The sequence below is a fragment of the Streptoalloteichus tenebrarius genome (assembly GCF_024171885.1).
Classification (GTDB): domain Bacteria; phylum Actinomycetota; class Actinomycetes; order Mycobacteriales; family Pseudonocardiaceae; genus Streptoalloteichus; species Streptoalloteichus tenebrarius.
Genome location: NZ_JAMTCP010000040.1, coordinates 1 through 57671 on the forward strand (window position 1 = coordinate 1; position 57671 = coordinate 57671).

46 protein-coding genes, 2 tRNA genes and 1 pseudogene (1 of these 49 running past the window's edge) are annotated in these 57671 nt (G+C 71.6%); 19 read left to right on the forward strand and 30 right to left on the reverse strand.

Annotation, left to right across the window (positions count from 1 at the left end):
- Positions 1-314: pseudogene (locus tag LX15_RS25335) on the reverse strand (transposase); the annotation flags it as partial.
- Between the two features lie 1377 nt (positions 315-1691).
- Here LX15_RS25335 and LX15_RS25345 point away from each other — a divergent pair.
- Together LX15_RS25345 and kamB are read left to right on the forward strand one after the other, a co-directional pair.
- Positions 1692-2825, forward strand: coding sequence for a DUF371 domain-containing protein (locus LX15_RS25345; RefSeq protein WP_253672166.1), 1134 nt, complete (start codon positions 1692-1694; stop codon positions 2823-2825).
- Between the two features lie 76 nt (positions 2826-2901).
- Positions 2902-3549, forward strand: coding sequence for a 16S rRNA (adenine(1408)-N(1))-methyltransferase KamB (kamB, locus tag LX15_RS25350; protein ID WP_253672167.1), 648 nt, complete (start codon positions 2902-2904; stop codon positions 3547-3549).
- Here the strand turns inward: kamB and LX15_RS25355 are convergent.
- From LX15_RS25355 to LX15_RS25375, 4 genes are read right to left on the reverse strand one after another with little or no spacing between them, the layout of a single operon-like run.
- A complete protein-coding gene (locus LX15_RS25355) occupies positions 3539-5896 on the reverse strand; it encodes a glycosyl hydrolase family 65 domain-containing protein (RefSeq protein ID WP_253672168.1) in 2358 nt (785 codons plus the stop codon). The genes kamB and LX15_RS25355 overlap by 11 nt on opposite strands.
- Positions 5893-6831, reverse strand: coding sequence for an NAD-dependent epimerase/dehydratase family protein (locus LX15_RS25360; protein WP_253672169.1), 939 nt, complete (start codon positions 6829-6831; stop codon positions 5893-5895). Before LX15_RS25360 ends, LX15_RS25355 begins: the two co-directional genes overlap by 4 nt.
- A gap of 47 nt (positions 6832-6878) precedes the next feature.
- The gene (locus tag LX15_RS33265; protein ID WP_308213518.1) at positions 6879-8135 is read right to left on the reverse strand and encodes a pentapeptide repeat-containing protein; all 1257 of its coding nucleotides are present in this window, start codon (positions 8133-8135) and stop codon (positions 6879-6881) included.
- Positions 8132-9151: a hypothetical protein gene (locus tag LX15_RS25375; protein WP_253672170.1), complete on the reverse strand. Its 1020-nt coding sequence runs from the start codon at positions 9149-9151 to the stop codon at positions 8132-8134. Before LX15_RS25375 ends, LX15_RS33265 begins: the two co-directional genes overlap by 4 nt.
- 632 nt (positions 9152-9783) lie before the next feature.
- Between LX15_RS25375 and LX15_RS25380 the strand changes: the two genes are divergently transcribed.
- Positions 9784-10863 (forward strand): PseG/SpsG family protein, encoded by a 1080-nt coding sequence (locus tag LX15_RS25380; RefSeq protein ID WP_253672171.1) that lies wholly within the window; start codon positions 9784-9786, stop codon positions 10861-10863.
- A gap of 30 nt (positions 10864-10893) precedes the next feature.
- Entirely contained in the window at positions 10894-11682 is a 789-nt protein-coding gene (locus LX15_RS25385; protein ID WP_253672172.1) for a methyltransferase domain-containing protein, read from the forward strand.
- A gap of 112 nt (positions 11683-11794) precedes the next feature.
- On the opposite strand, the gene LX15_RS25390 is transcribed toward LX15_RS25385, so the two are convergent.
- The 6 genes from LX15_RS25390 to LX15_RS25415 form a co-directional block, all read right to left on the reverse strand.
- Positions 11795-12514, reverse strand: coding sequence for an HAD family hydrolase (locus tag LX15_RS25390; protein ID WP_253672173.1), 720 nt, complete (start codon positions 12512-12514; stop codon positions 11795-11797).
- Between the two features lie 3 nt (positions 12515-12517).
- A complete protein-coding gene (locus LX15_RS25395; RefSeq protein WP_253672174.1) occupies positions 12518-12982 on the reverse strand; it encodes an adenylyltransferase/cytidyltransferase family protein in 465 nt (154 codons plus the stop codon).
- Positions 12983-13083: 101 nt separating this feature from the next.
- On the reverse strand, positions 13084-14403 hold the full coding sequence (locus LX15_RS25400) for a glycosyltransferase family 4 protein (RefSeq protein ID WP_253672175.1): 1320 nt from the start codon (positions 14401-14403) through the stop codon (positions 13084-13086).
- A gap of 10 nt (positions 14404-14413) precedes the next feature.
- The gene (locus tag LX15_RS25405) at positions 14414-15568 is read right to left on the reverse strand and encodes a 2-deoxy-scyllo-inosose synthase (RefSeq protein WP_253672176.1); all 1155 of its coding nucleotides are present in this window, start codon (positions 15566-15568) and stop codon (positions 14414-14416) included.
- Positions 15569-15603: 35 nt separating this feature from the next.
- Complete coding sequence (locus LX15_RS25410) at positions 15604-16878, reverse strand: DegT/DnrJ/EryC1/StrS family aminotransferase (protein ID WP_253672177.1); 1275 nt, start codon at positions 16876-16878, stop codon at positions 15604-15606.
- Between the two features lie 107 nt (positions 16879-16985).
- Complete coding sequence (locus LX15_RS25415; RefSeq protein WP_253672178.1) at positions 16986-18002, reverse strand: zinc-dependent alcohol dehydrogenase; 1017 nt, start codon at positions 18000-18002, stop codon at positions 16986-16988.
- A 126-nt stretch (positions 18003-18128) separates the two neighbouring features.
- Between LX15_RS25415 and LX15_RS32700 the strand changes: the two genes are divergently transcribed.
- The gene (locus tag LX15_RS32700; protein ID WP_301305237.1) at positions 18129-18260 is read left to right on the forward strand and encodes a hypothetical protein; all 132 of its coding nucleotides are present in this window, start codon (positions 18129-18131) and stop codon (positions 18258-18260) included.
- Here LX15_RS32700 and LX15_RS25420 read toward each other — a convergent pair.
- The 3 genes from LX15_RS25420 to LX15_RS25430 form a co-directional block, all read right to left on the reverse strand.
- Positions 18247-18996 (reverse strand): creatininase family protein, encoded by a 750-nt coding sequence (locus LX15_RS25420; RefSeq protein ID WP_253672179.1) that lies wholly within the window; start codon positions 18994-18996, stop codon positions 18247-18249. The genes LX15_RS32700 and LX15_RS25420 overlap by 14 nt on opposite strands.
- The gene (gene pseB, locus LX15_RS25425; protein ID WP_301305244.1) at positions 18993-19970 is read right to left on the reverse strand and encodes a UDP-N-acetylglucosamine 4,6-dehydratase (inverting); all 978 of its coding nucleotides are present in this window, start codon (positions 19968-19970) and stop codon (positions 18993-18995) included. The genes LX15_RS25420 and pseB overlap by 4 nt, the downstream gene beginning before the upstream one ends.
- 217 nt (positions 19971-20187) lie before the next feature.
- A complete protein-coding gene (locus LX15_RS25430; RefSeq protein ID WP_253672181.1) occupies positions 20188-20970 on the reverse strand; it encodes an SDR family NAD(P)-dependent oxidoreductase in 783 nt (260 codons plus the stop codon).
- A 1231-nt stretch (positions 20971-22201) separates the two neighbouring features.
- Between LX15_RS25430 and LX15_RS25435 the strand changes: the two genes are divergently transcribed.
- The 8 genes from LX15_RS25435 to LX15_RS25470 all read left to right on the forward strand — a co-directional run bounded on the left by LX15_RS25435 (position 22202) and on the right by LX15_RS25470 (position 31921).
- On the forward strand, positions 22202-23713 hold the full coding sequence (locus tag LX15_RS25435) for an FAD-dependent oxidoreductase (protein ID WP_253672182.1): 1512 nt from the start codon (positions 22202-22204) through the stop codon (positions 23711-23713).
- 69 nt (positions 23714-23782) lie between these two features.
- Positions 23783-25147 (forward strand): AprD4 family radical SAM diol-dehydratase, encoded by a 1365-nt coding sequence (locus LX15_RS25440; RefSeq protein ID WP_253672183.1) that lies wholly within the window; start codon positions 23783-23785, stop codon positions 25145-25147.
- A gap of 23 nt (positions 25148-25170) precedes the next feature.
- On the forward strand, positions 25171-26559 hold the full coding sequence (phoA, locus tag LX15_RS25445) for an alkaline phosphatase (RefSeq protein WP_253672184.1): 1389 nt from the start codon (positions 25171-25173) through the stop codon (positions 26557-26559).
- 124 nt (positions 26560-26683) lie between these two features.
- Positions 26684-27805: a DegT/DnrJ/EryC1/StrS family aminotransferase gene (locus tag LX15_RS25450; protein ID WP_253672185.1), complete on the forward strand. Its 1122-nt coding sequence runs from the start codon at positions 26684-26686 to the stop codon at positions 27803-27805.
- Between the two features lie 52 nt (positions 27806-27857).
- Positions 27858-28904 (forward strand): NAD-dependent epimerase/dehydratase family protein, encoded by a 1047-nt coding sequence (locus tag LX15_RS25455; RefSeq protein ID WP_253672186.1) that lies wholly within the window; start codon positions 27858-27860, stop codon positions 28902-28904.
- Between the two features lie 220 nt (positions 28905-29124).
- Complete coding sequence (locus tag LX15_RS33940) at positions 29125-29436, forward strand: hypothetical protein (RefSeq protein ID WP_504978606.1); 312 nt, start codon at positions 29125-29127, stop codon at positions 29434-29436.
- 415 nt (positions 29437-29851) lie between these two features.
- Entirely contained in the window at positions 29852-30007 is a 156-nt protein-coding gene (locus LX15_RS25465) for a hypothetical protein (RefSeq protein WP_253672188.1), read from the forward strand.
- A 1005-nt stretch (positions 30008-31012) separates the two neighbouring features.
- Positions 31013-31921 (forward strand): hypothetical protein, encoded by a 909-nt coding sequence (locus LX15_RS25470; protein WP_253672189.1) that lies wholly within the window; start codon positions 31013-31015, stop codon positions 31919-31921.
- Between the two features lie 139 nt (positions 31922-32060).
- Here the strand turns inward: LX15_RS25470 and LX15_RS25475 are convergent, their stop codons facing one another.
- Genes LX15_RS25475 through LX15_RS25490 form a run of 4 tightly spaced genes read right to left on the reverse strand, consistent with a single transcriptional unit; the run spans position 32061 to position 40900 of the window.
- Positions 32061-34838, reverse strand: a complete 2778-nt coding sequence (locus tag LX15_RS25475) for a pPIWI_RE module domain-containing protein (protein ID WP_253672190.1) — start codon at positions 34836-34838, stop codon at positions 32061-32063.
- A 17-nt stretch (positions 34839-34855) separates the two neighbouring features.
- A complete protein-coding gene (locus LX15_RS25480) occupies positions 34856-38308 on the reverse strand; it encodes a pPIWI_RE_Z domain-containing protein (RefSeq protein WP_253672191.1) in 3453 nt (1150 codons plus the stop codon).
- Entirely contained in the window at positions 38301-39476 is a 1176-nt protein-coding gene (locus LX15_RS25485) for a restriction endonuclease-related protein (protein WP_253672192.1), read from the reverse strand. Before LX15_RS25485 ends, LX15_RS25480 begins: the two co-directional genes overlap by 8 nt.
- Complete coding sequence (locus LX15_RS25490; RefSeq protein WP_253672193.1) at positions 39473-40900, reverse strand: PD-(D/E)XK nuclease family protein; 1428 nt, start codon at positions 40898-40900, stop codon at positions 39473-39475. Before LX15_RS25490 ends, LX15_RS25485 begins: the two co-directional genes overlap by 4 nt.
- Positions 40901-42279: 1379 nt before the next feature.
- Between LX15_RS25490 and LX15_RS25495 the strand changes: the two genes are divergently transcribed.
- The 3 genes from LX15_RS25495 (at position 42280) to LX15_RS25505 (ending at position 45048) form a co-directional block, all read left to right on the forward strand.
- Positions 42280-42735, forward strand: a complete 456-nt coding sequence (locus LX15_RS25495) for a MarR family transcriptional regulator (RefSeq protein ID WP_191892519.1) — start codon at positions 42280-42282, stop codon at positions 42733-42735.
- 429 nt (positions 42736-43164) lie between these two features.
- Positions 43165-44481: a NucA/NucB deoxyribonuclease domain-containing protein gene (locus LX15_RS25500; protein ID WP_253672194.1), complete on the forward strand. Its 1317-nt coding sequence runs from the start codon at positions 43165-43167 to the stop codon at positions 44479-44481.
- Between the two features lie 96 nt (positions 44482-44577).
- Positions 44578-45048 carry a hypothetical protein gene (locus LX15_RS25505; protein ID WP_253672195.1) on the forward strand — a complete coding sequence of 157 codons (471 nt, stop codon included), beginning with the start codon at positions 44578-44580 and terminating at the stop codon, positions 45046-45048.
- A 144-nt stretch (positions 45049-45192) separates the two neighbouring features.
- Here the strand turns inward: LX15_RS25505 and LX15_RS25510 are convergent, their stop codons facing one another.
- From LX15_RS25510 to LX15_RS25520, 3 genes are all read right to left on the reverse strand, one after another.
- Entirely contained in the window at positions 45193-45336 is a 144-nt protein-coding gene (locus tag LX15_RS25510) for a hypothetical protein (RefSeq protein ID WP_253672196.1), read from the reverse strand.
- A gap of 710 nt (positions 45337-46046) precedes the next feature.
- Positions 46047-46119, reverse strand: a tRNA-Ala gene (locus LX15_RS25515).
- Positions 46120-46411: 292 nt separating this feature from the next.
- Positions 46412-46484: transfer RNA gene (locus LX15_RS25520), tRNA-Ala, on the reverse strand.
- Between the two features lie 147 nt (positions 46485-46631).
- On the opposite strand from LX15_RS25520, the gene LX15_RS25525 reads away from it, so the two are divergent.
- Entirely contained in the window at positions 46632-47981 is a 1350-nt protein-coding gene (locus tag LX15_RS25525; protein WP_253672197.1) for a phenylacetate--CoA ligase family protein, read from the forward strand.
- Between the two features lie 135 nt (positions 47982-48116).
- Here the strand turns inward: LX15_RS25525 and LX15_RS25530 are convergent, their stop codons facing one another.
- Both LX15_RS25530 and LX15_RS25535 read right to left on the reverse strand, forming a co-directional pair.
- Entirely contained in the window at positions 48117-48929 is an 813-nt protein-coding gene (locus LX15_RS25530; protein WP_253672198.1) for a DsbA family protein, read from the reverse strand.
- Positions 48930-48934: 5 nt separating this feature from the next.
- Complete coding sequence (locus LX15_RS25535; RefSeq protein ID WP_253672212.1) at positions 48935-49465, reverse strand: MauE/DoxX family redox-associated membrane protein; 531 nt, start codon at positions 49463-49465, stop codon at positions 48935-48937.
- A 223-nt stretch (positions 49466-49688) separates the two neighbouring features.
- On the opposite strand from LX15_RS25535, the gene LX15_RS25540 reads away from it, so the two are divergent.
- Both LX15_RS25540 and LX15_RS25545 read left to right on the forward strand, forming a co-directional pair.
- A complete protein-coding gene (locus tag LX15_RS25540; RefSeq protein ID WP_253672199.1) occupies positions 49689-50408 on the forward strand; it encodes a VIT1/CCC1 transporter family protein in 720 nt (239 codons plus the stop codon).
- A gap of 227 nt (positions 50409-50635) precedes the next feature.
- Positions 50636-51865: a S1 family peptidase gene (locus tag LX15_RS25545; RefSeq protein WP_253672200.1), complete on the forward strand. Its 1230-nt coding sequence runs from the start codon at positions 50636-50638 to the stop codon at positions 51863-51865.
- Here the strand turns inward: LX15_RS25545 and LX15_RS25550 are convergent.
- The 7 genes from LX15_RS25550 to LX15_RS25580 form a co-directional block, all read right to left on the reverse strand.
- On the reverse strand, positions 51852-52898 hold the full coding sequence (locus LX15_RS25550) for a LysR family transcriptional regulator (protein WP_253672201.1): 1047 nt from the start codon (positions 52896-52898) through the stop codon (positions 51852-51854). The two genes, LX15_RS25545 and LX15_RS25550, sit on opposite strands and share 14 nt — an antisense overlap.
- A 90-nt stretch (positions 52899-52988) precedes the next feature.
- The gene (locus LX15_RS25555; protein WP_253672202.1) at positions 52989-53957 is read right to left on the reverse strand and encodes a LysR family transcriptional regulator; all 969 of its coding nucleotides are present in this window, start codon (positions 53955-53957) and stop codon (positions 52989-52991) included.
- Positions 53958-54095: 138 nt separating this feature from the next.
- Positions 54096-55469 carry a hypothetical protein gene (locus tag LX15_RS25560; protein WP_253672203.1) on the reverse strand — a complete coding sequence of 458 codons (1374 nt, stop codon included), beginning with the start codon at positions 55467-55469 and terminating at the stop codon, positions 54096-54098.
- 17 nt (positions 55470-55486) lie between these two features.
- On the reverse strand, positions 55487-56110 hold the full coding sequence (locus tag LX15_RS25565; protein ID WP_253672204.1) for a DUF3558 domain-containing protein: 624 nt from the start codon (positions 56108-56110) through the stop codon (positions 55487-55489).
- Between the two features lie 9 nt (positions 56111-56119).
- Positions 56120-56527, reverse strand: coding sequence for a hypothetical protein (locus LX15_RS25570; protein ID WP_253672205.1), 408 nt, complete (start codon positions 56525-56527; stop codon positions 56120-56122).
- A 69-nt stretch (positions 56528-56596) separates the two neighbouring features.
- On the reverse strand, positions 56597-57373 hold the full coding sequence (locus tag LX15_RS25575; protein ID WP_253672206.1) for an ESX secretion-associated protein EspG: 777 nt from the start codon (positions 57371-57373) through the stop codon (positions 56597-56599).
- A 31-nt stretch (positions 57374-57404) separates the two neighbouring features.
- A protein-coding gene (locus LX15_RS25580; RefSeq protein WP_253672207.1) for an MFS transporter crosses the window boundary here: on the reverse strand, positions 57405-57671 show its 3' end. Its footprint extends 1071 nt past the window's final position; only the last 267 of its 1338 coding nucleotides appear in the window; its start codon lies beyond the right edge, outside the window; its stop codon occupies positions 57405-57407.

Genomic DNA, 57671 nt, shown 5'->3' on the forward strand with positions numbered 1-57671 from the left:
CCACACACACGACCGTCCAGTCGACCGCGCCGACGGCGTCGGAACGCTGCGGGACATGAGCCAGCAGACGGTCCCAGGTGCCGTCGGCGGACCAGCGGCGAAAGCGCTCATAGACCGTCTTCCACGGCCCGTACCGCTCGGGCAGGTCCCGCCAGGCCGCCCCCGGTGGACAGCGTCCACAAGATCCCGTTGACCACCTGACGGCGGTCCCGCACCGGACGGCCCATCCGCGGCGGAGCCAGCAACGGCTCGATCAACACCCACGACTCATCAGTCAGCTCATGACGACGCACCACGAACCAACCAACGACCACAACACTTTGCGGACACGACCTAGCGCCGCCGGCCTGGGGCCTGTCCTCGAAGCCGGATGAGCAGCGTGGCCAGATCGGCCATCTCTCGGTACGAGATGACGGTCTTGTCGCCGCGGGTGGCGATCACGCGGAACCGCTGAAGCCGGTCGACGCGGCGTTCGACCACGATGCGGCTCGCGGGCAGGCGGCGGGGTCGAACGCCCGGGGACGACCGCCTGCCCGGCCGCGACGTCGCCTGTCCGGCCGCGACGCAGTCGGCTGGCCCGCCGAACCCGGCGTTCGCGGATGACGGCCGGGACACCCCGTCTACGCAGGCAGGTCCGGATCACGGGACTGGACAAACCCCCCCTGCCCGCGCTCACCCGCCTCAGCCGGATGACAGGCCCTCCCCAGACCAGGGCAACAGAACGAGACGCCCTGCCATGACCAGGGTGAACACAGCGCGGTCGTTGACGTTGCCGCCAACCACCACCACCGAGTAGCGACCGGCCATCCCCCATCACAGGCCAGGTGGATCCTCGTGGCCGGTCCACCACGGGGACGACCGATACGTGATCACCTGATTCGGGGCCGACGGTGTGCTGGTGGACGCGCACGGGTGCTGACGCCGACCCAGACCTCCCGGCCGCATTCGCTGACCACCTCGGCGCTCACCCGCGCCCGGGTCACCACAGTCAGGGTGCCGGCACGACCACCGCCAGAACCGGTGGCCGACACCTCTTCCACGGCCTACGCCCTACCGGCAGGCCACACCCGTCTTCGCCTCGACCAACCATCCCGCTGATCACACGACACCTCACCCAGCCGTGGGCGCTCCTCCGCGCCGGAGACAGGCAACAACGGCTCGACCGCCTGCCACTGCTCGTCGGTCAACTCGTCCCTCGCGAACTCGGCCGCGACCGCCAGGCCCGCGTTCCCGGTGGAGGCCACCGCTGCCCGCACACCGCCATCGACGACCAAACCCGCTGGCCCACACCGAAACACCGCCCGATGAGCGTCCACCGAGTACTTACCGACAACGCCTGGACCTACCGCGGCACAGGGAACGCTTCCACCGCACCCTGCTTGACGAAGGGGCCCACCACCAGCCCCACACCTCAGAAACCGGCCGCCAACACGCCCTCACACAGCCGTCCTCGACTGGTACGACTTTCACCGACCCCACACCAGCGTCGGCGGCCAGACACCAGCCAGCCAGGTCACCAAGCGTCCCCGGACAGCGCACCTGGCGCCGCCGGGCCGGCGCCGAGCGCCTAGTACCGTCCGTCGCGCCGCCGTCGTCGCCTCCGCCGTCCCCAGGGGACCTCTGGATCGCGCCGTGTCGCGGCTGGCGTGCGCCCATCGGCACGCCGAGGGCACGCTGGTGCGTGGGGAGGGGTGACGGACGGGATGCTGCTGCTGACCTGCCGGGGATCGGCCGAGATCCGCGCGACCCACGACCGGACGCTGGAGTTCACCACCGACAGCGCGATCACCGGCAGGGCCACCTGCGTGGTGGGTGTGGACGCCGCGCTCGTCAGCGGCGGACGGGTCGCCGGCCCGGTCCGGGTCACCATCACCTGCGGCGACCAGCGGGCGGTCGTGCGGGCGCTCGCCAGTTCGGCGTGGCGGCCCGGCGGCAGGGCGGTGATCCGCCGCAGCGGGGTGCGCCTGGCCAACACCCTGGCCACCGACGCCGACACGACAGCGGCCGACCTGCCCAGGGAGCTGGTGTCCCTGCTGGCGCGGCCGGACGCGGAGATCGAGGTCAGGGTCGACCGGGACGAGGGCCGGTGGGACGGCAGGGGTGGCGTCGTGCTCTGCCACGCCGGCGCGGACCCCGAGCGGCTCGCCGCCGAGATCGCCGCGGCCGACGTGGTGGTGGCCGAGGACCAGGAGGCCAGGGCACTGGTCGGCGACGCCGCCCGCGTGGTGGGCGGGCCGCTCGGGGAGGCGGACGTGCCCGAGGGCGGCCGGGTGCTGGTGCTGGCCTCGGAGGACCTGCCGGGGGCGTCGGTCACCGCGTTGCTGGGCGCTCCGGAGCGGTTCGCCGTCGAGTGCGTGGGGCTGCCCGCGCCGCTGGCGGTCGCGGCCGCGTCCCCGGCGCGCGGGCGGCTGCTCGTGGGCGACCGGAGCCGGCGGCGGGAGCAGGTGCGGTCCGCTCCGGAGTCCCGGCTGGTGCTCCGGGTCCCCGCCTCCTCGCTGGAGGCGGTGTTCGCCGACGCCGAGCGGCTGCGCGGCACCAGGACCGCCGCGCTGGCCGGGGTCGCGGCCTCGGCCTGCGAGCAGCCGAGGTGGGGAGAGTTGGACGCGCTGCTGGCGGAGGCCCCGCGTGGCGGGGATGTGGTCTGCTGCCTGGACCCGGCCCCCGGCGGGGCCGGGGAGGACGAGCCGGGCGAGGACCCGTTCGTCGCCGCGTTGCTGGCCGAGGGGGTGCCGGCCCGCACGGTGGCGATGGCCCTGGCCCAGCGGCCGGACTGGGGCAGGAAGGCCGCGTACGACTTCGTGCTCCGGCACCGGTCGCGGGGCTGAGCCGCGCGCCGGAGTGGATCTTGACGCGCTCCCGCGACCACGGGTCGCCGCCGTCGTCACGGCTACGCTGACCGGCATGCGCCGCGTGGTGGGCAAGCGGGTCCAGGAGTTCTCCGACGCCGAGTTCGAGCAGCTACGGAGTCAGTACGACGACGTGGTGCTCGACGTCGGCACCGGCGACGGGAAGCATCCGTACAAGGTCGCCCGCCAGAACCCCTCCCGGCTGGTGGTGGCGCTCGACGCCGACAAGAGCCGGATGGAGAAGATCTCGGCGAAGGCGGCGGCCAAGCCCGCGAAGGGCGGCCTGCCCAACCTGCTGTACCTGTGGGCCACCGCCGAGCGGCTCCCCCCGTTGTCGGGGGTGGGCGAGCTGCACGTCCTCATGCCGTGGGGCAGCCTGCTGCGCGGGGTCCTCGGCTCCTCGCCGGAGATGCTGCGCGGGATGGCGGCGGTGTGCCGGCCGGGCGCGTCCTTCCTGGTCGCGCTGAACCTGCACGCCTGGCGGCCCCCGGTGCCGGAGGTGGGCGAGCACCCCGAGCCCACCCCGGACTCCGCCGACGAGTGGCTGGCGCCCCGCTACGCCGAGGCCGGGTGGAAGCTCGCCGACTGCCGCTACCTGGAGCCGGAGGAGGTGGCGGGTCTGGAGACCTCCTGGACCCGCCGTCTGCACTCCTCCCGCGACCGGTTCGACGTGCTCGCGCTCACCGGCACGATCAGTCCGTGACGCCGGACCCCGGGCGTCGGGCGGGCGTGAACGTCCGCCGCGCGCCGGGGGCCAGCTCGACGCGCGTGTCGTCGACCCGGACCGGCAGCGGCAGCGCGTTGTCCGCGTCGGCCAGCAACTCCACGGTCCCCGGGGTGAGCACCACGGTCAAACCCCGGCCACGCCACCGCAGCGGAACCCGCAGCCGGGTCACGCCCTCCGGCAGCAGGGGGGCGAACCGCAGCTCCTCGCCGGCCGGGTCCGCGCCGAGGAAGCCGCGGACCAGCACCAGCCAGGCGCCGGCCGCCGCTCCGAGGTGGACGCCGTTGCGGAAGTTCTCCCTGGGCGCGAAGTCGAGGTTGTAGCGGGCGGACCCGGCGAGCAGCCGCGTGGCCAGCGGGACGTCGCCGGCCCACGCCGCCGCGATGGCGTGCGTCATGGGGCTCAGCGAGCTGCCGTGCGCCGTGCGGGGCTCGTAGTACCGCAGGTTCCGTTCGATGTCGGAACGCGAGAATCGTTCGGACAACAACACCATCGTCTGGACGACGTCGGCCTGTTTGACCAGTCCGCCCGACCGGCGCTCGTCGTTCTCCTTCACCGGGAGGGGGAGATTCTGACCCGGGTGGCGCTCGCACGTCTCGTCGGGCAGTGAGAAGTACCCGTCGAAGACCGGGACCACACCGTCCCTGGTCGGCGGGAGATACACCTCCCCCGCCCAGTCGACCCATTTCTGGAGAAGCGTCCGACTGATTTCCCGCCGCTCCAGCTCCGCCAGGACCGACGGATTCCGGGCGGACAGGTCGAGAAGGGTTTCCGCCGCCCAGGACAGGCCCCAGCCCGCGAGGAGGTTGGTGCCGAAATGGTGATCGACGTCGTAATGGAACTCGTCGAACCCCATCACGCCACGCACGGTCCGCCCGCCCACCTCGGGGTCGAACCGGAGCAGCCCGGCGAGGTACCGCCCCGCCTCGGCGAGCAGCGGCACGCACTCCTCGTGGAGGACCTCCCGGTCCCCGGTGATCTCGACGTAGGAGCGGAGCGCGTGCAGCACGTCGGCGCTGGTGTGCACGACCTGCTCGCCGGCCCGCTCCCGCCACTCGTCGTCCCGCAGGACGTCCCTGACCAGGGCGGGCGAGCCCGAGTCGCCGAACAGGTCGGCCTCCTCGGGGAACCGGGCGCCGACGTGCCCGGTGCGCGCGGCGTGGGCGCACGCGGCGTCCACGGTGGAGATCCGGAACCGGAGCATCGCCCTGGCGGCGTCGGGGTCGGTCCACGCGGCGTGCGGCAGGGCGAAGAACTCGGTGTTGTAGAAGAAGTGCCCCGAGTGGTATTCGCTGGTCAGCCCCCTGGCCGGCACGTTGTGGACCGCGCGGGCGCGGTCGATCGACCCGAACAGGTGGAACTGCGAGTAGCGCAGCCCCTCGACGAGCGTGGGGTCGCCGTCGACCTCGGCGTGCCGTTTCCAGCGGCGGGCCCAGATCTTTTCGTGCTCGGCGACGACCCGGTCCAGGTCGGGCACGGCGTCCACGTCCGGGTCGACGGCCGGGGCGTCGTCGAACGGCGCGTCGACCACCGCGAGCGTGTCGACGCGCAGGTCGCGTCCTGCCCCTCCGGCGAAACGCAGGCCCTCGGCCAGGCGCGTGCGGCCGACGACGACGTCCCTGGCCGCCGGGTCGGCGAGGACCGCCAGCCGCTCGACGAGTTCCTCCTGGTGGCCGAAGCTGCGGACCCGCAGGTCGAGTCGGCCCGGCCGGTGGGCGACCTCCAGCGGCTCCGCGTGGTGCAGCCGGACCCGGGGCAGCGTCCCGCCGAGGTCGCCGTTGCCCGTCGACCAGTCCACCCCGGTCAGCACGGTGACCGGCGCGTCGTGGTCCAGCGGGGTCACCACGAGGCGCTGGAGCAGCGTCGCGGTGAACTGGGCCGGCAGCAGCACGGTCGACGCGACGCGGGTGTGCCGGCCCCGGCCGTCCCGCACGGTCACGACCAGTTCCTGGCGCGCGCGGCGCAGGTCGAGGCGCTGCCGGAACTCGGTGATCCGGTCGGGTGTCACCGTCAGGGGCAGCCCGTCGACGAGGACGCTCCGGAAGGCCGGGGTGGGCGCGTTGACGAGGTGCCGGCGCACGGTCAGCGCCCTGGCGTACCAGCGCGCGTGGAAGAAGCCGGGCCAGCCGCCGCCCGCCTCGAAGTCCACTGTGGCCCGAACGCCGACGCGCCCGTTGGACAGGGCGAAGAGGCTCTCGTAGTAGCTGTCCTCGGTGGGGCGGTAGCTGGTCCGCTCGATGGTCCAGCCGGGGTCCGCGCCCGGGGCTGCGTTTGGGGCTGCGCCCGGGGCGGCGTCCCGGCCCCCGCCCTCCGCCGTGATCGTCATCGCTGCGCACCACCGATCCGCCACTGGTCCTCGATCATCCGTTCCAGGCTGGACCGCTCCGGGGTCCAGCCGAGGTCCCGGCGCGCGGCGGTGGTGTCCGCCGCGAGCCAGGGCTGGTCGGCGGGGTTCGGCGGGCCGTGCTCCACGGGCACCCGCCGCCCGGTGACCTGTTCCACCGCCGCGACGACCTCGCGGACGCTCGCCGGGACCGCGCCCAGGTTGAACACCCGCGCCGGCCGCCGCGCCGGCGTCGCGACGGCGCGGGCGACCGCGTCGGCGACGTCGGCCACGTGCACGAAGTCCCGCACGGTCGTGCCGTCCCCGTTGACGGGCAGCGCCGGGCTCCGGCCGGAGGCGACGGCCAGCGCCCGCGCGACGAGCGTGCTGTCGTCGGGGCCGACACCGGGTCGGACGCTGCCGGCGGCGTTGAACAGGCGCAGCGAGACCGCCGACACCGCGCCGGTCGCGGCGTACCAGCCGACCGCCTGCTCGGCCGCGAGCTTGGTGGCGCCGTACACGCTGGTCGGCGCGGTCGGGTGGGACTCGGGGACCGGAGCGTGGCCGGTCGGCCCGTAGACCGCGCCGCTGGACAGGAACACCACGCGGGGCGGGTCGTCGCCGTCCCGCCGGCGGGCGACGAGCGCGTCGAGCACGTTCAGGGTGGCCACGACGTTGGCCCGGTAGTACGGGCCGACGGCCGCGCCGCTGCCCCTGACCCGGGTCAGCCCGGCGAGGTGGCAGACCGCCTCGGCGCCGTCGACCGCCGCCCGCGCCGCCGACGCGTCGGTCAGGTCGAGGTGGCGAGCCGGCACTCCCGGCGGCCACCCGACCTGGCGGCGGTGCCCGACGGCGGTCAGCTCGTGCCCGTCGTGGAGCAGCCGCGCGAGGACGGCCTGGCCGACGTAACCGGCGGCCCCCGTCACGATGATCCGCATGTCCTTCCCCGGTGGTTGGGCGCCGGAGCGCCGGCCAGGAGGGCCGACTACGACGCCGAGGCCGACAGCGCCGAGGGCAGTCCCACGGCCTGGTCCAGCAGGGCGCGGCGCAGGTCCGCCCCGGTCAGGTCGGCCCCGGTGAGGTCGGCCTGCTGGAACGAGGCGAACTCCAGGTCGGCCCCGGTGAGGTCGGCTCCCCGCAGCGACGCGCGCTTGAGGTGGCCCCTGGCCAGGCACGAGCGGGCCAGCGCGGCGCCGTCGAGCGCGCCGTCGGACGCGTTGAGCCGATATCCGTCCACATCGGACAGATCAGCGCCGGTCAGGTCGCAGTGCTCCAGCGACGGCGCGTACGCGAGGTTGGCGCCCGCGAGGTCCTCGTGCCGCAGGGCGGTCGTCACCGCGCTGAGCGTCTCGTAGCTGTCCGCGCGCAGGGCGCACCACCACCGCGCGACGTCGACCTGACGGAAGGTGGACCGGGGGCCGTCCGGTTCGGCCGACGACAGCAGCCGGTACAGCACCGCCGTCGTGCGCGGCGCCGGAGCGGGCTCGTCCGGCCCCGGCGCGGCCGTCTGATCGGGGGCCGCTGGCCAGTGCCGGCGCAGCAGACCGACCACAGTGGACCGCAGCGCGTCCGCCCCCGCCGCGACGGCCTCGGCCAGGCGCGCGGGAGGGCTCAGCGGGTCGAAGTCCGGCCGCCGGGCCAGGAGGTCGCCCGCCGCCACGACGGCGCGGGGGTCCCCACCGCCGAGCGCGGACGCGAACCCGTCGACGAGGTCCGCCACCGGTTCGGCGGGCGCCGCGTCGTCCGGCTGAGGGGGCAGGGTCAGCAGGAGCGTGCCGGGCAACGCGTGCCGCACCACGAAGCACGCGCCGCTGACGTAGAGCGCCAGCCGGGTCCTCGGCAGCCGCTCCCGCAGCCGCTCCACCAGGTTGCGCAGGACCAGCCCGTCGATCGGGCGTCCGCCGGCCGCGGCCAGGTCCGGGGCGTCCAGCAACAGCACGTCCGGTGGCGTGGCGCGGTCCGCGACCTGGCGCAGCGGGCCGCCGGAGGCGATCTCCGCGCCGGCCAGCCGCAGGACCTCCACGGACAGGCCGGCGGCGGTGAGCCGGGCCAGCGCGCCGGCGTCCGGCCGGGGCCGGCCGGCGCGGGCGGTCACGACCAGCAACCCGCCGACGGGCAGCCGCCCGGTGAGGAGCTCCACCGCCGTGGCCGGGCCGCGCGCCGCCACCTCGGCGAGGGTCTCGTCCGGGGGCTGGCCGTCCAGCTCTCCGGCCCAGCCCCAGACCCCGGCGTCGGCGCTCACCGCTTCCCCGCCCACACCCGCTCGCCGCTGGCCAGGTTCCTGCCGATGAGGTCGAGCCACAGCACGTACTCGGCCGTCATGTCCAGGTCGCCCCAGAACAGGTCGGCCACGTCGCCGGTCTCCTCCTCCGACCAGTAGCCGTACGGCGACTGCCGCTCGCACAGCAGGGTCCCGATGCCCTCGGCGATCTCCCGGTAGCGCGGCCTGCCGGTGAGGCGGTAGAGCAGCGCGGCGGCCACGCCGGCCTTGCCGCAGGAGGAGTCGACGAAGGCGTCCTCGTCGCAGTCCTCGTCCATGTAGGTCATCAGGTCCGTGGCGAGGTCGAGGTAGGCGCGGTCCTCGGTCGCCTCGTACAGCGCCGTGAGGAAGAAGGCCGGCAGGCCGATGAAGTACCAGTCGCCCTCGGCCTTGCGCACCTGCACGGCGACCGCGTCGTCGCTCGTCAGCACCGCGCCCGAGGCGTCGGCGACGGCGTGGAACACGTTCTTGCGGTCGGGCTGCCCCACCCACAGGGAGCCGAGGAAGTCGGCGGCGGAACGGGCGGTGTCGACACGACCGGTGTAGAGCGCGGCGAGGCCGCTGATGCTGGTGGAGACCGAGTCGCAGCGCCCGTCGCCGGGGATGGCCGGGCCGTGCGAGCGGAACCCGCCCGTGGCCGGGTTACGCATCGTCTCGACGAAGGACATCAGCTTGCGGGACAGGCCGAACCGCCCGAGCACGTGCGCGCCGATGGTCAGGTAGCCGTTGGCGTAGAGGTAGTGGACGTCGAGGAAGTACCGCTCCTCCCTCGGCTGCGGGATGTCCCCGTCCGGCTGGAGCAGCGACGTGACGTAGTCGGCGACGGCGCTGGCGGCCTGCGTGTGGCCCGCCGTGTGCAGCGCCCACATCCCCTTGTAGCAGGACTCGATGACGGCGGTGCGGGAGGGCAGCGCGCCGTTCGGGCGTTGCCGTTCCACCAGCCAGTCCGCCGCTCGCTGGGCCGCGTTCTTCAGCTCATGCGGGCTGTTTCCGCTCAACGCCAGTCTCCTTCGTCCGACAACGAACAGGGGGTGCGGGTCAGGGAATTGGTGCCTTTCGGGGGCCTCCCGCCGCCGACCTCACGCGTGACTTTTGTCGGCGGGCGGGCGGGTGGTTCGGCCGGAGCGCGAACCGGGAAGAACGGTGATCGATTCACGCCGGCGAGGGAAGGAAATCACGTCGGCGGGACAACGGGAACGGGTGGTCGACGATGGTGGCGGAGGACGGGCGAGGTCGCCACGCCCAGCGCCCCACCTGCGAGGACGGCGCTGACCGGCCGCCACCGGCGCCAACGGTGAACCGCCGGCCACCGGCGAGACGCGACGCTCGCCCCCTTCCCACGGCGCGACCCCGTGCGACCGGAGAACGGCACAGATCGTCGACAACCCGTTCCGCGGAACAGGATCGCACGGTCAACGGACGCACCGGAATACTCCAGACGAGGGCGACGCCGATCACACGCAAACATTCTGACACCCCGGGGCCAACCGAGGAAGAAACTGTTTCGAGTCTTTCTCCCAATAAGGCGGGAGACCCGCGAACGCGGTAGCCTCCCCATTGCTGTTGTTTCGTTTTTTCGGTGGAACGCCGGACGCGGGCGCGCCCGCGGGGGACGATGCGGTGAGGCGACATGACGGACCCCGTCGAGACGGACGGCACCCATCCCTCCTCGGCCCGCCTGGCCGGTCGCGTCGTCGCGCTGCGCGCCGACGCCTCCACGGCGTGGGGCGTCGGGCACGTCGTGCGCTGCCTCGCCCTCGCCGAGGAGGTCACGGCCAGGGGCGGCACGCCGGTGTTCGTCGCCGACCTCGGCGACGTCGCCTGGCTGGCCGAGGAGGTCGACGCGCGCGGGCTTGTCGTGCGCCACCCCCCGGACACCGCCGCGGGCTTCGCGCGGGTGCTGCGGGAGCTGGACGCCGACGCGGTCGTGATCGACTCGTACCGCCTCGGCCCCGAGCACTACACGGCCGCGCGCTCGGTGGCCCCGGTCGTCGCGTTGTACGACCGGCACTCCGGCCCGGTGCCCGGCGACGTCCTGGTCGACCAGACCTTCGGCGCGGAGCGGGATCCCGCGCCCGAGGACGCGGACCAGGCGGTCCTGTTGCGCGGCCCGCGCTACGCGCTCGTGCGCGACCAGGTCCGCGCCGCCCGGCCGGCGACACGTCCGTCCACAGTGGACTCCTCGGGCCGCGCTCCCCGCGTGCTGCTGGTGCTGGGCGGCACCGACGCCCGCGGCGCGGCCAAGGACCTCACCCGGCTCCTGCTCGACTCCTGCCCGTCCCTGCGGCTGACCGTGATCAGCAACGAGATCGACGCGGACGCGTTCGCCACCGGCCAGGGGCAGCACCTGGCCGTCCTGCGCCCGACGAGCGAGCTGCCCCGCCTGATGGCCTCGGCCGACCTGGTCGTCAGCGCCGCCGGCACCTCGCTGGCGGAGATCTGCTGCGTCGGCGCGGCCGCGGCGGCGCTGTGGGTGGTGGACAACCAGGTCCCCGTCTACCGCAGCGCCCTCGCCGCCGGCTGCGTCCACGGGCTCGGGTCGCTCGCCGAGGTGCTCGCCGCCCCCGACCGGGCCGGGGCCGCCGTCCGCACGCTGCTGACGTCCCCCCGGCGCAGGGCCGAGCTGGCCGGCGCCGCGTGGGAGCTGGTGGACGGCGCGGGCAGGGGCCGCGTCCTCGACGCGCTGGACCCGCTGCTCTCCCCCCGCTGAGCGCCCTTCCCCGACGACTGGAGGACGACCGTGCCCAGGATCGACGAGTCCCGCCTGCGCGACCTGCTCGCCGCCGCCGCCGGGGTGAGCCCCTCGGCCGTGGACGGCTGGCCGGGAGGGGACGGCTGGCTGGCCAGGGCCGCGGCGATGCTGACCGACTACGTGGCGGGGGTCCCGCTCGGGTACGTGCTCGGCGAGGTCCACTACCTGGGCCGGCCGTTCCGCAGCGACCGGCGCGCGCTCGCCGTCCGCCGGTACAACGAGCCCCTGGTGCGCCGCATCCTCACCGACTTCGCCGGCCAGGAGGTGCGGGCCGTGGAGATCGGGTGCGGGGCCGGCGCCGCCGTCTGCACGATGGCGCTGGAGCTGGCCGGGGAGTTCGTCGGGACGGACGTGGACCCCGAGGCGCTGGAGCTGGCCGCCGAGAACGCGCGACGGCACGGCGCGCCGGTGCGCCTGGTGACCAGTGACCTGTTCGACGCGCTGGACGGCCGGTTCGACGTGATCTACGCGAACCTGCCCCGGCAGGACCCGCGCGCGCCCGTGCCCGAGGGGCGGTGGGAGCCGTCGGTCGCCCTGTACGACCAGAGCGCGCAGCCGCTCGGCCTGCTCCGCCGGTTCTTCACCGAGGTGCCGGACCGGCTGACCGACCGCGGCCGGCTGTATCTGGAGATCCCGCTGGACCCGAGGCTCGCCGCGCTGCTGCCCGGCGAGCCGATCCTCGACGACGACGGCGACGACTTCGGCCGGGTGATGACCTCCGCCGACGCCCGCCGGCTCCCCTCCCTGGTCGACCAGCTCACCTGGCCCGACGAGTGAGGACCCTGGCCCAACGAGTGAGGACTCTGGCCCGACGAGTGGGGACCGCCCGCCGTGGAAGCCGCCGGAGGGCGGCTTCCACGGCGCGGGACGGACGACCACGGCCCATCCCCTACGCGACGGGGAGCCGGAGCCCGCCGGGCAGCGGGCGCAGCTCGTCGAGGGTGGCGACCACGGGACACCCCGGCGCGGCGACACCGAGCCCGAACCGGTCGAGCAGCACGGGGCGCATGCCCACCTCCTGCCCGGCGAGAACACCCGACAGGGCGTCGTCCACCAGCACGCACCGGTCCGGCGACCAGTTCCAGGCACGCGCCACCCGCCGGAGCGCCTCCGGCCTCGGCACGTCCCCGTAGTGGCCGTGCGGCCCGAGGCTCTGGTGCAGCCGGTCGAGCAGCCAGTCGCCGCCGTCCAGGCCTGGCAGCCGCTTGGCCAGCAGTTCCCCGGCGTTGCGGGAGGCCGTGCAGAACGCCACGGGCGTGCCCTCCCGCGCCGCCGCGTCGAGGAAGTCCCTGGCGTCGGGGAACAGCACGGTCTCCTCGGCCTGCTCCAGGAACAGCTCCTGCTTGACCACCGCCAGCTCCTCGACCAGCTCCGGCGTCGGGTCGAGCCCGGCGATCCCCAGGGCCGCCGCGGCGCCGACCTGCCTCGGCCGGCCGGCGACGTGGCGGTGGTACTGCTCGACGCTGATCTCGGCGCTCCGGTCCGGGGCGTGGTCCCCGAGCACCCTGGCCAACCCCCTGCGCCACGCCGGGAGGTGCGGCGTGTCCAGGAGGGTGCCGTCGATGTCGAGGACGACGAGGGTGCCCTCGCCCGTGGCCGCGCGGCTCACCCGTTACCTCCCCGACTCCAGCAGCAGGCCCGCCGCCCTGGTCGACGAGTCGAAGACCGCGTCGTCGGTCAGCACGAAGCTGCCGCCGCCGGCGTTGACCGCCTCGACCTCCTCGACGACCCTCGGGTCCCGCATGTCCGCGTAGTCGGCCCCCTTGAAGTAGTAGTCGGGCCGCAGCGCGCGGATCAGGGGGACCGCGGTGTCGTCGTCGTTGAGCAGCACGTAGTCCACGGCCTCCAGCGCGGCCAGCACGGCCACCCGCGCCTGGTCGCCGAAGATCGGGCGGTTGGGGCCCTTGTTGATCCGGCGGGCCGCGGTGACCGAGACCAGCAGCCGGTCGGCGCGGGCCGCCGCCTGCGTCAGGTGGTGGACGTGTCCACTGTGGAGGATGTCGAAGCACCCGTGGCACACGCCGAGCGTGGTTCCGCTGCTGGCGAGCTGTTCCCTGATCTCCCGTGCTCGCGTCATCGAGACGACTTTTGGCGAAGTAGGCACACGACCACCCCAGTCTTCGTGGGAGCTGACACTGGGCCGGCGCGGCACCGCGGCCGCGCCGGCTCCTGGCGCGGTCACCGGCCGGACGCCGGCGACCTCCCGGCCCTGGCCGGGTCGTCGGGAAGCCCGGCGCCGGCCGTGACTCCCCCGCGTCCGCCCGCCAGGATCCGGTGGTAGTGGGCGACGGTGCGGGTGACGCCCACCCCGTCGCCGTAGTTCTCCTCCAGCCACGGCCGGCCGGCCCGCACCTGGGCGCGGTACTCGTCGGTCCTGGCGAGGACGTCGCGGACGGCGTCGGTCAACGCGCCCACGTCCTGCGGGCGCACCGCCAGGCTCGGCGTCACCCTCCCGACGGTGTCCCTGAGCCCGCCGACGCCGTAGGCCACGACGGGCACGCCCAACACCATCGCCTCGATCGCGCTGCCGCCCAGTTCCTCGTGCACCGACGGCATGACCAGGACGTCGATGCCGCCCATGGTCAGGGGGATGTCCTGGTTGGGCAGGAAGCCGGTGAAGACGAACCGGTCGGCGAGCCCGGCCGCCGCCACCCGCTCCGCCATCCTCGGGCGTTGCGGTCCGTCGCCGACGACGAGGAACACGACCCGCTCCCCCGCCGGCCCCCCGGCCAACCGCTCGGCCACGTCGACAAAGTGCGACCAGCCCTTCTCGTGCGCCACCCTGCCGACGTAGCCCACCACCCGCGCGTCCGGGGGCAGGCCGGCCGCACGGAGCCGGTCCGCCACCGGGACGCCGCTGTGCGCGGGCGGGTCCGGGTCCACCGAGTCGGGCACCACGTCGACCCGGACCTGGTGCGGGCGCAACGCCTTCCGCACCACGTCGGCGGTGCGGGTGGTGAGCGCGCAGACCCCGCTCGCCCTGCGCACCGCCCACCGCTCGACCGCGGCGACGAACCGGTGCTGCCACCGGTCGTACCGCGACATCGGTTGGTAGACGCCCAGACGCGAGCAGTGCAGCACCAGGCTGTAGGGCCGGCGCAGGATCGCCGACGCCAACGGCCCGGCCAGCAACGCCCAGAGCTGGCCGTCGCCGTGCACCTGGATGAGGTCGGGCAGCGGACCCCGCCGCCGGCGCAGGCACTCGGCCATCGCGCCGAGGAACCAGGCGAGGTTCAGCCCGACCAGCCCGGTCAGCTCCGACCGCAGCCGGGGCATGGGCGCCCTGGTGATCCGCACGACCAGGCCGGGCGAGTCCTCCCTGACCCTGGGCAGGCCGGGGAAGCCGACCGTGAACACCTCCTGCCGCACCCCGCGCTGGGCGAGCTGGCGCGACAGCCGGAGGATCTGCACCTGCATCCCGCCGACGGAGTCGAACTCCGCCGGCCACGAGTCCACGCAGTCGTGGTGGAAGAACGGGGTCAGCCGCAGCACGCGCACCGGGCTCCCCCTATCCCACGGGCGTCCGACGGCCGATCGCGGCCGCCGTGGCGGGGTGGGCGAACTCGGAGACCACGGCGTCGACCACCGCCGGGTCGGCGACGGTGAGCGGCAGGCCCTCCGACTGGAGCGGGACGCCCGGCGCCTTCAGCAGGACGATCACGTAGCCGTCGCCCGCGTCGCTGAGGTAGCCGCGCTTGTTGTCGTACCGCAGGCGGAACCGCACGTCGTCCGCGCTGACGTGGGAGGGGAACTCCAGGTCGATCCCGACCCTGCCGATCAGCTCGCGGTGGAGCTGGACCATGTCGTCGCCGGCCAGGCCGAGCCGCCGGGCGATCTCGGCCTCGGCGAGCATGCCCAGGCCCACCGCGGCCCCGTGCGAGACCTCGCCCCTGGCGGCGTGCTCCAGCGCGTGGCCCACGGTGTGGCCGTACTCCAGGACCAGGCCCTGGCCGCGCTCGTGCACGTCGTTCTCGGTGACCTGCGCCTTGGCCGCGATGCTCTCGTCGATGATCCAGCGCATCGCCTCGTCGTCGTAGCGCTCGTCCAGCGGCAGCAGCCCGGCGAGGCGGTCGATCATGCTGGGCCGGATCGCGAGCGCGTTCTTGACCACCTCGCACAGGCCGGAGCGGATCTCCCGCCGGCTGAGCGTCCTGAGGAACTCGGTGTCCGCGAGCACCTCGACCGGTTGGTAGAACGTGCCGACCAGGTTCTTGCCGACCGAGCTGTTGACGGCCTGCTTCAGCGACAGGACCGAGTCCAGCATCGCGACGATGGTCGTCGGCACGTGGACCAGCCGGATACCGCGGAACATCAGCGCCGCCATGAGGCCGGCGATGTTGCCGGTGATGCCGCCGCCCAGCGCCACGACGACGCTGCGCCGGTCGGCCCCGAGCCGAAGCGCGGACTCGACCAGCTCGGTCAGCGTGCCGAGCCCCTTGTGCTCCTCGCCGCCCTGGTGGAGCAGCAGGTCGGCGGGACCGGCCGTCCCCCGGATCCGGCGCACCAGGTCGTGGCCGTAGAGGCCGGCGACCGTGGTGTCGGCGACGACGAGGTACCGGCTCGCGTCGAGGTCCGCGAGCCGGTCGACGATCTCGTCGACGCAGGAGGTGCCGAGCCGGTAGGGGAAACGGACGTCTCCCATGGCGATCGTTGTGACCTTCATCCCCACTCTCCCGGTGTGCGAGTCCGTTTCCCTACTCAGGCGCCGAGTTCCGCACCGTGCTCCAGGACCTTCCTGACGGCGGTGGCGATGTCGCGCATGTCCTCCTCGTCGCCGAGCAGCGCGGCGTGGTGGAGCGTGAAGCCGCGCCGGGCGAGCCGGTCGCAGGCGGGGAGCTGGAACCGCGAGGCGTCGACGCGCTTCTCGTACTCCTCGCTGATCGCGTAGCGCCGGCGGCTGCTCGGGTCGTAGAGCCGGTTCACCGGCAGCGGCCGGTACGGCGGCAGGACCGAGAAGCCCAGCTCCGCCGAGATCGCCTCCGTCACGCGCGCGATGTCCACAGTGGTCAGAGCGCCCTCGGGCAGCAGCGCGCCGTAGACGTAGTAGGTCCGCGAGTCCGTCCCCTCGGACGTGCGCTGCGGGGTGCAGCCGAGGTCGGAGAGCAGGCCGTCCAGCACGGCGGCGTTGCGGGCGCGGCGGGCGTTCAGCTCGTCCAGCTCCTTGAGCTGCTCGACCAGGACCGCGGCGTGGAACTCCGACAGGCACCGGTTGTTGCCCATCAACTCGCCGGTCTCGACCAGCTCCATCGCGCCCGGCCGGGGCGCGGTGTCGGGGTAGCAGCGCCCGTCCGCCCTCAGGTGCTCCACCCTGCGGGCCAGCCCGGCGTCGTCGGTGACGACCGCGCCGCCCTCGCCGCTGGTCAGCACCTTGCTGTGCTGCATGCTGAAGGTGCCGAGCGTGCCGAGGGTGCCGACCTTGCGGCCCCGGTAGACCGCGCCGTGCGCCTGGGCGCAGTCCTCGATCAGCGGCAGGCCGTGCCGGTCGGCGACGGCGCGGAGGGCGTCCATGTCGGCGACGGCCGCGTACAGGTGGACCACGACGATCGCCCTGGTGGCCGGCGTGATCGCGGCCTCGACCGCCGCCGGGTCGACGCACCAGGTGTCGGGGTCGATGTCGGCGAACACCGGCACCGCGTTGACCCCGAGCACGGTGGACGCGGAGGCGACCCAGGACAGCCCCGGCACGATCACCTCGTCGCCCGCGCCCACCCCGCACGCCTCCAGCGCGAGCATGAGGCTGGCGGTCCCGCTGGCCGCCGGCACGCAGTGGGCGGAGCCCAGGTAGCCGGCGAAGTCGCGGGCGAACCGTCGCTCGAACGACTCGACACCCCGGTACGGGCCGCTCAGCGACCACCGGGCCGAGGCGAGCACCTGGTTCAGCGCCTCGGCGGCGCCCTTCGCCGGCCGCGGCCACAGCGGCCACTGCCGGGTGCGCACGGGTGTTCCGCGGTTGACGGCGAGCTGAGGTGGCATGGTTCCCCTTTTCCTGGGCTTCGTGGTGTGGGCGGGCTCCGCGCCCGGTGCGCGGGGACGCGCGGCGCGCGTGGTCGTCGGAGGGACCACGCACCGGGCGGTCGGGGTCAGGCGAAGTGGAAGTACGACCGGGTGTTGCCGTCGGTGCGCCGCAGGGCGAGGTCGAGCGCCGCGGCGTGGTCGTCGAGGCCGAACTCGTGGCTGAGCAGGGCGTCGGTGTTGATCGCGCCGGAGGCCAGCACCTCGATCGCCTCGGCGAACCGGCCGCCGGGGCCGAGCGAGCCCCTGATGGTCAACGCCTTGACGGTGGCGTGGTGCGGCGCCATCACGCCGCTCTCCTCGACCCGGTAGCCGACGAGGCCGATCCTGCCGCCGGGGCGCACGACCTCGATCGCCTCCTGGACGGCGGCCGGGTAGCCGGAGGCCTCCAGCACGACGTCCGGGGTCAGTTCGGGGCGCCGCTCCACGAGCGCGGCCAGCTCGCCGGGGGCGGCCGAGGTCACGGTGAGCGCGCCGAGGTCCCTGGCCCTGGCCCGCCGCTCGGCGACCGGCTCGGACACGGTGGTGACGGTCGCGCCGCGCAGCGCGGCGGCCTGCATGAGGAGCAGGCCGATGCCGCCCGCGCCGAGGACGGCGACCCGGTCGCCCTCCTCCACGCCCGCGGTGGCGACCGCGTGCAGCGCCACCGCCAACGGCTCCACCTGGCAGGCCGCCTTCAGCGACAACCCGTCCGGCAGCCGGTAGACGTTGTGCGCCGGGATCGTCATGTACTCCGCGCACGCGCCGTCGCGGTTGAAGCCGAGTTCCTGGAGGTTCTCGCAGAGCACCGGGGTGCCGCGCTCGCACGGGGCGCACCGGCTGCACGACACGGTGAGGTCGCCGGTGACCCTGGCGCCCCGCAGGTCGCCGTCCACGCCGTTGGTCTCGACGACCGTGCCGCTCCACTCGTGGCCGGGGACGACGGGGTAGGTGAATCCGTGCCACACGCCGCGGTACAGCGACAGGTCGCTGCCGCACAGCGAGTTGTAGGCGATCTTGACGAGGACCTCGCCCCGCGCGGGCTCCGGAACGTCCTTGTCGAGCAACAGCGCGCGCTCGGGGGCGTCGAACACGAGTGCCTTCATGCGCTCTCCTCTGGTGGTGGCCGCCGCGAACGGCTCGCGACGGCGGCGGGGGTCCGCCCGGCGGCGCCCTCGGCGCCCCGGTCGTGGTCGCTCGGGGCCCGTCACGGTCGACGACGGCCCCGGCCGGTGTGGGTCCTGGTGCTGGCCTTGGTGCTGGTGCTGGCCTTGGTGCTGGCCTTGGTGCTGGTGCTGGTGCTGGTCCTGGTGTTCGTTCTGGCTCCGGGCTCGGCCGCCGGGGCGGCGGTCAACCGCCGGTGACCGGCTCGGCCTCGGCGAGCAGGCGCGCGGCGGCCTGGCCGAGCAGCTCCACGACCTGGTCGACGTGCCACCGGCCCCGCTCGAAGTCGGCGGCCTCCCTCGGGTCGCGGCCCTGGATGCCGGACCGGGTCAGGTGGCACTCGCGGCCCGGCAGGTCGGACAGGTCCAGTTCGGACAGTCGGTCCAGGTGCACGTTCTCCGGGAACAGCGCGCCGTACACCGAGGTCTCCAACGCGCCGGCGTGGTCCATGTCCAGGTGGAGCGCGGGGTCGAACCCGCAGTCCTCGTCGGAGCCGTCGAAGGTCACCATGCCCCGCAGGCCCGTCTCCTGCCGCACCTGCTCCAGCGCGCAGGCGATGGGGATCGTCTGCTTGGTGGTCCAGTGCCCGGAGACCACGATCGCCGCCCGGAACCCGACGGTGGCCAGGCCGCGCAGGATGTCCGAGTAGAGCTGGTAGATCGTCTCCACGCGCAGGCCGGGGTGCGTCGCGCCGCGCCAGTTGCCCTGCATGAAGCCCCACGGGTTGCCCGGCAGCACGATGCCGCCGTGCCGGCGCGCGGCCCGCTCGCAGATCGCCGTGGCCTTGTCGGTGTCCACGCCGTAGGGCATGTGGGCGCTGTGCCACTCCAGCGACCCGACGGGGACGTAGGCCAACGGGGTGGCGGCCAGCCGCGCGTCGAACTCCCTGGGGAGCAGGCGGTCGTACCGGACCTCGTCCTCGGGCGTGACGCTCATGCCGCCCCCTCCCCCGCGTACTCGGCGCGCAGGTCGGCGACGGACAGCCACTCGTCGTTCTTGTCCGAGGTGTAGCTGAAGCCGTCCGGGACCGGGGTGCCACCGGGGATCTCGGCGTGGTCCTCGCCCAACGCGGAGCGCACGACGTACCGGTCGGCCAGGCGCACGGTCCGCCGGGCGTCCGACTCGGAGATCATCTCCTCGTGCAGCTTCTCGCCGGGCCGGATGCCGACCTCGTGGATCGGGCTCCTCGGCGCGATCGCCTCGGCCAGGTCGATGATCCGCATGCTCGGGATGCGCGGCACGAAGATCTCCCCGCCGCCCATCTGGTCGAACGACTCGACGATGAACCGGACGGCGGCGTCGATGCTGAGCCAGAACCGCGTCATCCGCTTGTCGGTGATCGTGATCGGTTTTCCGCTCGCCGCGAGCTGTTTGAACAACGGGATCACCGAGCCGCGGCTGCCGAGCACGTTCCCGTAGCGCACCACGGCGAACCTGGTGTTCCGCCGGCCCGCGTACTCGCTGGCCGCGACGAACAGCTTGTCGGCGCACAGCTTGCTCGCGCCGTAGAGGTTCACCGGGCTGGACGCCTTGTCCGTCGACAACGCGATCACCCGGGACACGCCGGTCTCGATCGCGGCGTCGATGACGTTCTGCGCGCCCAGGACGTTGGTGCGGATGTACTCGATGCAGTTGCGCTCCGCGGTGTCGACCTGCTTCAACGCCGCCGCGTGCACCACGTGGTCGACGTCCCGCATGGCGAAGCGCAGCCGGTCGACGTCGCGCACGTCGCCGATGACCCACTCCAGACGCGGGTCGTGGTCGAAGGCCTCGCGCAGCTCGCGCTGCTTGAGCTCGTCACGCGAGTAGACGACGACCGAGCCGCACCCGATCTCGTCGAGCGCCTTCCTGAGGAAGGCACGGCCGAGCGAGCCGGTCCCGCCGGTTATCATCACCCTGCTTCCGGACAGTACGTGGTGCGAGGACAAGTCTTCCCCCTTTTGCTCGTCGGCCAGCGTGGGCAAGGGAACTGGTGTCACCGGTTTTCCTGGGTGCTCCGGCCCCTCCGTCCCCACCGCGGCGGGCGGTTCGGGAGGGTTCGTGGGGAATGGGGAGGAACTCGTTCTGCTCGGCCCGGGGCCGTCGGTCGTCCTGGCGGGCGCGAGGCCGTCGCCCCGCCCTCGTCGGTCACGACGCCGACCACCGCGGGACGGGGGGCGGCGGGAGGTCCGGCTGGTGCCGCTGGTTGGGCTCGCTCGGCGCCGCCACCGGAGGGGCGGGGTCGCGGCCAGCCCTGAGCAGGACCCCGGTCCGGTCGCTCCCGGCCAGCTCGACGGCGTCGACCACCGCCGTCACGGCCGCGTCCAGGCTGTCCGGGGCCTCCGGACCGCCCATGTCGGTGGGGATCCACCCCGGATCGACCGCGTTGACGACGATCCGGTCGGGGCGCAGCGCGACCGCCAGGTTCCTGGTCATCGCGTTCAGCGCGGCCTTGGACGCGCGGTAGCAGGTGAACTCGCCGTCGAAGGTGTCCTCGTCGGCGTCGCGGCTGGTCACGTTCACCACCGCCGCCCCGCCCGCGGCGCGCAACAGGGGGAGGAACGCCCTGGTCACCACCAGCGGGCCGTAGGTGTTGGTGAGCAGGATGTCGAGCGCGTCCCCCGGCGTCAGCCCCGGGAAGCGCTCCTCGGCGTGACGGAACACCCCGGCGTTGTTCACCAGGGCGTGCAGCCGCCCGCCGACCTCGCGCACGGCGTCCACCGCCGCGGCGACGCTGTCCGGGTCGGTCACGTCCATCGGAACCGCGTGGGCCCTGGCGCCCCGGCCGCGCACCGTCGCGAGCAGTGACGCGACGTCCGCGACGTCGCGGCAGGCCAGGACGACGGTCCACCCTCGGCCGGCCAGCTCCTCGGCGCTGCGCCGTCCCAGACCGCGACTGGCCCCGGTGACCAGCACGTACCGTTGCTCCATCGCCGTCACCGGCTCCCGCCGAGACCGGAGCCACCGCGACCGGCATCACCGAGACCGGCGCCGTCACCGACCACGCCACCGACGACGACAACGCCGCCGTCGCGGCCACGTCCATCACCGTCCACCGGCGTCACCGCCGCGCTGGGCCGTCGAGGCGTCGCGGCCGTCCACGCCGCCGCGACCACGCCTTTCCGCACCTGGTCACCATCCTGTCCATCCGCCCGTGGGCGGTTCTCGGCCCGCGTCGCCGCCGCGCGCCGGCGGGCGCGGCCGACGACGGCACGCGCCCACCGACCCAGCGCCGTTGATGAGTGGGCGCGCGTGAAACCGCGAACAACGCGTTCCACTGTTCCGACACGTCTTCTTCTGACACCGTCCGTCCCGACCGTCATGGGCGGGGCGTCCGGCGGCGCGGCGGGCGGCCCGAGGTTTCCGATCAACGGTGCCGGCGCGGTCGGAAAGACCGGGGGCAGGGACGCCGTCTCCGCGTTCGGAACCTCGGGGAGAAAGATTGTCTCAACAATTACCCGTCAGCAGGGCGTCCAGGTCCGGATGGGGCGCCCGAATCTTGCACCGGCCGACGAACATCGCGGCGGCAACCGACGACCGGCTCCGCGCAGAACATCTCCGGGCCGCGCCCTCCGTCTCTCGACAACCGTGTTCCCGACGTTGAGGAAACGGTATACCCGACCCGGAGCCGATTTCCTAGCGAGCTGTGCCGAACCTGTCAGCCTGCCGCCTTCCCGGATCGCCGACCAGGCGCTCACCTGGAGATACTTTCCCTGGCTCGTCCCAGCGCCCGCCGGTGGCACCCGCTCGGCGGATACGCCCAGCATGGGTCCCAATTGACCCGGAAAGCCGAACATGGCGCGACCGTACAACCAGGTTCAGAACGCGGGCAAGGCGCGAAACCCGCCCTCTTTCCCGCCTCTTTCCCCGCTACCTCCGTTCGAGTGACAATGGTCCCGGAAGCGCCGACGAATAATTAGACTCGCTCGCGTCGAGCCGTCGCCAACGACCAGCCCCGACACTTCCGGGAGGGGACGACGCGACGGCAGGGAACTGATGTGGTCCGATTCGGCGCGCTCGGCGCGCCGAGCCCCGGAATCCGCCGCGAAGAGGCGGGCGAAGTCTTGTCGGTTCTCTTTCCGGTTCCCGGCGCCGGCCCCGGACACGGGCGCGACCGGCACGCCGGCCCGGCACGTTTTCCTCCACCGCGAAGGAGTTGTTCGTGAGGTTCGTGACGCTCCAGGAGGCCACCGCCCAGGTCTTCGACGTGTGCATCATCGGCAGCGGCGCCTCCGGCGCGGTCACGGCGTTCACTCTGGCCGAGCGGGGGATGTCGGTGCTCATCGTCGAACAGGGCGACGTGGTCCCACCCGGCAGCACGATCGACGACCACCTCGACCCGGACAGTTGGGCCTACGCGTGGCGGCACGGGCGCTGGTGGACCACGGGCAACCCGTGGACGGCACAGGCGTTCGGCGGCGGCACGATCTTCTACGCGGGGGTGTCCTTCCGCTACCACCCGCGCGACCTCACACCCAGCCCCGAGTTCCTGGGCGCCGCCGCCTACGACCACTGGGGCGTGACCCGGCAGGACCTCGACCCGTACTACGACTGGATCGAGGAGCAGCTCGCCGTGGCCGGGCCGTCGGGCGCGACCGTCGCCGAGTACCAGTTCCCCCGTTACCGCAGGGAGAAGCTCGACTACACCAGCCAGGGCAGGGTGCTGGCCGAGGCCGCCACCCGGCTCGGCTGGACACCGGTGGCCACCCCGCTGGCGATCAGCGGTGTCCGCGACCGGTTCACCAGGGGCTGCCAGCAACTCACCCCGTGCACCGACAACGCCTGCCCGGTCGGCGCGAAGGCGGACGTGGCCTCCCGACTGCTCAGCCGGTGCGGCGACAACCTGTCCGTCCTGTTGCGCACCAGGGCCGCCCGGCTGGTGGCGTCCCGACCGGGCACGGTGGACTCGGTCGAGGTCCTGCACGCCGTCGAACGCGACAGCGGGACGATCAGGGCGCGCCGGTTCGTCCTGGCGGCCAACGCGATCCAGTCCTCGGCCCTGCTGCTGCGCTCGGCCTCCCGCCTCGAACCGGACGGCATGGGCAACAGCAGCGGCATGGTCGGCCAGCACCTGGCCATGAAGAACAGCGTCTACCTCCGCACCCACGTCCGCAGGGAGGACGACTACCAGCCCCTGCGCCACCGCTACTCCAGCATGACCCTGCTGGACTCGATGTACGACCCCGCGTTCCCCGACGGGATGGGTGGGCTGATCTACGAGGCCAACCCGTGGGACAACGTCAGGGACAACGCGTTCATGCCCCTCCAGTTGGAGTGCAGCGTCGGCGACCGCCCCAGGGCCAGGAACCAGATCCGGCTGAGCAAGGACCTGGACTCCTACGGCCTGCCCCGCGTGGTGATGGACTACGTGGCGCACAGGCGGGACCTGGCCCGGCTGCGCCTGCTGCGCGAGCGCGCCAAGGCGCTGCTGCGCTCGCTCGGCGGGCGGGTCAGGCACGTCAGCACGATGTACGAGCTGGGCAGCTCCCACCTCCACGGCACCCTGCGCTCCGGGCGCGACCCGCGCTCGTCGGTGACCGACCCGCTGGGCCGGCTGCACGACTACGACAACGTGTGGGCGGTCGACGGCGCCGTCTTCCCCTTCGCCGGCAACCTCAACCCCACCCTCACCATCCAGGCGAACGCCCGGCGGATCGCCTGCGCCATCTCCTGACACCCCCGGTTCCCCAGGTCGCCCGCGCCGGCGCCGGCGCGGGACCCCCCAGTGAATGAGGTGCGACGAATGCGGCTCGGCACGGTACTGCTGGTGAGCCCGAAGACTTCGTTCGGGCGTGATCTGCAACGGACGTACGCGGGCGGGCTCGGCACGGTCTGCAAGGACGAGGACTTCCTGCTGCCCCCGCTCGACCTGATGCGCCTGGCCGGCGTCCTGCGCGAGGACGCCGACGACATCGCGATCGCCGACGAGGAGGTCACCGGCGTGGTCCCCTCCGTGGAGCCCGGCACCACGGTGATCTGCCACGTCTCGCTGCCCAGCCTGCTGGAGGACGCCGAGCGGCTGGCGACCTTCCGCGCGCAGGGCGCCCGCTGCTACGCCTACACGAGCATCCGCAGCCCCGCCCAGTGGCGGACCCTGTTCGAGCGGGGCGGCTGCGAGGGCGTCCTGCTCCCCGAGTCGATCTCCTTCGCCCGCGCCGCGCTCGCCGGCGACCACACCGTGCCGGGCCTGGTGACCCCGGACTCGCTGCTCGACCCCCGGCACCACCAGCCGGCCTTCGGTGACCTGGCGGCCGAGCCGCTGCCGGCCAGGGACCTGGTCGACCACACGCCGTACATGTTCCCCCCGATCGCGCGCACCGGGATCACCAGCATCAACGGCAGCTTCGGCTGCCCCTACCCGTGCCGCTTCTACTGCCCGTACCCGCTCAGCGAGGGCCGCAAGATCCGCACCTACCCCGTCGAGCGGATCGTGGCGGAGTTCCGGCAGTGCGCCGAGCTGGGCATCACCGCGGCCGTCTTCCGCGACCCGGTGTTCTCCTTCCACCGCGACCGCACCCTGGAGCTGTGCCAGGCCCTCAAGGCCGCCGACACCGGGGTGCCCTGGTGGTGCGAGACCCGGATCGACCGGCTCGACGAGGAGGTCGTGGCCGCGCTGGTCGACGCCGGGTGCGTCGGCGTCGAGGTCGGCGTGGAGAGCGGCGACCCCGACATGCAGGCGACCGCCGTCCGCAAGCGCCTGAACCTGGACACCGTCCGGAAGTTCCACGCGGTGGCCAGGAAGGCCGGGCTGAAGCTGGTCTTCCTGTTCCTGATCGGCCTGCCCAGGGAGACCAGGATGTCGATCCGGCGCACCTTCGACTTCATCCTGGAGCTGGGGCTGGCCGACACCGAGTTCAACCTCAGCGTGATCACCCCCTACCCGGGCACCGAGCTGCACCAGATCGCGGTGGACAAGGGGTGGATCGACGGCTCGCAGAACGCCTTCACCAGCCACAACGCCGTGATGCACACCGACGAGCTGAGCATCGGCGACCTGGAGCGGGCCAGCCGGTTCGTCGACGAGCTGCACGCGGTCTGCAAGGCGGGGCCCGCCGAGCGGGCCGAGTTCCAGGCCAGGGTGCACGCCTGGTCGACCGGTGACGCCTGACCCGAGGAGCCGGAGACCACACGATGACCACCTCCCAGCGACGGCGGTCCCGCATCACGGGAACCCTCGCGGCGGTCGCCATGGCCGCGGCCCTCACCCCCCTCGTCCCCGCCGAGGCCGACGGCGGCCTCGGCCCCGCCCCCGGCGCTGACCGCGCCGACTCCGTCCGCGCCGAGGTCAGGGGCGGCCGGGTCCGCAACGTCCTGCTGTTCGTCGGGGACGGCATGGGCGACTCGGAGATCACCCTCGCCCGCAACTACCAGCACGGGGCCGGCGGCCGGCTGACCCTCGACCGGCTGCCGTTGACCGGGTCCCTCACCACCCACTCGGTGGTCAAGGGCGACCCCGGTCACCCCGAGTACGTCACCGACTCCGCCGCCGGGGCCACGGCGTGGGCCATCGGCGCCAAGACCTACAACGGCGCGATCGGCGTCGACGCCCACGGGACGCCCCGACCGACCCTGCTGGAACTGGCGAAACGGCGTGGCTTCCGCACGGGCAGCGTCACGACCTCCGAACTCCAGGACGCCACACCCGCCGCGATCTCGGCGCACGTCCTCGACCGCAGTTGCATGGGGCCGGAGACGATGCGGCAGTGCGCGCCGAACGCCAGGGAGAACGGCGGGCCGGGCTCGATCGCCGAACAGCAGGTGGCGTTGCGGGCCGACGTGATGATGGGCGGCGGCGCCAAGTACTTCGACCAACGGATCGCCGCCGGCCGGTTCGCCGGCCGGACGGTGCGCCAACAGGCCGTCGACACCGGGTTCCAGGTGGTCGAGCGGGCCGACCAGCTCCCGACCCTGCGGGGCGACCAGCCCGTGCTCGGGCTGTTCGCCGCCGAGGGCCTCGACTCGGTGTGGACGGGCCCGCAGGCCAGGGCCGGCGGCACGCCGCCGACGCGCTGCGCCGAGAACACCGGGCGCGACGCCCGGCAACCCCGGCTGGCCCAGATGACCCGCGCCGCGATCGACCTGCTCGACCGGCGGTCGCGCGGGCACGACCGGGGGTTCTTCCTCCAGGTCGAGGGCGCGCAGATCGACTGGGGCGCGCACGACGGGCTGCCGTGCGAGCAGATCGGCGAGACCGTCCAGTTCGACGAGGCGGTCGCCGTCGGCATGGAGTTCGCCCGGCGGCACGGGGACACGCTGGTGATCGTGACCGCCGACCACGCCCAGTCCACGCAGATCATCCCCAACGGCGTGCCGAGCCCCGGGATGACCGCCACCCTCGTCACCAACGAGGGCGGCCACATGACGGTCAACTACGCGACCGCGATGCCGGGAGAGGCCCAGGAGCACACCGGAGCCCAGGTGCGCGTCGCGGGCTACGGGCCACAGGCCGCCAACATCGTCGGCCTGAACGACAACACCGACCTGTTCCACATCCTGACCAGGGCGATGGGTGTCCACTGAGGACACACCAGCGCGCCGGCACCCGTTCCCGCCGTGCCACCGGCCGCCGGGCGGTCCCCGCGTCCCCCGGACGCGGCGCCGCCCCGGCCGGTGACACGGCACCCCTGCGCCCACGAGGGAGACGATGAGCCACCACGTGCCCTTCGCCCACGTCGACCGGGAGAACGCCGCCCTCGTCGACGAGTTCCTGCCGGTGCTGAAGGAGCAGCTCGCCGGCGGGGTGTTCGTCGGCGGTGAGGAGGTCGACCGGCTGGAGCGCCGGATCGCCCACCTCCACCAGGTCGAGCACGCCGTCGCCGTCAACTCCGGCACCGACGCGCTCCGCCTGACCGTCCGCGCCCTCGGGATCCCCCGGGGCAGCACCGGCGTCACCGTCGCCAACACCTTCGTCGCCACGGTCGGCGCCCTGCTGTCCGAGGGGCTCGACCCCCTGCTCGTGGACGTCGGCGACGACGAGAACGTCGACGTGGCCGCCCTGGAGGAGGCGATCACCCCGGACACCCGCCTCGTGGTCGCGGTGCACCTGCGCGGCCTGCCGGCGGAGATCGGCGCGATCCGCGAGCTGTGCGAGCGGCGCGGGATCGTCCTGCTGGAGGACTGCGCGCAGGCGGTGCTCGCCACCGCCGGCGGCGTCCCGGTCGGCGGTTTCGGGATCGCCGGGTGTTTCAGCCTGCACCCGTTGAAGAACCTCGGCGCGTGCGGCGACGCCGGCGTCGTCGTGACCAACGACGCGGAGCTGGCCGGGGAGCTGCGGCTGCTGCGCAACCACGGCCTGCGCGACCGGGACACCGTGGTGCGCTGGGGGGAGAACTCGCGGCTGGACGCCCTCCAGGCCGGCCTGCTGAACGTCAAGCTCGACCGCCTCGCGGAGTGGACGGAACGCCGGCGGGACCTGGCCGCGCTCTACGACGACCTGCTCGCCGGCCTTCCCGTGGTCACCCCGCCGAGGCCGGACGACCGGGTCCACGTGTACCACCGGTACGCGATCATGACCGACCAGCGGGACGCCCTCCGGTCCCACCTGTCCCGGCTGGGCGTCGGCACCGCCGTGCACTACCCCGTCCCGATCCACCGGCAACCGGCCGCGGCGGACGGCCGCGTCCGCACCGCGGCCCGCGGCCTGGCCGTCACCGAGCGGCAGGCCGCCCGGACCCTCTCGCTGCCGCTGCACCCGCTCATGTCCGAGCGGGAGATCCGCGCGGCCGCGGACGGGGTCCGCTCCTTCTTCGACCACCACGCGCGCTGACGCCCCGGCGCGCCCGAGTCCGTCCGACACACCTCAGCGGGGAGTTGACTCCATGAACAAGCAGGCCGGCCCCGACCTCGTCCTGGTCACCGGTGGCGCCGGGTACATCGGCTCGGTCCTGACCCGGCGGCTGCTCGCCGACCAGGTCCGGGTGCGCGTGCTCGACTCGCGGATCTTCGGCGACGGGCTGCGGGAGGTCTCCGACCCCCGGTTGGAGAACGTGCGGGGCGACATCCGCGACCCCGACCTGTTCCGGGAGGCGCTGCGCGACGTCGACGTCGTCGTCCACCTCGCGGCCGTCGCCAACGACCCCAGCTTCGACCTCAACCCCGAGCTGGGCCGCTCCGTGAACTTCGAGTGCCTCGACCACGTGATGCGGCTGTCCAAGGAGGCCGGGGTCCGCCGGTTCGTCTACGCCTCGTCCGCCAGCGTCTACGGGATCAGCGACTCCCCCGAGGTCGACGAGTCCCACCCGCTGGTGCCGATCACCGACTACAACCGGTACAAGGCGCTGGGCGAGGAGATCCTCTTCCCGCTCACCGACGACTCGTTCGAGACCGTGGCGCTGCGGGCCGCGACCGTCTGCGGCGTGTCCACCCGGCAACGCCTCGACCTGACCGTGAACCTGCTGACCGCGCAGGCCGTGGGCAACCGCGAGATCACCGTCTTCGGCGGAACGCAGTACCGGCCCAACGTCCACGTCGAGGACCTGGTCGGCGTCTACCACCGCCTGGTCGTGGACGACTCGCTCGGCGCCCTCAACGGCGGGCCCATCAACGTCGGCAACGAGAACCTCCCGGTCGCCGAGATCGCGCGGATCATCGCCACCCGCGTCGGCCGGCGGATCGGCGCGGAGATCACCACCACGACCACGCCCACCGACGACCGGCGGTCCTACCGCCTCACCTCGCGTCGGCTCCGGCAGGTCCTCGGCATCACCCCGACCCGCACCGTCGCCGACGCCTGCGACGACGTCACCGAGGCCATCCTGGACGGCCGCCTGCCGGACTTCCTCACCGACCCGCGCTACCACAACGTGCGCTGGATGAAGGACCCCCGCAGCCAGGAACTCCTCACCTTCAACCCCACCCCCGCCTGACCCCACCCCACCAGAGGCCGAGCATCCACGAGAAAACCCGCAGGAAGGAGGGAGCCTGGCCAGGACACGTTCCGACCAGGCTCCCTTCTCCCACCGGCGTGAACCCACCCACACAGAAAGGCGGTGATCCTGACCGCGAGTCGCCGCACTGATCTCTTCGGGCGAAACAGCCGAATGCGACACCGCCGACACGCTGCTCACCGATCTTCAGTGCTTACCGATCGCGAGAGCCTCCACGACGAATTCGTCTTTCGCCTCAGCGCACCGCGGCGAACACACGCTCGCGGAGGGGCTCAGCACCGGTGTAGTAGGTGCCGACGACGGTTTCGACTGGAGTGACGTCGTGGCGGACTGCGACGCGTATCTCGTCGCCCGTTCGATGAGGGACAACCGCCGGCGCCGGATGTCCGACGCGCTCCGTGGCCTGCTGAAGCTCACCGACAAGCAGCGGGTGGCCAAGTTCTACGACGACCGGTTCGGACGGTCGGAGAACAACGTGGTCGACGCGTTCAGCAAGGCCGCCCAAAGGTGACGCGGTGGATGCCCGTGCGACCGGGACCATGACGTGGTGACCAAGATCCGCAGAGTGGCCGGGGTGCTTGTGGGAGTCATCGCGGTGGTTGGGGCTGGTGGTGGTGTTCGGCTTCGCGTCGCTCGGCCTCCAATCCGCGTTGCCCCAGGTCGATCCGCGCCCGTGCACGTCATGTGTTAGTGGACTCGACCGGCGATGGGCCTGGTGTCTGGTGCTGACCTCGATGACGATCGTCGCCGCCGCCGGTCTGCCGACTGGCAAGGCATGGTCCGGTCGCGGGTCGGCAGGGGTGCTGTCCTCCAGGGGATCGGCGGAGCGGTAGTGGCCGGCTGGACCGTCGTGGTCAGCCAACTGCTGTCTATCTACTACTTCGGTCCCGAGGACTACTGCGCGTACCCGTCCTGCTGGCCGAACCATGAGCGGGCGGTTGCCCTCATCGTGCCTGGTGGTGCTGACCGGGCTGGTGATGATCACCATGGCGTTGTTGGTCAACCGGTTGCGGTGGTGGGTCAGGGCGCTGACTCCGGTCGTGGTGTGGATGGGCGCCCTGTTGATCCAGTACGCCGTCTGAACCTCCTTCTTGTTGTCCATCTTCGAGGGGCCGCCTCGACGATGTCTCCCCGCCCCATCGGAAGAAGGCGTCTGATGACCTCCACCGACGACTTGCCGCGCCGTGCTGCCCTGGCCGCCGCCCTCGCGGGCACCACGGTCCTCGCGGTGCCTCACTGATGACGAGCGCCTGTACTCCGCCGCACCCCAAGCTTTCCTGACCGGTAGCGGGCGCATGATCCCGGTCGAGAGCCGACCAGCGGCCGCCACAGCGCCGCATGGTGGACAGGTCAGGAGTCGGTCACCCGGATAGACGACGTGTACTCCGCGGCCACCAGGGCGCAGTACGGGCACCCCAACTGACGGTCACCTTGGCGGCGTGGAGCTCGTGGCACGCGCCAGGCACGGGTTCTTCGTGCGCGTTGTTCAGGAGTCCCCGCGAGTGGTTGTCACGGCTCCAAACAGCCCAACCACTCACGAAGAGCTTCTAAATATCGACGGTGCCGTGAACAGATGCGCAGTACGGTGAGGAATGGCATGGAAGCGTGCACCCCTAGCCCCTCAGCAGCTCAAGGTGCTGCGTTGGGTCGCCGATGGCTGCCCGGAAGGTGTGTGGCAGGACGACCGTCATAAGCAGGTCGCGCGAGGCTTGGAGAGTCGCGGACTGGTCTCCGTGCGCCGGGTGGACAAGCGGTGGCACGCCGTTCTTCAGCCCGCGGGGCAGTACTACCTTGAACACGGCGGGTACCCAGGTGAGAATGCTGAACTACCCGTCGTGACACCGGCGGCGCAACGAGTGCCGAGGGCACAGATCCGGCGTACGACATCGAGCACACCCCGAACACGAGAGCCCTCTCCGCCGAGTCCGACCGTATCGGACAAGCTGCTTGCTGAGATCCTCCAGGCGGGAGGCAAGCTCACGCTGGACGTCGACGACTACGACGAACGCCAACGGCTGAAAGCCAGGGTTCGTGCACTCCGCCGTCCCGGCCGCATCCCCGGGGGCCGGCAGTTGGCCATGGAGAGCGTGGGCACGAAGCTGGTGCTCAGCATCGAGGATCTGCCGGCCTGGATGAACCAGCCAGTGCCAACGATCCAGGTTCCGAGTCAACTTCGCGATCCGCATCCGGTGGTCGCGAAGCTCCGCGACTCCCAACATGGTTTGCCCGTGGTGGGGCCTGCCCGCAACCGGGCCCTCCGACTGCTTCACGCCCTGGCACTCGCCGCGGAAGCCCGGGGCCACCAGGTCAGGGCAGGTACCGAGGCGGGGCAGCGAGACCCGTTATCGCAACTCGTCTTCGTTGTCCAAGGACACGAGGTGGTCCTTCGCGTCGTTCAGCTCAAGGATCGATCCAAGCACGTTCCCACCCAGAAAGAACTCGCCGAGAAGCAGCGCTGGCCGTGGACACGGATTCCCGACCACGACTACACCCCGAACGAAAAACTCAAGGTCGAACTATCGAGATGGAGCGAATACTTTCAGACCACCTGGACCGACGGCGTCAGAAGGCAGATAGACGAGAAGCTGTCCGAGATTCTGTACGAGATTGAACACCGGGCGAACCTGGTCGATCGACGGAAGGCACGAGAGGAGGAACAGCGCCGACTCGAGAAGATCGAGCAACAGAAACGCCTCGACCGCGCGAACGTCCTGTTCGTCGAAGCTCATCGGGCTGAGGTGCTCTCTCAGCAGATGGCCGCCTGGGAACGCGCCCGCCGCCTCGACGCCTATCTCCAGGCGATGGAGGCGCGTATCGCGGCAATGGGTGATCCGGCGGAGGCGGAGGCGGCACGTGAGTGGCTCGCGTGGGCGCGAGAGCACGCTCAGCGAACAGATCCACTCAAGCAACGTCTCGCACTACCCGCGACCCCAGAACCTACCTATTCCGAGCTGGCACCCTTCCTGGGTGGTGGCGCCCACCGGGGGTTTCTCTAGGTCCCCTTACCCGGAACGATCTGAACCTGAGGAGGGATCAGAGAGCGTTCGTGAAGATGAACCCCGTACCTCCATCGGGTTCCAGGGGAGGTGTCGGCTGCGGGCGCGCGGGCGGGGCACCCGCAGCCGACGGACCGGGTTATAGATCGAACGTGAGCTGCTCTGGGCTGTCCGCTGTCTCCTCGCTCGTGCCCTCCTCGCTCGTGCCCTCCTCGGGTTCGGCGCGTTCGGGGTCCTCGTGAGGTAGGGCGTACTCGTTGGTGAGCTCGGCCAGGTGAAGGATGAGAGGCAGGCCGAGGGCGTCTCGGTAGTCGTCGGAGAACCGCTGCTGGTGGACGTACATGGCCCACGTCTCAGGGTCATCGTTGGGCTGGAGGCCCGCCATGGCGAACTCGAGCAGGTCCGGGTTCCACGCGTTCTTCCCGGGCTTGATCTCGAGCTTGCCCTTGGCGTTCAGGCGGTGGGTGAGCTTGGTGGCGTCGACGCTGAGTGTGTGCGTGCTCGCCTTTTCGACGGTGCTGTAGAAGACCCGACCGTGGTCACCGGCGTCCTCGGGCACCCACAGGCCCTTGGAGATGCCGCCTTCCTCCTTGGACTTCTCCGCCCACCACTGGGGTGTCTCGTGCCTTGCGCCGGTCGCTACCCGGACGATGCGCAGGTGCTTGCCATGGGTGCGTAGCTGCTGGAGACGGCCGTCGCCGATCTGGATCCTGTCCGCGACGAGGCCGGGGTTCGTCAGCCACGACCACCGGTACCGCATGTTCTGCGCGTGGGTGAGGACGAGGGTGGGTTCGCCACGGAGGTGGTAGAGGGTGTGGCGAACGAAGGCGGCGGTGACGTCCCTCTGCTGCTGTTCGGTCGCGAGGTTCTCGTCACGGACCTCGCCGGTCAACGCGCGGAGCAGGTCCGGGTAGGGAATCCAGGCGTCCAGGTCCGGTGTGCGGCCCATGATCTGGTTCTGGCAGGGCCGGATGAGGATGGCGACCGGGGTGAACTGGGGTCCGAACTGGTCGTTGGAGCGGCGTTTCACCAGCCAGAACGCGAGCTGGTTGAGGTTCGTGGGAATGGCGTCGTCCAGGGAGTGCACGGGAACGAAGCGGACGCCGACCTGGCGTAGCCCGTCATCCCAGGCAGCGGCTGCCCGATGGGCAAGGTCGTCTTCCTCCTCCTCGTCTGTCCCGGGGGTACGGATGAACTGGCTGACGCAGCCAGCGTCGGCGCAGCCCAGCCGAATCGCGTGCTTCGGGTCCGTGCGCCGCGCGCTGAACTTGTCCTTACCGTCGAGCTCGACGATGACCAGGTGCGGCGCAGGCGGCGTCTGCTGCGCCAGCTCGTCCAGAGCGGCTGCGACCTCCCTCCGTCGCTTCGCGATCGCGGCGTCGGTCTCCTCGCCCCGCTTCGGGGCCTTGTCACCCGTTCCAAGCGGGGCGCCGAGTCCGCCCAGGGGGTCGACGTGGATGTGGACGGTCAGGTCGGGCGCTTCCCAGGACCAGGTCGTGGACCCGGTCTCCCGCCGAAACTCACCCAGGTTGAGGCTCCGTTCGGCGGCGGCGATGATCGCGTCCCGGGTTCGGTCGGTCTGGTGGAGCAGGCGGACCCGCAGGCCCTGCTTCCCCACGGCGGCCGCGACGCTGGCTCGCCTGGCGTTGGCGTTGCGCCTGTCGATCTCCTCGTTCCTTGCCTCGATCTCGGTGCGCTGCTCGTCGGTGGCTTTCTTCTTGACCGGCAACCTGGGCTCGACAACCTTGTGTGGTCCCCGGCTGGTGAGGGCGCTTCGGCGCAGGTCGGCGATCCGCACAAGGTCGGGTTCCAGCGCTTGGGCGGCCCATTCCAGGAGTCGAACCCGTTCGCTGGGCATGAGCCCGGCGCCGACGCCATGTGGCCCCATCATGGTGTGGTGCACCACGGCTGCCTGGAACCCGTCCAGCCCGTCCATCCATCGTTCGGCTTCCTTCGCCAACACCTCGGGTGAGGGCAGGTTGTCAACGACGGACAGGCGGTCGAGCATTCCCTGCGGTCCGCCGTGCCGCCAGCGGACTCCGACCTCGGGGATCCAGGTGAGCTGGGCCACGGCGAACCGGGTTGGGGTCGGGGCGCCGGGCACGAGCGGGGTGCGGGTCCGGAGGTAGGTGGACACACCCCCCTTGGCCGGCATCCAGACGGGACCACGCCTCCACCGTCGCACGCCGGCGCTGAGGTGGATGCGGGGAACGGGTGAGAAGGGGCTGGTGCGCAGCGAGATCCGGATGACGCCGGAGTAGTTCCACTCCCGCCGGTCGCCATCTTTGGTCTTGGTCGTGTGTGAGAGGGGTGGCCAGGACATCAGCTCCGCGCCGTTGTCCTGGCCGAGGGGAGCGACCTGCACGAACTGGACCTTCTCACCGCAGTACTCATAAGGCGGCAGTTGCGCGATCCTGCTGGCGAGGATCTCGGGCAGGAGTCGGTACAGGTGGTCGGCGGGAACGCAGGTACCGCCGGGGGAGACCTCGTGTGCCCACAGGTCGACCTCGATCGGCTTCCATGTGAGGCTGTCGAGGTCGAGGGACTGGGCGGTCCGTTCCAGGTGGGAGAAGGCTTCGGGGTTGGGCTGCATGTCCCAGAGGTAGGCGTTGATGAGGCTCGTGAGGACGGGCAGCGGGTAGGGATTCGTGGTGTAGAGCCATGGGCGTTCCTCATCGAGGGCTGCCTTGGCCCCCACTGAGATGAGGTCCGGAGCCACGGCACGGAGCAACGCGTTGAGCCGGGCGATGGGCACCTGTCGGAACTTCTCGGGGTTCTTCTTCTTGCCGTACCGGAACAGCTCCAGGAGCGGCTCGCGCCACCTCGCGGGGAACGCCAGCGCGTGGCAGCGCAGAACGAAGGGGCCAGCGTCGGGGTTGGGGACGTACGCGGCCCGGATGACGCGGTCGTAGGCCATAGGGGTACGCCTTTCGGTCAGTCCATCTCGGCGAGTGCGAGGTACAGCGGTTGGTAGAGCGCCTTGACCAGTGAACGGTCGAGCCCCGACACGTGGGAGTCCGTGAAGTAGGGCGCGAGGACGGCGCGCATGCTCTCGAGCAGGCTCGTGTCCGGCGTGTCGACACCCCGCAGGCCGGCCTCGCGGGGTGAGAAGGCCGCGTCGACGAAGACGGCCCTAGCCGGCTCACCACCCCGCACGAGTCGACCGATGACCTGCCAGATGACGACAAGCTGGTCCCAGGTGAACGCCTCCTTCTCGTCTGCGGGGAGGCTGCTCCAGGCGAACCGGCGGGTGAGGAAGCGGATCCACCTGCGGCGGGCGGCTTTCCGGAAGGCCAGGCCGGCCCGGTCAGGGCTCCCTGCGGCGAGGGCGGACTGGTGGAACTCCTTCCCCGGGCCCCGCACCTGGCGCACCGCCCAGTCGTTGATCGCGTGGATGGCCAGCGTCAGGTCGTCCGGCCGCGGGTGCGGGCGAGCCAGGAAGTAGACACTCCCGATGGCGGCCCTGCCGTCCCGGAGCACGATGTTGTGCCCGCGTTCGAGGGCCAGCAGCGGCGCGACCAAGATCTGCCCGGCGCCGGAGGGGAACCGTGCGACATCCCCGCGAGGGAGCTTGGTCAGCGAGGTGTCCCGAGGCAGGGTCACCCAGGCGTCGTCGAGGTCACTGTCGTCGGAGACGAGAAGCACCACCCGACCGGTCCACTCCGGGATGGTGTTGAGGTGCTCCGCGGCCCGCCTGGCTTCCTCGTAGCTGCCCACCAGCAGGAGGATCCGGCGCCGGTCGAGGTCCTCGATGGCCGCCAGTTCCTGCTCCAGCTTGCTCGTGGCGCCGGCCAGGCTGCGGTCCGGCACCGCGAGTTGGTCGAGCATGGCTCGGAGGGCGTGTGGGCGACGCTGTGGTTCACAGCCGGACAACCTGAGGGGGGTTGTTGTCCCCGGCCAGTGCAGGAACTCCTTGCGGAACTCGGTGCGCAGGACCGCGTCGATCTCCTTTTGGTGTGGGCGCAGGATCGCGCCCACCTCGGCGTTGATGTTGTATCGGCTGGAGGTTCCGGCCCAGCTCGTGGCGGACATGAGCAGGACGTTCGGGCCGGGGCGGTCATCGATCGCGGGGAGGTGGGGCAGTTCGAGGAGAAGCTCCCTGCCCACGCCGTTGCAGCGGAAGAACCGCAGCTCACCGCTCTGGTCCCCATCCTGGTTCCGTTCGCCCAACTGGAACTGGAAGCCCAGGATGTTGCCCATCGGGGACTCCGGGACAACCGGCTCGTAGTCCTTGGGCGGGCGACGGGAGAGCACGTTGGACGTAGCCTCGAGGTTGAGCGCCGTCTCCACCCGCGGCCACAGGATCGTCATAAGGTCCAGCCGATGGTGCAACGCGGCCAGGATCAGGGTGAACTCCAGCCTGGCGGCGTGGACGTCGAGATCCTCCGCCACCGCGGGGTCGTGGCCGACGAGATTCAGGACGATCCGCCGCACCCGGTCGCGGACAAGGAGGGTGTCCGCCCGGGCGTGGAGCAACTCCAGGGTCAGTTGGACGAGCTCGTTGACCACGGGGGTGACATCGTCGTCCGCGCCGTTGCGTCGACGCTGTTGCAGTGGCTCGTCGCGGAACGCGTCGAGGATCTCGTCCACCCGGTCCCGCTGGCGAACCCGCTGCTCGTGTCGCTCGACGTCCACGGGAGCGTCGCCAGCGCTGTCCTCGCCGCCGCGCAGGTCGGGAAACCAGGTGTTGATCAGCCAGTGATGCAGGGTCAGGGCACTGAAATAGTCCTCAGTGATCCACTTCCGCAGACCGGCGTCCTTGATCAGCCGGGCGTACAGGCGATTGGTCGCACTGGTCACCGTGTCGACCGCGGTGTTCCAGTCCTCCACGTCCCGCTCGGACAGCTGGAGCCGACCCTCCCGCGCCAGCTCGTCAACCTTGTGTCCGCTGACCTCGTCCAGCCAGGAGTCCGGGAAGCGACCAACGAGGGTCGTCGCGGGCGCGAAGGCGATGTCGAGCTGCATCTGCACCCGGTCGGCCTCGTCCACGATCACCAGGTCGCTGCGCCGGCACGCCAGCTCGAGATAGCGCAGGCGCTCGGCGTGAAGGTGTTGCGGCACTCCGCTGTGCACGAGGCTGGCCGGGTTGGCGACCCAGATCTGGGCGTCCACCAGCAACCGCGAAGCGTGGTGCCGGGGGCACCGTGTCCAGAGTGGACATCCGTGGCGACGTGCCCGCTTCTTCTTTGGTGGTGCCGGCATGTCGTCGTCCAACAGTGCGGCGGCATCCCGCGCTGGGGGCCTGTCCACGGGGTAGAGCGACTCACAGGGCGCCTGGCTCACCCTGAGCGGCCGCTGCGCCTCCAGGCCACGCAACGCGTCCAGCGGGCAGGCACTGCTCAGATGGACGAAGCCAGAATGCTCATGGGCGAGCATCGTCTCCGCGCCCGTCGTCGCCAGCCTGCGATGCAGTCGCTGAAGGTGCTTCTCCCGCGTGGAATGCCCAATGACCGGTGCGGTGAGGACGCTCAGCGTGGTGAACACGTCAACCAGGGCGAGGGTCTCGGCGACGTCGCCCACCAGGACCGTGATCCGAAGTCCGCGACGGGTGGCGGCCCAGAAGGCCAGGACATCGCGCAGGGTGCTCTTGCCGGCCCCCACCATGCCGACGAGGTGGAGCAACCGGTCGATCCGGAACCGCCGCCCCGGGACGAACTCGCCCTTCGCCGCGTCGCGAACCAGGAGTTGGACCCGGGCCAGGCGACGGACCCACTGGTTCGGGCGCCGCACCCTGGCGGCGATCTCCCGAGCGTCCATCTCGCGCGCCGCGTCCTCAAGCTCCGCCCACTCCGCCTCGAGCGGCTGGCCCTGCCCTGCCAGCGGCGCGGCGAGATCGTGCGGCTTGGCTTCCGGAGCGGGAAGCAGGTCCCGAGGGATCACGACCGAGTGGCGACGGTCCCGCACCGGGAACCAGTACTCCCCTTCGCCGGCGACGCGCAACGGCGAACGCGCGAACGCGGGCGGAGTGGTGAGCACCCGCTCGTAGCGGTCGAACCGGCCGGCTGCTCGGGAAGGCTCCCGTCGACGCGGCGGCGACTCGAGCCCGTCGAGGTCGTAGCCCCGTAGCTCCTGGGGCACCCGCAGGTAGCGTTCCAGCGCGCGCAGCCACTCGCGGCGGCGGCGCATGCCCCACAGGTAGTGCCGCGCCCGACGGATTCGCAGCCGCTGTTCCTCGGTGTCGACGTCGCCGAAGACCTCACTGTAGGGGTAGCCGCCGAACAGGGTCCAGGCGTCGGCCGCCACCCGGAAGGGCATCACTGTCGTCAGCAGGTACAGGCCGAGCTCAACATCGAGCATCTGGCCCGGCCTCAGGTGCTCGAGATCGCCGGGCCACGCGTCGTTGAGGTCGGCGAGCAGCCCATCGTGCCAGCCGCTTCGGTCACGCATCGAAGGTCTCCTCCGGAGCCGGGTCCATCTGCCGCTGGATGGCGCGCACGCGGCGGAGCTTGCTCCTGGCCTCGCGCACAAGTTCCTCGTCCGACAACAACTCCACGTGCTGGCGGAGGTCGTCCGGCAGGTGGTTGAGGAACACCCGCCGGTAGTCCTCCCGCACTTGGAACCGGTAACGGGGCACGACGAGGAACGCGCGGTCGAAGGGAGGGTTGGCGGGGAACGGGCCCATGGTCCGCGCCAGCAGAGCGGGGTCAGCGCGATCCTTGACGTCGATCGCCCAGACCTTCTGGTCCGGGAACACGATCCGCAGGTCATAGCGGTCGTAGTTCGGCCACATTTCCGGTTCGAGCCCAAGCCCGCGGACAGCCGTCTCCAGCCTTGTCTCGGCGAGCCCCGGCCCGGTGATGAAGATTCGGAGCGGCCGGCTCACCTGGTAGACGCCGTCGTTCTCGCGCGGGGAGAGGACCCTCCCCACCCGCGGGTGCCCGTCGCGCCGACAGCTCTCCAGCTCACACCGGTAGCCGTGACGGGTCGGCACGAGCAGGCAGTGACACCGGGCGCACTGAGCGAAGACGCCGTCCGACAGGTAGGCGGCGGGCGCTGGCTCATAGGCACGTCTGATCGTCTCGTGCAGCAACCCAAGGGCCAGGTCTTGACCAAGCAGGGTGCGTTCGATGCCGGTGAGGACCGGTCGCTCGATGAGCAGCCGGCGGAACGCCACGTAGGTCTGGGGGGCGTTGCCTGCCCGTGACCGGGCAAGCGCCTCGCCGAGAAGCTCGTTCTCGAACTGCTCAGCGGCCACGTTCGGGGCGAAGACCACCCACTCCAGGCATTGCTGCGTCGGTACTCGGGTCTCGGCGTCGACGAGGTACCACTCGATTGCAGTCAGCTCCTCCGGCAGCCGCAGCGGCCACTCGCCCAGCGGCTTCTCCGAGGCCCACCGAGCCATCTCCGGCACGCTCGCGGGCGGGTCCACACCCCGCCGCAGACACAACAGGACGAGGTGGTTGAAGGCGGACTGCACCTCGTCCCGGTACACCTGGTCATTCCGGACGGGTTGCTGGGACAGGCGGTACATCGCGGTGGCGATCATGCGCAACAGCCGGGGGCCGTCGAAGAACGACCCGTCGTCCGCCACCGTCGGCTCGATTACGGACGTCACTCCACTCCTTCGTCAGCCTTCGCTCGCTGAGGGCACCAGACAGATACCGGACAGGTCCGACAGTTGGCGCCCGGTCGGGGTGCGAAGACCTCGTCGGCGCGCCACGGCTCCGCCAACTCGGCAAGGGTCCGGCGGGCGAGGGCGAGGGTTTCCGGGTCATCGGGCTCGAGGAGCACGATGTCGCGATCTTCGGGGTGTAGGATTTCCAGCTCAACGCGGGAGCCGCCCGGATCGCCGCCCAACGCTCCTCGGGCCAGCAGCACGATGGCGAGGGCCAGCTGTGGGTACCGTCCAATCCAGTTCGCGTCGCGGGACCAGGTTCGCTGGGTCGTCTTGGTTTCCCGCCACACCCAGGACCCGTCGTCGAGATAGAGCAGATCGGGCTTGGCGAGAACGATGGCGTTCGCCGCCGTGTCGTAGAAGGCAAGGTCGGGCTCGACGCGCACCTCACCGATCGTCTCCTGGAAGAGCAACGGGCATATCTCGAGGTGCTGGCGCAACATCCGGGCGCCTGCTCGCGCCGCGTCCTCCGCGAGCCGCCACTCCCCCGCGGCCCAGTCCTCGTCGATCAGGGGAAGGTCCGAGACACGGCAGGGCGGGCCGTCCGGGCGCCGATGGAGATCTTCCAACCACGCATGGACCGCCTTTCCCAGGTGGGCCGCCTCGCCATACTCGTTCACCCGAGGGAGGCGCAGGCTGTACAGATAGGCCTGGGCAGGGCACGTCTGGTAGTAGCGGAGATCGCTGGCCGACACCTTCCGCAGCGGAGCTGGACGGGCGGTCAGTCCTAGCAACCCTGGCAGCCTGGGTGGGTGGGAACACGCGGTCAGCAGCTTGCAGTCGACACACGCCGCGCCGGGGCGAGCAACGTCGCCGACCAGGATCTCCTCCACACGAGGTCGCCCGTATCGGGCGTAGTAGGCCTCCGCCTCGGCTCGACTGCCGTCGAAGAGCACCTGATAGGAACCGTCGGCCAGGCCCACCTCCGCCACCCGCACGCGCTCTGCGGGAGCCCGCCGAAACGTGAGAAAGGGCGTGTCCCAGGGCGTCGGCCAGGCCCCGCCGTCGCCACAGGCCGTGGTGAACGCCGCGAGGGCCACCTGCGCCGGGTCCCGCTCCCGCTCGCCCGCCCGGCCAAACCGCAGGAACCGATGCTCACGCAGACGCCCATCCTGGGACTGATAGCGCCGCCCCCACGCATACAGCTCCCTGACCTGAGATCCCCTCTCCTCCCGTACGACTGAGAAATGCCGATCCGCGACAAGCCGCGTCCCATCGGGTCCAGCCGAAAAGGGATAACACCGCACCGCGTTCTGGGCGTAACTCACCAACCCCGGATGGAGGGAGCCCCCACCCCGACCGAGGGCGGATAACGCACGCTCGACAGAGACGTTGTGAAACTCGACGCGGTCCAACGCGCTCATGATCGGCTCCAGGACGAAGATCTCGCGACGGGCCCACCGCGGTCGAACCCAGGGACGAACCGCCGGTCGGGCCCGGGCCGCCTCCCGCGCCGAGCAGGCGAAGTCCTCCCCACCCGCAGCACTGGCGCCGACACGGACCAACATGGGATCACCCGTCATTCCCGGAGGCACCGACCACTGCTCTGCCATAGCGCTCCCTCAGCGGTGAGAACGGTGTGGTTCGCGGCAAACAGTGAACCACGTCACCTGATCCGGGTGGCCCCCGAGGGTGAGACCCATTTGTGAGTGCATGCAGAACGCTGATACCGGCCCCACCGGCGAGCCGAGGGCACGGCTCTGCGAATCTCCCGGAGTGGTCCAGTCCAATTCACCTCGGCACGCGAGGTGATCCGGCTCGGTCCCTGCCCCCGCACCGACAGGCGAAGAAGCAGGAGCAGCGGGCAGGGGTCGTTCGCGAGATCGACAAGGGCGACTTTGCGGGCTGGACCACGTCATCGAGATCATCGACCTGACGACCGCCGAGGACGTCCGGGAGCAGCCAGCGTGAGCGGGTGGGGCCCGAGGGACCACGATCTGCAGCGCGCCGCGCGGACCTGTTAGAACGGCCGCTGGCCCACGCCCCAACCCGCGCGGAGCTGGATTGGGTAGCGGGCACTAACAACTACGGGCCGCCGAATACTGCGGCGCTGGCGCGAATCGGGTGCAGGTTTCGCCGTCACCGGCGCGGCCGGCCCCCGGTTAACGCGGGACCGGCTCAGTGCGCAACCGTCATCGGCGCAAGCGACGGCGTAGCTGCCAGATCCACAGCGATCCGGGGATCGCGGCCAGGAGCACCCCGGCGACGGCGGCAAGCAGCATGGCCACGGCCAGCGACACGTTCCCGCTGGCACCCGAAGTAGGAGATCTCCACCGACTGCGTGTTCTGCAAGATGAGGACCAGTAGAAGCGCCGACCGCGTACCCTGTGATGCGAACCCGCGGGCCAGAGTGCCAGCGACCGGGTCACCAGCACCTGGGGACCACTCGTTGCGAACCACTCGCCCGCCAGGCGCGCCTCGGACTCATCGGGGAACGGGCCATAGACCGCCAGCCCGGCGCCATGTCGCGCGACGAGCACGGCGAACTGATCGTGTGATGACACAAGGGTTTCCTCTCCGACGGTCTGGTGTCGCGGCGGACGAATCCACGCTCCGACCGATCGGAGATGTCAAGCTCACTTTTCGCGCCGTGAAGAAGATCTTTTTTTTTCAGCGGACTGTCTACACAAGACAGGTGTCTTGTTACAGCCACCACTTGACTTCACCCCTGCACGGAAGCGTCCATACATGTGGAGCCCGCACACCGGAGGCGCACCGGCGGGCTACCGCCCCGGCCGGGGACATGACCACCAACCCCACACCAGGAAGAAGACCACCGTCATGTGCCGCCACGAACCGTCGCCGCACCCCATCCGACAGCCCCGCCCTACGGGTCGTCCCCACCCCGGAGGACAAGCTGTGGGCCGCGCTGTACGCCCACCCCAACTCCACCGCCACTGACCTGGCCACCCAAGCCGGCCTCGGCAAGTCCACGGCCGCCAAGATCCTCGCCCGCTGGGCCACCGACGCCACGAGCACCCACGACGCCCCGCCCACCGAACAACTCGCCACTGAGCCGCCGCAGTGGCTGGCCCCCGGCGCACTACGCGGCCTCGTCGAGGGCTTCCTCCGCGACCACCCGGGCGAGGAGTTCACCCCCAACACCATCGCCAAAGCCCTCAACCGTTCCTCGGGTGCCGTGCACAACGCCCTCGAGAAGCTCGTCGCCGCCGGCTACGCCGTCAAGACTCAGGATTAGCCCAAGCGCTTTTCCCTCGCCTCTGCTTGCGGAAGCCATGTGGCCGGTGCAGCCGACGAGTAGCAGTTGATCCGCGGCGGACGTGGGTGGGGGCGTCCAAGGTGGACCTACCCCACCCACCTCCGCCGCACAGTGGCGATGTGCTGGAAGCGCTGACACGTTGACGTGCCGCCACCGCCGTTAGCGAGCTGGGTCGTGCTGCGCAAATGCGTTCTGGAGGCTCGGTCTTCGGAACCTGGCGTTGACAAACCTGGATGCGGAGCTTGGGCATGTCGCTTTCCCCGAGCGGGCTCGTCTCATCGGAGGTCGTTGCGGTCTGGCTCCACCGGTAGCGTCCCCGACGTCCATCTCCAAGTCCCTCGCGTGCCGAGGGAGTCAGGGACGAGGGGGTCGCGCCGAATGGCGTTATTTCCTAGACGAGTCGTTGCCGTGCTGGGAGCGTCGGTGTTCGTCGCGGCGTTGTCGACTGGAACGGCATCGGCCAGCGCGGGGGAAACGAACTGGGACGCCGTTCCACAGGGGGAGTTCTCCTTCGGCGGCCAGCCATCGACGGATCACCAGGGTCGGCTGGTCCTTCCTCAGCCGAAGAAGCGCAACGGCAGCAGGGAGGAGGCCAAGGACGAGGCCATTCGCTTGGGCAATTTGTCCTATCGTGACGGTCGTGAGGAGACCCAGCAGGAGCAGGAGCGACTCCGAGCGGTGGAGGCCGCCGACAGTGGGCCTCCGCAGGGGCTTCTCGACCAGTGCCTGAACCGTCCCGAGGCGCACACCGCCGAGGGCCGGGTGCTCAACCGCTACTTCTGGTGCCAGAAGTGGAAGGGAACGGCCGCCATCATCAACCCGGGGACCGGCCGTCCGGAGGGAACCTTCACTCTCGAGTACACCGCGGCGTCCTTCGCCCGTCCCGAGGACCGTGCCTGGCACGTGTGGTTCCGTGGAGACAAGGCGAGCTGGGACGGCTCGTTCACCATGTTCTCCGAGGCGCGCCTGCGGGTGGTGTGTTCGACGCTCACCGTCGGCTGCTCGGTGGACCGCGGATGGGAAACCCGGTCGCTGTGGCGATGGGACGACACCTCCTGGATGCGGTGGAACCTGCGGTCCGATGAGAACGCCGCGACCCAGCAGCCGGAGAAGATGTTGCGGAACCTGTGGGTGTTCAACGGTCAGGCCGCCGACAGCCTCGGACACGTGACGGCGCCCAGCGAAAGCTACGCACACGGTGTCCGCTGCGACTCCGCGACCTATTTCCGGACAGCGAAGGCGTGCGTGTTCACCGACGTCATCCCGCACCTCAACTACATTCGAGGTGTCGGGTACGACGAGGTCGTTGACCACATTGACACAGCCTTGAACAACCCCTCCCAGACCTACCCGTTCAAGGGCACACCGAAGAAGATCCCCGGCAAGTTCACGGGCAACCGCGCGGACCCGGGGCTCCAGCGCGTGGAACACAACGGCCCGATCTACAAGGCCAACGAGCGGGAGACGACCAAGGCATGTACCAGGCAGCCTCCCTACAACGTGGGTAACCAGCTGCCCAGCTACAACACGAGCACACGGGACTGTGACGAGTACCCGTTCAAGTCGACGATGCAGGGGTCCAGCCAGGCCAACGGGAACTTCTCCGTAAAGGACGTCGAAAGCGGCCAGAACCGGCGGGCCGGTGGCATCCTCACCGGCTACTACGACTGGGACCGCATCCTCCACGGTAACCTCGACGAGTTCTACGTGGCCCTGCGTCCCTAGTGCTAGCCTCGGCGCGTGACCCGGTTAGTTCGCGCGGTTGACGTGCCGGTTCTCGTGGATCACTCCCACTTCTACCTGCGATCGCGAGAGGCCCCCGTGCCCTCGCGATTCGCATTTTCCGACCCCAACACCGTCCTGCTCTGCGACCAGGACGAGATCGCGCTCCTCAGCGCCGGCCAGTCCCACCAGGCACATCTGCGCGCCGAGGTCTGGGACGGACCTCCACCACCACCCCCACCCGACGCCGAGGTCGAGCAGGGCGTCGTCGGGTTCACGGATCCCCACCTCCAGCCCTACAGCCTGGAGCCCGTACCCGCGGAACTCGACCTGGGCGAGCCCGGGCTGTACCACGTACGCGCGGAGCGCACCGGGAGCCGGGACCTGGTCGCCCGCCTCCACGCACCCGGTCGGGAGGGGATGGTCGAAGGGGCGGAGAGGTTCATCGTGCGGTTCTGGCCGGCCGCGCCAGAAGCGCAACCAACCCAGTCCACATTGCGAAAACTGTCGGAGCAGGAGCAGGCGATGGACGCCGTCTGGGCCTTCGCCCGTCAGTTCCCACCCTCCTAGACCAACTGGCCGACCGCGTCCCGGAGGCAATCGCGCCGACACAACCACCGGAGGCACTCACAGCCGCGACGTCGCCGGGGCCGGGCTCGGCCGGTTCATCCGTGGTACGCCACCCTCTACTGTCCGTCAGTGCGGCACGGCGGCTCAGCAGGACAGCACCCACGTGCGGGTGGCGACGTCCCAGGTGGCCTCGAGGTAGAGGCGGTTGAGGTCTGGAGAGCCGTCGGTGAGCAGGTAGCCGAGGCGTTCGCAGCGCGAGAGCCGCTCGACAATCGGTTGCCGCGACACATGCGGGTCGTCGCAAGTCGAGCAACCGCCATTGGCGGCCTAACGGAATCACATTGATCCCTCGGAGTTAATCCTCAGTCTCCTACAAGGCCCACGACCGCTCACCCAGACCTTTCACGATCTCGACGCGGCGGGCTCCGAGTGTCTCACAATTAATCTTGTGTGGGTCTTGCTTGGCGGTCAGGGACGGCTCCGGCGTGGCTGGTCGCCGCTGTGACAAGGCTTGTGGTGGTTACGGCACCGCACGGCGGGGGGCGGGTCGGGATCCCTCACGCGACAGGAACAAGGAACTGCCTCCCGGAAAACCCGACACGATTCCTCGGAGAACCGGGAAGAAGCGGTTCACCGCCTGTTGATCCTAGGAATCGGAGGCGTATCCACAACGTGTTCTCGGTTACCCAACTTCCTCCGAAGTTCTCACCGAGCCGTTGGCCGGCCCGCCACTCCCACCCACGAACGCCACCCCTCAGCGCGTGCGGACCCGGCCATTCCGGATGCTATCACCCGTCTCGGTGACGCTACAACGGAAGCGACATCTCGACCCGGTCCGCCGTGGCGAGGGCCGGCCTCCCCCGAGACAGACGCGCCAGAACCGACAACCCGCCCGAACCATGGCAGTTCGTCCCCAAAAAGAGAGAACCCGCAGAAAGAAGAGGGCCTGGTCAGGACATGTCCTGACCAGGCCCTCTTCTCCGTGTGCCTAGCACGAGTGGAGCTGACGGGATTCGAACCCGTGACCCCCACACTGCCAGTGTGGTGCGCTACCAACTGCGCTACAGCCCCTCGGTGGTGCGTACCTACGTTACAACACGCCTCGTCGGCGGCTTCACTCACCCCGTCGACTGGGCGGAGCCGGCGAAGACTCGCCCCGACGTGGATCACCAGAGAGCCCCAGGACACCGTGATCAGTCCTCGGAGCACCGGGATCGGGAGAACGACCAGGGGGCGCGCTCCGGGCCAGGAGGCGGGCCGCCAGGGGACGGAGATGGCGGATCGAGACCCGGGAATGCCGAAGGCCCTGGGCGGGAAGCGGTGGAGCTTCCTGTCCAGGGCCTTCGGGGCTATCTCAACCGAGTGGAGCTGACGGGATTCGAACCCGTGACCCCCACACTGCCAGTGTGGTGCGCTACCAACTGCGCTACAGCCCCGTGCGGTCTCGCGCCGTTCCTCGGGGTTCCCCCCTCGGCGGTGCGGTGCATACGCTACAACACGACGCCCCCGAAAACGAAATCGGGGGGAGCCCTCCGCCGGCCAGATCTAGCTCACACCCCCGGTGACCTGCTAGAACAGGCCAGATGACGGTTGAGCACAGTGTCGTGCCCCACCTCGTCGACCCCGGCGCGGAGGGCGCGAACCCGGAGCGGCGGCGCGAGCTGCAACAGCACCGGCTGCGGACCCTGGTCGACCGGCTCCTCGCCGGCGGCGGCATCCAGGCGGAGCGGCTGCGCGCGGCGGGAGTCCGCCAGGGCCTCGACGTGTCGCTGGGCGACCTCCACCGACTGCCGACGGTGAGCAAACCGGACCTGTGGGAGCACTACCCGTTCGGGCTCCGGCTCGCGCCCGAGACCGACATCGTGTGCGTGCACGGCTCGTCGGGCACCGGGGGCCGGCCCACCCTGATCCCCTACACCGCCCACGACCTCGACGTCTGGGCCCAGGTGATGGCCAGAGCCCTGGGCGGGGCCGGCGCGACCCGCACCAGCATCATCCACTGCGCCTACGGCTACGGACTCTTCACCGGCGGCCTCGGCGTCCACCACGGCGCGATCCGGCTCGGAGCGACGGTCGTCCCGATGTCCGGGGGCATGACGGACCGCCAACTGCGCATGCTGATGGACCTACGCGCGGACGTCCTGTGCTGCACCCCGTCCTACGCGATCCACCTGGGAGAGGCGCTGCGCGCGTCGGGAGTGGCCCCGGAGGAGCTGGCGCTGCGGGCGGGAGTGTTCGGGGCGGAGCCGTGGACCGACGGGATGCGCGCCCAGATCGAGCAGTCGCTGGGGCTGCGCGCCCTGGACATCTACGGCCTGTCCGAGGTGATCGGCCCCGGCGTGGCCTGTGAGTCGCTGGACTCCGAGGGCATGCTCAACGTCGCCGAGGACCACTTCTACGTGGAGGCGGTCGACGACGAGGGGCGCCCTGTGCCGGACGGCACCCCCGGCGAGCTGGTGTTCACCACGCTCACCAAGACCGGGATGCCCCTGCTGCGCTACCGCACGGGCGACATCGCGCGCCTCGCCGGGCCCGCCCCCGGCTCGCCCCGCACGCTGCGGCGGATGAGCCGGCTGCTGGGCCGTCGCGACGACATGCTCGTCGTGCGGGGCGTGAACGTCTTCCCGTCCGAGATCGAGGCGGTGCTGCTCTCGGACGAGCGGGTCGCCCCGCACTACCTGGTCGTGGAGGACCGGAGGGACCCGGCGCGCCCGGAGCTGCGGATCGCCGTCGAGCCCTTCGCCGACTCGGTCGCCGGGGACGCGGCGGAGGCCCTGCGGCGCGACCTGGTCGGCAGGCTCCGGGAGCGGCTGGGGATCGGCTGCGTGGTGACGGTGCTCCCGCCGGGCGGGGTGCCGCGCAGCGAGACCGGCAAGGCCCGCCGACTGGCCCGGTGGACCGGGGGCGAGCCGCCCGTCCGCGGCCTCGGCTGACCCCGTCGGAGACCAGGAACGGGAACGGGGGTGGCACCGCGTCGGTGCCACCCCCGTCGTCGCCTCGCCGACCCCCGCCCGGTGGACCCAGCCGCCCGGTGGACCCAGCCGGCCGGCGCGACCAGCCCGGCCGGCTCAGCCCTGGCCGGACTGTTCGATCGCCTTCTTCAGCCAGTCGCCGTCCTGGAGGTCGATCATCGTGCCGTTGACCGTGATGGTCGGGGTGCCGAAGCTCTTGCCCTGCGCGGACTCCCGCTGGAGGGCCGGGTTGTTGCTCGCGGCGTCGAGCTGCTTCTTGATCTGCTCGTTGTACTTGCCGCCCCGCACGGCCGCCTCGAAGTCACCGCCGGAGATGCCCACGGCCTGCCCGAGCTTCACGAGCTGGTCCTGGGTGTAGCCCTTGCCGCCCTCCTTGGGCTGGTTGGCGAAGAGGCTGGCGTGGAAGTCGGGGAACTTCCCGGTGCTCGCGGCCGCGATCGCGGCGTTGGCCGCCTCCAGCGAGTACCCCGCCGGGTTGGAGTAGCGGTCCAGCAGGTTGAGGATGTGGTACCGGACCTTGATCTTGCCGTCGGCCACGGCCTTCTCGACCTGCTCGCCGTAGATCTTCTCGAAGGAGCCGCAGGCCGGGCAGAGGAAGTCCTCGTAGACGTCCACGGTGACCTTGGCCGCGTCGTTGCCGGCGACCACCGTGCCGTCGTCCTCGACCTTGGTCGGGTACTGCGCGTGCGCGGTGGTCACGGGGATGTCCCCCGCGCCGCCGGAGGTGCTGTTGTTCCTGGTGTAGAGCACGCCGCCGATCACCGCGACGGCCATCACCACCACGATGACCACGCCGATGATGACGTTGCGGCGGTCGTTTCCGCCGCGTGCCGCGGCCACCGCCCTCGCCGCCTGCGTGGTCTGCTTCCGCTTCCGCGCGGTCCGTTCGGCGCCGCCCACGTCCAGCATCCCTCCTACGTCTCGGCCGGGACGGGTTCGTCCCGGTCGTCCCCATCATCCCCGGCCGGGGTCCTCCGGCCCACGCCCAGCCAGCCGTCGACGGACAGCAGCGAGCGGGGCCGGACCACCAGCCAGACGGCCAGCGCCAGGAAACCGGCGTCCCTGGCCAGCTCCTGGGGGTAGCGGGTCTGGCCGGGCGCGACCTCGCCGCCCCCGCCGAAGCAGCCGCAGTCGATGCTCAGCCCCCGCGCCCAGGCCTGCGCGATGCCGGTGACGAACGCGAGCAGCACCAGGCAGGACAACACCGCCACCACCCTGGTGCCGACGCCGAACAACACCAGCACGCCGAGCCCGAGTTCGACGAACGGCAGCGCGGCGGCGACGGGACCGGCCAGCGCGTCCGGCAGCAACCGGAAGGCCTGCACCGCCAGATAGGTCTTCTCCGGGTCCGCCGCCTTGAGCGTGCCGGAGACGAGCCACACCGCGGCCAGTCCGAACCGGACCAGCGTGCCGAGCAGGTCCCCGACCGGCCAGCGGGCGGGCATTCCGACAGCCATCGGCTTCGCCACGCGCCGAGGGTACCGACGCACGCTGAGGAGAGGCTTAACCACCCACGGTCACTCGACGGATACCCTTCGTCATCACCCGCCGTTCACGGTCCGCAGCGGTGATCTGACTCGATCCAGGTCGACTGGGCTGCGTCTTCTCAGGCTAGCCACACCTTCGCAAGGCTGTCCTGAGTGGACGATCGCTCCCTACAGTGACGGTGTGGCGCAGATCCAGAGGGCGGGCCATGGCGAGGTCGGGCACACCCACTCGGACGTCTCGGGAGGGTGGCTGCGGCCGGCGGTCTTCGGCGCGATGGACGGGCTGGTCACCAACATCGCGTTGGTCGCGGGCGTCGGCGGGGGCGGCGCGGGGACCGAGGTGATCGTGCTGTCCGGCGTGGCCGGGCTCGTGGCGGGGGCCTTCTCCATGGCGCTCGGCGAGTACGCCTCGGTGGACACCCAGAACAGCGCGGTGCGCGCCGAGGTCGCGGTGGAGCGGGCGGAGCTGCGCGACAACCCCGAGGCGGAACAGGCCGAGCTGGCCGACATGTACGTGGCGATGGGGCTGACGCGGGCGACGGCGGAGCGGGTGGCGGCCGAGGTCCACGCGGACCCGGAGCTGGCGGTCCGCGTGCACGTGACGCAGGAGCTGGGGGTCGACCCCGACGAGCAGCCCTCGCCGTGGACCGCGGCCGTGTCGTCATTCCTGTGCTTCGCGGTGGGCGCGCTCGTGCCGCTGGCGCCGTTCCTCCTCGGCCTCACCTCGCTCGTGGCCGGGTTGCTCGTGGGCGCGGTCGGCCTCTTCCTCACCGGCGCCCTGGTCGCGCGCTGGACCACCCGGCCGTGGTGGCGCAACGGGCTGCGCCAGCTCGGGTTCGGGGCGCTCGCTGCCGGCGCGACCTTCCTCGTCGGCTCCCTCGTGGGCGTGGCCGCGCACTGAGCCGGACGCCGGAGCCGGCGCCGTCCTGACGGCGGACCGGACATCCGGGCACGCGCGGTGATCAACGGCGCGTTGTTATGGCCCTTTGTTATGACCAGGGCTATTCCCTTCGCCCATTCGGGTTGCAAGCATCCTCCGCTGAATGACTCATCGTGCCGACTCTCTCACCTAACGGAGTGGACCACTCCACCCGGAGAGGGAAGGACCCCTGCACACGAGGAGGATGCATGTCCGCACGCACCAGGCTGCGGGGTCGAACACTGGGCGTCGCCGCCACCCTCGCGGCGCTGTCCGCCGCCGCGCTCACCGGCGCCGGCGGCACCGCGGCCGCGGCGCCCGCCGAGCAGCTCTCCGGCGGCCAGCTCGCCGCCGTCGACTACCTCAGCGGCAAGGGCGTGGACCGCACCGAGGCGGTGCGCCGGGTGCTCGCCCAGGAGGGCCAGACGCGCACCGCGACCCAGCTCGCCGAGCGGCTCGGCGGCCGGATGGCCGGCGCCTACCTCGACCAGGGATCGGGCGCCCTGGTCGTGAACGTCACCGACGACGGCGCGGCCGACGAGGTGCGCCGCACCGGGGCCACCGCCAAGAAGGTGGACCGCGGCGTCACCGACCTCAACGCCGCGAAGGCCAGACTCGACGCCGCCGGGAAGAGCGCCAAGGGCGCGAGCTGGTACGTCGACGTGCCGAACAACCAGGTCGTCGTCCAGGTCCCCACCGACGAGCAGGCCGGCGTGACCGACCTGCTGCGCACCGCCGAGTCGCTGGGTGGCGCCGCCCGCGTGGAGCGCGTCGAGGGCCGCGCCACCACGCAGGCCGCCAACCTCTACGGCGGTCAGCAGATCGAGTTCAGCGTCGGCGGCAACAGCTACGTCTGCTCGGTCGGCTTCAACGCCACCGACCGGTACGGCAGGGCCGCGATGATCACCGCCGGCCACTGCGCCGACGGCATCGACAACGGCGCGTTCTACCGCAACGGCACCTACCTCGGCACGGCCCAGGCGCACAGCTTCCCCGGCAACGACTACGCGTACTCCACGATCGACACCCGCAACTGGGCGCCGCAGGGCGCGGTGTCGCAGTACAACGGGTACGCGGTGCGCGTGGCCGGAGCCTCCCAGGCGCCGGTGGGCACCACCGTCTGCAAGTCCGGCCGCACGACCGGTTGGACCTGCGGGCAGATCCAGGCCTACAACGTGTCCGTCAACTACGACAACGGCGACGGCACGACCTCCACGGTCAGCGGCCTGGTGCGCAGCAACACCTGCACCGAGGGCGGCGACAGCGGCGGCTCCTGGATCGCCGGCAACTACGCCCAGGGCGTGACCAGCGGTGGCGTGGGCTACCGGCAGAACGGCAAGACCGTCTGCGGCGAGAAGGTGGGCCAGCCGAACGTGGCCTACTACCAGCCCATCGGGGAGATCCTCTCCACCTACGGCCTGACCCTCAGGACCTCCTGACGGCGACCGGCGGCGGAGGGGGCGGCGGCAGCGCCGCCCCCTCCGTCGTCGGCGGCAGCGCCGCCCCCTCCGTCGTCGGCGGGTGCGTCTCGGGGTGGTCGGCGAACCACCGGGCGAAGCACGGGTTGTTGTTGACCAGCCCCAGGTACGCCCTGGCGGCGGTCTCGAACAACACCTCCGCGTACTGTCCCGCGCCGACCTCGCGCCAGGCCACGTACCGGCGGATGGGCACGGGGTCGCCCGCCAGCATCCGCACCACGATCCCGTCCGCCTCGCGCGACGTGGCCCGGCAGGGCGCGATGCAGCGGCCCATCCGGAGGAAGTGCCGCTGCGACACCGGGTCGTCCGAGTAGTGGCGCACCCGGGGCATGAACCCGGCCGCCCCGCACGCGGCGAGGAACGCCGCCTGGCTGCCCTCCTCGTCCGGGGTGCACAGGATCCACTCGTCCTCGGCGAGATCCGCCAGCTCCAGCTCGTCCCGCCCGGCCAGCGGGTGCGCCGCGCCCAGCGCCACCATCGTCGGCTCGCTCGGCACCAGCACCCGGTAGGCCACCCCCTCCGGCCAGCGCAGCTCGTAGCCGGGGTGCTCGAACACGCTCACCACGTCGAGCTGGCCCTGCGCCACCATGTCCAGCAACGTCGGCGCGGACAGGCCGATCCGGCCCCGCACCTCCATGGCCGGCAACCGCTCCTCGAGCAGCCGGATCCACCCGGTGTTGAGCCGCCCCTGTACCCCGCCGACCCGCAGGACGGTGCCGGCCGGCTCCGTGGTGTTCCTGGTGATCGCCTGAAGGTGGTCGACGCCGGCCAGCACCCCGCGCGCGGCGTCGACGAGCATCCGCCCGTACGCCGTGATCCGCGCCTCGGTGCGGCCCCGCTCGAAGACCTCGGCGCCCACCATCCGCTCGATCCGCTGCAACTGGGCGGTCAGCGCGGGTTGGGACAGGCCCAGCCGGGTCGCGGCCTGGGTGAGGCTGCTGGTGTCCGCGATCGCGCAGAGCATGCGCAGGTGGCGGATCTCCAGTTCGGGCATGAGCCCAGTTATGACCGGTTCGGGTGACAGGGGCAACCCGTCGTTGGTTTGGTCCCCGCGTCCTTCCGGGCCAATGCTGAGCCGAACGGGCTAGTCGCCCACGTCCGGACGAAGCTCCGGTCGGTCCGCGAACCACCGTGAGTAACAAGGGTTGTTGTCGACCTGCTCCAGGTACGCCTGCACGACCGAGCCCCGCACGGCGCGCGCCACCCGCTCCGGCAGCGCCGTCCGCCACCCCACGATCCTGCGCACCCAGATCGGGTCGCCGACCAGCCGCCGCACCACCATCGAGGCGTTCTCCCGCGACGTGGCCAGGCACAGCGTCACCGCGACGCCGGCCTGCACGGCGTGGCTCGCCGCGAGCGAGCTGGACACGTTGTGGTGGATCTGGGGTGTGAACCCGCAGGCCGCGCACGCGGCGAGGAACGCGCCGTGCACGCCCGTCTCGTCGGGGGGCTCCAGGGCCCACCGCTCGCGCGCCAGCTCGGCCAACGGGATCGCGTCGGCGTGCGCGAGCCGGTGCCCGCGGTGCAGCGCGACGTGGATCGGCTCGAACGGTTGCAGCACCCGGTGCGCCACGCCCTCCGGCCACACCAGCTCGTAGCCGGGCACCTCGTGCACCTCGGCCGCGTCGAGCTGGTCGCCGGCGAGCAGGCGGACCAGGGACCGGGAGGTGCTCCCGGTGCGGATGCGCACAGCCATGCCGCCGAGCTGCTGCTCCAGGAGGGCGGCCCACCGCGCGGTCAACCGCGTCCCGACGGTGCCGATGCGCAACGCCGCGCTGCCCGCGTCGTCCTTGTTCTGGCGGAGCAACGAGTTGAGGTGGTCCATCCCGACGAGCACGCCCCGGGTGGCGGACAGGACGACCTGCCCGTAGGGCGTCGGCCGCACACCCGTCCGCGTCCGCTCGAACAGCGTCCCGCCGATCGTCCGCTCGATCCGCTTGAGCTGGGAGGTCAACGCGGGCTGGGTGAGCCCGAGCCGGGCGGCGGCCTGGGTGAGGCTGCCGGTTTCCGCGATCGCCTGCAACACCCGCAGGTGGCGGATCTCCAACGACACAGGCCAGTTATCGCCTAATCGTGGCAAACGGACAAGCCGGGAGCGCGATCCTGTTCGATCTGTCACCAGGTGCCCGCTGAGCGGACACCTTCGCGCAGGTCGATCCCACTCTTTCCCGTGACAGTCGAACGCCGGCCGTCACATCTCGCTGTCCTGGGGCCCGTCCCCGATCACCGGCGGTGGGGGCTGGTCGATCCCGTCGAGCCACACGTCGTCCTCCTCCTCCAGGTAGGAGGGCCGCTGGCGCTCGCGGTCCCCTGCCCCACCCCCGGCGCCGTTCCCGACACCGGCCATCCCCACCGGCCCCGCGGGTCCCGCCGTTCCCGCACGACCCGCCGGTCCTCCGGCGCCCGTGCCACCCGCCGGACCGAAGCCTCCCGACCCCGAGGCCCCGCCCGGACCAGGGCCGACGACCGGGCCGAACCCGCCACCACCCGGGCCTCTCCCACCCGGGGGGAAGCCACCACCCGCTCCGCCCCCGCTGGACCAGCCACCGAGGCCACCGCCCGCCCCACCGAGGGAACCCGCGCCCGAGGGCGGACGTCCCGGGCCGGTTCCTCCCGGCCCACCGGGTCGCCGGCCCGTACCACCCGCCGGAGCGTTCCCGCCGTCGCCCCCGACACCGCGCCAACCACCCGCCGTGCCCCCGCCGGCCACCACGCCACCAGCACCGGAAGAGACGCCCGTGCCACCGCCCGTTCCCGCCGGACCTGTCCCGGCGTTCCCACCGGAGTGGGTGCTCCCACCGGAGTGGGTGTTCCCACCACCGGGCGGACCTTCGCGCCCGCCCGCGCCGGGCTCCGCCCCCTGGTGCCGAACCGTGTCCGTGACCACGGTCCCGTCACCGCCGCCAGGCCGCTGATCCCGGGTTCGATCGGTGTCCCTCCTGGCCTCCACCGACCCCCATTCGTCCACGGTTGCCCTCGGCCGGTGGTCGTCGGCGGTGACCTCGCTGGTGACGCGCGGCGCCTCCTCGAAGATCGGCAGGGAGGCCGTGTTGGCGCGCGTGGCGTTCGAGTAGGACCGCGCGACGGCGCGCGCCGTCTCCTCCGCCTCCCGCGCCAGGGCCTCCATGACCTCCTGGTCCAACCGCTGGAGGACGAACACGTACGGCGACGTGGTCAACTTCGTGGTGACCAGGGGGACGTCGACGACCTGCGGCAGCGCGTAGACGGTGGAACTCACGTACTGGATCTGGTTCCACACCGCGTCGCAGACGAGCTGGGTGTGCTCCTTCGCGGTCAACGCGTGTCGCACGAGGGGCGACACACCAGAGCACATCGCGTCCGCCGCCGCGCCCTCCCACACCGCGTTCGCCTGCCTCAGCGCGTCGGACACCAACTGCGCCGCCCGGTCGAAGTGCCCGGCGACCCCGGACCCCTCCGCGAGCAACTCGCGCGCGTCGCTCAGCCCGTCGAGCTGGGCGCGCGCGAACATCTCGTTGATCTTCTGGTGGCTCATGCCCTCCCAGTGGGTCCCCTCCTGGTCGAGGGCGCTCTCCCACCACGCCATGTCACTCCCCGTCCCCCTCAGCTCCCCGCCGGCAGGTTCGCCAGCACCATCCGCGCCACGCTCTCGGCGAACCCGCACGGATCCCGGTAGCGCGGGTCCCGCCCGGTGATGCGGCCGAAGTTCACGTGGAACTGCTGATCCGCGGCGACTCCCACCGCCAACGCGCAGGACTGGGTCACGGCCTCCAGACGAACAGCCGGGTAGCCGTCGACCTCGCTCGGCTGGAAGTTCCCGAAGTTCCCCCTGCGGCGGTACACCTCGTCCAGTCCCCGGCGCCGGGTGTCCGGACTGATCAGCACACGGAGGTTGCCGTTCTGCCACGCGCACTGCTCCTCGCCGAAGAGCGAGGTGTTCTTCTCACCGGGGCGGGTGAAGGTGAGTTCGGCCTGCTGGGCCGGGGACAGGAGGGCACAGGGGTCCATCCCCCGGAGGTTCTTCGGATGCGCGACCGCCGGAGCCTTCCGCCCTCCGGGGTCGGGGGACGGGCTCCCGGTCGTCGCCGACGTCGACGCGCCCGACGTGGAGCTTCCGTCGGTCGCACCGGCCGCCCTCGGTGTTCCTCCCTCCTTCTGAGCACAGCCCACCAGCAGAAGGCCCACCGCGACGAACCCCACCAACACCCGTGCCCGAAACAGCCCCATGATTCGCCGCTACCCCCGGAACCCGTGGTTGTCGTCCGCCCGCTGGTACTCACCGAGCGCCTGGTCGATCTGGTCGACCACGCCCTGGTAGGCCCGGATCGCACTGTCGATCGCCCGCGCCGCCGAACCCGCCTCGTCCCGGGTGGTCCCGCCGAGCTTCTCCGCGAACTCGATGCTCGCCACCTCCTCGACCGGAGGTTTCATCAGCGCGAGCTGGCCGATCTTCTCCTTGGCCGTCTGAAGTTCGGCGAGCGCGTCCTGGAACTTCGCCCTCAGCGCTGGCGCCTGGTCCCGGTGGACGGTGAAACCGGCGGAGGGCGCCAGCGACGCGCCCGAGGACCCGGTGTCCGCCCCCGGGACCGAGGCGGCGGCGACATCGCCGGCGCCGGGCACGATGAGGCGCAGGAGGTCGGTCACGTTCCCCTCTTCCGTCAGAGGTGGCAGTGGACCGAGTCTCCCGAGGGTTGCCCGTCTGTGGCGCGGATCTCAGCCAAGATCAATCGACTGGAGCAGTTCCAGCACCAGATTGGTGATCCGCCGTTCGTCGGCAGGCGCGACCGTGACGTACCCGGACCGCTCGTACAGGGCATACCGTCCTTCGACGGTGTCGAAGACGTTCACCACCCCGGGCGCCCGACGTCGCCGTCCGAGACCATCCCGGGCCGCCGCGCCGAGCTGCCCCGCGCGCAACCGGGGAGCGCTCACGACCGCCGTCAGCATCCGCGCGTCGTTGCCCCGCATCCCGGCCTCGACCAACGCGGACGTGAACCCCTGTCCCGCCTCGCCCGACGCCACGGCGGCCTCGTCGAGAACCCGCGCCGCGACGCTCACGGCGCGCCCGGAGCCCCTCGGCGTCCGGCCGATCAACCCGACCACAGCGTCGACCAACGCCTCCGCGCGCACGGTGTCCGTCCAGACCCGGCCGTCCGCCAGCACGCCCACCGCCGCCCACTCCCCCCGGGCCGCGGCCAGGCCACGCAGCTCCCGCCCGGGGTCCACGGCCCACCGCAGGTCCACGGAGACGCTCGGCCGGGCCAACGTCGCCAGCACGTCGGCGAGCCGGCCGTCGACGTCGTCACCCGTGACCAGGCCCCGCGCCGCGAGCCCCTCCCACGCCTCGCGGTAGGCGTTCCTGGCCTGGTCGGTGGTCCCGCCGACCTCCTGGACGTTCAGCTCCAGCGGCCTGGCGCCCAGGCCCAGCCGGCGCCACAGCGCGACGAACTCCGTCGGCAGCAGTTCCGTCCACATCGTTCCCCCCGACATCCTGTTACGGGGAGTGACGTTAGTAGGACGATCAGCGACCGGTAAACGGCGGCTTGGCCCCGCCCGGCTCCACCGTCGGCACGTCGGGCCCCTCGTCCAGCCGGCCGCACTCCGGCGTCGCCTCCTCGGCGGCGTGCTCGGTCGGACCGCCGCGCGGCAGGGTCTCCGGGGCGGGGATCCAGGCGAGCATCGCGAACAGGAACATGGCGCCGGTCAGGGCGAAGGCCACCGGGTAGGACAGCGAGTCGGCGAGCAGGCCGGCGACCAGCGGTCCGAGGATGGCGCCGACGTCGGCCGC

Excerpts from the sequence above, each read along its gene's own strand:
- kamB (WP_253672167.1), top strand. The coding sequence starts at position 2,902 with ATGCGCCGCGTGGTGGGCAAGCGGGTCCAGGAGTTCTCCGACGCCGAG.
- LX15_RS25355 (WP_253672168.1), bottom strand. The coding sequence starts at position 5,896 with ATGACGATCACGGCGGAGGGCGGGGGCCGGGACGCCGCCCCGGGCGCA.
- LX15_RS25360 (WP_253672169.1), bottom strand. The coding sequence starts at position 6,831 with ATGCGGATCATCGTGACGGGGGCCGCCGGTTACGTCGGCCAGGCCGTC.
- LX15_RS25380 (WP_253672171.1), top strand. The coding sequence starts at position 9,784 with ATGACGGACCCCGTCGAGACGGACGGCACCCATCCCTCCTCGGCCCGC.
- LX15_RS25395 (WP_253672174.1), bottom strand. The coding sequence starts at position 12,982 with ATGACGCGAGCACGGGAGATCAGGGAACAGCTCGCCAGCAGCGGAACC.
- LX15_RS25405 (WP_253672176.1), bottom strand. The coding sequence starts at position 15,568 with ATGAAGGTCACAACGATCGCCATGGGAGACGTCCGTTTCCCCTACCGG.
- LX15_RS25410 (WP_253672177.1), bottom strand. The coding sequence starts at position 16,878 with ATGCCACCTCAGCTCGCCGTCAACCGCGGAACACCCGTGCGCACCCGG.
- LX15_RS25415 (WP_253672178.1), bottom strand. The coding sequence starts at position 18,002 with ATGAAGGCACTCGTGTTCGACGCCCCCGAGCGCGCGCTGTTGCTCGAC.
- LX15_RS25420 (WP_253672179.1), bottom strand. The coding sequence starts at position 18,996 with ATGAGCGTCACGCCCGAGGACGAGGTCCGGTACGACCGCCTGCTCCCC.
- LX15_RS25430 (WP_253672181.1), bottom strand. The coding sequence starts at position 20,970 with ATGGAGCAACGGTACGTGCTGGTCACCGGGGCCAGTCGCGGTCTGGGA.
- LX15_RS25440 (WP_253672183.1), top strand. The coding sequence starts at position 23,783 with ATGCGGCTCGGCACGGTACTGCTGGTGAGCCCGAAGACTTCGTTCGGG.
- phoA (WP_253672184.1), top strand. The coding sequence starts at position 25,171 with ATGACCACCTCCCAGCGACGGCGGTCCCGCATCACGGGAACCCTCGCG.
- LX15_RS25450 (WP_253672185.1), top strand. The coding sequence starts at position 26,684 with ATGAGCCACCACGTGCCCTTCGCCCACGTCGACCGGGAGAACGCCGCC.
- LX15_RS25455 (WP_253672186.1), top strand. The coding sequence starts at position 27,858 with ATGAACAAGCAGGCCGGCCCCGACCTCGTCCTGGTCACCGGTGGCGCC.
- LX15_RS25465 (WP_253672188.1), top strand. The coding sequence starts at position 29,852 with ATGAGCGGGCGGTTGCCCTCATCGTGCCTGGTGGTGCTGACCGGGCTG.
- LX15_RS25475 (WP_253672190.1), bottom strand. The coding sequence starts at position 34,838 with ATGGCCTACGACCGCGTCATCCGGGCCGCGTACGTCCCCAACCCCGAC.
- LX15_RS25480 (WP_253672191.1), bottom strand. The coding sequence starts at position 38,308 with ATGCGTGACCGAAGCGGCTGGCACGATGGGCTGCTCGCCGACCTCAAC.
- LX15_RS25490 (WP_253672193.1), bottom strand. The coding sequence starts at position 40,900 with ATGAGCGCGTTGGACCGCGTCGAGTTTCACAACGTCTCTGTCGAGCGT.
- LX15_RS25495 (WP_191892519.1), top strand. The coding sequence starts at position 42,280 with ATGACCACCAACCCCACACCAGGAAGAAGACCACCGTCATGTGCCGCC.
- LX15_RS25525 (WP_253672197.1), top strand. The coding sequence starts at position 46,632 with ATGACGGTTGAGCACAGTGTCGTGCCCCACCTCGTCGACCCCGGCGCG.
- LX15_RS25530 (WP_253672198.1), bottom strand. The coding sequence starts at position 48,929 with ATGCTGGACGTGGGCGGCGCCGAACGGACCGCGCGGAAGCGGAAGCAG.
- LX15_RS25535 (WP_253672212.1), bottom strand. The coding sequence starts at position 49,465 with ATGCCCGCCCGCTGGCCGGTCGGGGACCTGCTCGGCACGCTGGTCCGG.
- LX15_RS25545 (WP_253672200.1), top strand. The coding sequence starts at position 50,636 with ATGTCCGCACGCACCAGGCTGCGGGGTCGAACACTGGGCGTCGCCGCC.
- LX15_RS25550 (WP_253672201.1), bottom strand. The coding sequence starts at position 52,898 with ATGCCCGAACTGGAGATCCGCCACCTGCGCATGCTCTGCGCGATCGCG.
- LX15_RS25560 (WP_253672203.1), bottom strand. The coding sequence starts at position 55,469 with ATGGCGTGGTGGGAGAGCGCCCTCGACCAGGAGGGGACCCACTGGGAG.
- LX15_RS25565 (WP_253672204.1), bottom strand. The coding sequence starts at position 56,110 with ATGGGGCTGTTTCGGGCACGGGTGTTGGTGGGGTTCGTCGCGGTGGGC.
- LX15_RS25575 (WP_253672206.1), bottom strand. The coding sequence starts at position 57,373 with ATGTCGGGGGGAACGATGTGGACGGAACTGCTGCCGACGGAGTTCGTC.